At 67.1% G+C, this 57,182-nt stretch carries 49 protein-coding genes and 1 tRNA gene (2 of these 50 running past the window's edge); 26 read left to right on the forward strand and 24 right to left on the reverse strand.

Annotated elements, in window-relative coordinates; genetic code table 11:
• The 3 genes from gndA to C7H84_RS10025 form a co-directional block, all read right to left on the reverse strand.
• Positions 1-146 carry the 5' portion of an NADP-dependent phosphogluconate dehydrogenase gene (gndA, locus tag C7H84_RS10015; protein ID WP_121858666.1) on the reverse strand. Its footprint begins 1,267 nt before the window's first position, so 146 of the gene's 1,413 nt are visible here — the first part of the coding sequence; its start codon is at positions 144-146; its stop codon lies off the left edge, out of view.
• A gap of 97 nt (positions 147-243) precedes the next feature.
• Positions 244-885: a DUF938 domain-containing protein gene (locus C7H84_RS10020; RefSeq protein ID WP_121858667.1), complete on the reverse strand. Its 642-nt coding sequence runs from the start codon at positions 883-885 to the stop codon at positions 244-246.
• Positions 882-1,778 (reverse strand): NAD-dependent protein deacetylase, encoded by an 897-nt coding sequence (locus C7H84_RS10025; protein WP_121858668.1) that lies wholly within the window; start codon positions 1,776-1,778, stop codon positions 882-884. Before C7H84_RS10025 ends, C7H84_RS10020 begins: the two co-directional genes overlap by 4 nt.
• Before the next feature lie 1,105 nt (positions 1,779-2,883).
• Between C7H84_RS10025 and C7H84_RS10030 the strand changes: the two genes are divergently transcribed.
• A complete protein-coding gene (locus C7H84_RS10030) occupies positions 2,884-3,843 on the forward strand; it encodes an LLM class oxidoreductase (RefSeq protein WP_205611414.1) in 960 nt (319 codons plus the stop codon).
• A gap of 344 nt (positions 3,844-4,187) precedes the next feature.
• A complete protein-coding gene (locus tag C7H84_RS10035; protein ID WP_121858670.1) occupies positions 4,188-6,686 on the forward strand; it encodes a mechanosensitive ion channel domain-containing protein in 2,499 nt (832 codons plus the stop codon).
• A gap of 64 nt (positions 6,687-6,750) precedes the next feature.
• On the opposite strand, the gene C7H84_RS36310 is transcribed toward C7H84_RS10035, so the two are convergent.
• Entirely contained in the window at positions 6,751-6,909 is a 159-nt protein-coding gene (locus C7H84_RS36310) for a hypothetical protein (protein WP_162999256.1), read from the reverse strand.
• A 98-nt stretch (positions 6,910-7,007) separates the two neighbouring features.
• On the opposite strand from C7H84_RS36310, the gene C7H84_RS10040 reads away from it, so the two are divergent.
• The 6 genes from C7H84_RS10040 (at position 7,008) to C7H84_RS10065 (ending at position 16,638) form a co-directional block, all read left to right on the forward strand.
• A complete protein-coding gene (locus tag C7H84_RS10040) occupies positions 7,008-8,168 on the forward strand; it encodes an efflux RND transporter periplasmic adaptor subunit (protein WP_121858671.1) in 1,161 nt (386 codons plus the stop codon).
• Between the two features lie 20 nt (positions 8,169-8,188).
• The gene (locus C7H84_RS10045) at positions 8,189-11,332 is read left to right on the forward strand and encodes a multidrug efflux RND transporter permease subunit (protein ID WP_121858672.1); all 3,144 of its coding nucleotides are present in this window, start codon (positions 8,189-8,191) and stop codon (positions 11,330-11,332) included.
• Between the two features lie 4 nt (positions 11,333-11,336).
• Positions 11,337-12,791: an efflux transporter outer membrane subunit gene (locus C7H84_RS10050; protein ID WP_121858673.1), complete on the forward strand. Its 1,455-nt coding sequence runs from the start codon at positions 11,337-11,339 to the stop codon at positions 12,789-12,791.
• The gene (locus tag C7H84_RS10055; protein ID WP_121858674.1) at positions 12,788-13,477 is read left to right on the forward strand and encodes a response regulator; all 690 of its coding nucleotides are present in this window, start codon (positions 12,788-12,790) and stop codon (positions 13,475-13,477) included. Before C7H84_RS10050 ends, C7H84_RS10055 begins: the two co-directional genes overlap by 4 nt.
• Entirely contained in the window at positions 13,474-14,073 is a 600-nt protein-coding gene (locus C7H84_RS10060; protein WP_121858675.1) for a histidine kinase, read from the forward strand. Before C7H84_RS10055 ends, C7H84_RS10060 begins: the two co-directional genes overlap by 4 nt.
• A gap of 729 nt (positions 14,074-14,802) precedes the next feature.
• The gene (locus tag C7H84_RS10065; RefSeq protein WP_121858676.1) at positions 14,803-16,638 is read left to right on the forward strand and encodes a S53 family peptidase; all 1,836 of its coding nucleotides are present in this window, start codon (positions 14,803-14,805) and stop codon (positions 16,636-16,638) included.
• Positions 16,639-16,788: 150 nt separating this feature from the next.
• On the opposite strand, the gene C7H84_RS10070 is transcribed toward C7H84_RS10065, so the two are convergent.
• The 7 genes from C7H84_RS10070 to C7H84_RS10100 all read right to left on the reverse strand — a co-directional run bounded on the left by C7H84_RS10070 (position 16,789) and on the right by C7H84_RS10100 (position 25,501).
• The gene (locus C7H84_RS10070) at positions 16,789-18,339 is read right to left on the reverse strand and encodes a phospholipase D family protein (protein WP_121858677.1); all 1,551 of its coding nucleotides are present in this window, start codon (positions 18,337-18,339) and stop codon (positions 16,789-16,791) included.
• A gap of 317 nt (positions 18,340-18,656) precedes the next feature.
• Positions 18,657-18,735 (reverse strand) — tRNA-Ile (locus C7H84_RS10075).
• A 138-nt stretch (positions 18,736-18,873) separates the two neighbouring features.
• Positions 18,874-21,291, reverse strand: a complete 2,418-nt coding sequence (rpoD, locus tag C7H84_RS10080; protein WP_121858678.1) for an RNA polymerase sigma factor RpoD — start codon at positions 21,289-21,291, stop codon at positions 18,874-18,876.
• A gap of 87 nt (positions 21,292-21,378) precedes the next feature.
• Entirely contained in the window at positions 21,379-23,247 is a 1,869-nt protein-coding gene (gene dnaG / locus C7H84_RS10085; protein ID WP_121858679.1) for a DNA primase, read from the reverse strand.
• A gap of 72 nt (positions 23,248-23,319) precedes the next feature.
• Positions 23,320-23,766 (reverse strand): GatB/YqeY domain-containing protein, encoded by a 447-nt coding sequence (locus tag C7H84_RS10090; protein ID WP_121858680.1) that lies wholly within the window; start codon positions 23,764-23,766, stop codon positions 23,320-23,322.
• 186 nt (positions 23,767-23,952) lie between these two features.
• On the reverse strand, positions 23,953-24,165 hold the full coding sequence (rpsU, locus tag C7H84_RS10095; RefSeq protein WP_006479415.1) for a 30S ribosomal protein S21: 213 nt from the start codon (positions 24,163-24,165) through the stop codon (positions 23,953-23,955).
• Between the two features lie 106 nt (positions 24,166-24,271).
• A complete protein-coding gene (locus C7H84_RS10100) occupies positions 24,272-25,501 on the reverse strand; it encodes an NAD(P)/FAD-dependent oxidoreductase (RefSeq protein WP_276208396.1) in 1,230 nt (409 codons plus the stop codon).
• Between the two features lie 118 nt (positions 25,502-25,619).
• Here C7H84_RS10100 and tsaD point away from each other — a divergent pair, with 118 nt between their 5' ends.
• Entirely contained in the window at positions 25,620-26,660 is a 1,041-nt protein-coding gene (gene tsaD, locus C7H84_RS10105) for a tRNA (adenosine(37)-N6)-threonylcarbamoyltransferase complex transferase subunit TsaD (protein ID WP_121858682.1), read from the forward strand.
• A gap of 150 nt (positions 26,661-26,810) precedes the next feature.
• Here tsaD and folE2 read toward each other — a convergent pair whose 3' ends face one another.
• The 4 genes from folE2 to C7H84_RS10125 form a co-directional block, all read right to left on the reverse strand.
• A complete protein-coding gene (gene folE2, locus C7H84_RS10110; protein ID WP_121858683.1) occupies positions 26,811-27,620 on the reverse strand; it encodes a GTP cyclohydrolase FolE2 in 810 nt (269 codons plus the stop codon).
• A 159-nt stretch (positions 27,621-27,779) separates the two neighbouring features.
• Positions 27,780-29,684, reverse strand: a complete 1,905-nt coding sequence (gene dxs, locus C7H84_RS10115; protein ID WP_121858684.1) for a 1-deoxy-D-xylulose-5-phosphate synthase — start codon at positions 29,682-29,684, stop codon at positions 27,780-27,782.
• Between the two features lie 80 nt (positions 29,685-29,764).
• A complete protein-coding gene (locus C7H84_RS10120) occupies positions 29,765-30,649 on the reverse strand; it encodes a polyprenyl synthetase family protein (RefSeq protein ID WP_121858685.1) in 885 nt (294 codons plus the stop codon).
• Positions 30,646-30,939 carry an exodeoxyribonuclease VII small subunit gene (locus tag C7H84_RS10125; RefSeq protein ID WP_107309864.1) on the reverse strand — a complete coding sequence of 98 codons (294 nt, stop codon included), beginning with the start codon at positions 30,937-30,939 and terminating at the stop codon, positions 30,646-30,648. Before C7H84_RS10125 ends, C7H84_RS10120 begins: the two co-directional genes overlap by 4 nt.
• A gap of 270 nt (positions 30,940-31,209) precedes the next feature.
• Here C7H84_RS10125 and C7H84_RS10130 point away from each other — a divergent pair, with 270 nt between their 5' ends.
• Complete coding sequence (locus C7H84_RS10130) at positions 31,210-32,316, forward strand: aromatic ring-hydroxylating dioxygenase subunit alpha (RefSeq protein ID WP_121858686.1); 1,107 nt, start codon at positions 31,210-31,212, stop codon at positions 32,314-32,316.
• A 114-nt stretch (positions 32,317-32,430) separates the two neighbouring features.
• On the forward strand, positions 32,431-33,300 hold the full coding sequence (locus C7H84_RS10135) for a sulfurtransferase (protein WP_121858687.1): 870 nt from the start codon (positions 32,431-32,433) through the stop codon (positions 33,298-33,300).
• Between the two features lie 49 nt (positions 33,301-33,349).
• On the opposite strand, the gene C7H84_RS10140 is transcribed toward C7H84_RS10135, so the two are convergent.
• From C7H84_RS10140 to polA, 3 genes are all read right to left on the reverse strand, one after another.
• Complete coding sequence (locus C7H84_RS10140) at positions 33,350-34,225, reverse strand: dienelactone hydrolase family protein (RefSeq protein WP_121858688.1); 876 nt, start codon at positions 34,223-34,225, stop codon at positions 33,350-33,352.
• A 438-nt stretch (positions 34,226-34,663) separates the two neighbouring features.
• The gene (locus C7H84_RS10145) at positions 34,664-35,998 is read right to left on the reverse strand and encodes an NAD(P)/FAD-dependent oxidoreductase (RefSeq protein WP_121858689.1); all 1,335 of its coding nucleotides are present in this window, start codon (positions 35,996-35,998) and stop codon (positions 34,664-34,666) included.
• A 291-nt stretch (positions 35,999-36,289) separates the two neighbouring features.
• The gene (polA, locus tag C7H84_RS10150) at positions 36,290-39,043 is read right to left on the reverse strand and encodes a DNA polymerase I (RefSeq protein ID WP_121858690.1); all 2,754 of its coding nucleotides are present in this window, start codon (positions 39,041-39,043) and stop codon (positions 36,290-36,292) included.
• A gap of 1 nt (position 39,044) precedes the next feature.
• On the opposite strand from polA, the gene C7H84_RS10155 reads away from it, so the two are divergent.
• On the forward strand, positions 39,045-39,806 hold the full coding sequence (locus C7H84_RS10155; RefSeq protein WP_121858691.1) for a TIGR00730 family Rossman fold protein: 762 nt from the start codon (positions 39,045-39,047) through the stop codon (positions 39,804-39,806).
• A gap of 436 nt (positions 39,807-40,242) precedes the next feature.
• Complete coding sequence (locus C7H84_RS10160) at positions 40,243-40,521, forward strand: hypothetical protein (RefSeq protein ID WP_121858692.1); 279 nt, start codon at positions 40,243-40,245, stop codon at positions 40,519-40,521.
• Between the two features lie 106 nt (positions 40,522-40,627).
• Here the strand turns inward: C7H84_RS10160 and C7H84_RS10165 are convergent, their stop codons facing one another.
• Positions 40,628-42,154, reverse strand: coding sequence for an AMP nucleosidase (locus C7H84_RS10165; RefSeq protein ID WP_121858693.1), 1,527 nt, complete (start codon positions 42,152-42,154; stop codon positions 40,628-40,630).
• A 140-nt stretch (positions 42,155-42,294) separates the two neighbouring features.
• On the opposite strand from C7H84_RS10165, the gene C7H84_RS10170 reads away from it, so the two are divergent.
• The 5 genes from C7H84_RS10170 to C7H84_RS10190 all read left to right on the forward strand — a co-directional run bounded on the left by C7H84_RS10170 (position 42,295) and on the right by C7H84_RS10190 (position 45,794).
• On the forward strand, positions 42,295-42,702 hold the full coding sequence (locus C7H84_RS10170; RefSeq protein WP_121858694.1) for a hypothetical protein: 408 nt from the start codon (positions 42,295-42,297) through the stop codon (positions 42,700-42,702).
• 107 nt (positions 42,703-42,809) lie between these two features.
• Complete coding sequence (locus C7H84_RS10175; RefSeq protein WP_121858695.1) at positions 42,810-43,808, forward strand: homoserine kinase; 999 nt, start codon at positions 42,810-42,812, stop codon at positions 43,806-43,808.
• Positions 43,799-44,608 carry a BPSS1780 family membrane protein gene (locus C7H84_RS10180; RefSeq protein ID WP_121858696.1) on the forward strand — a complete coding sequence of 270 codons (810 nt, stop codon included), beginning with the start codon at positions 43,799-43,801 and terminating at the stop codon, positions 44,606-44,608. The genes C7H84_RS10175 and C7H84_RS10180 overlap by 10 nt, the downstream gene beginning before the upstream one ends.
• Before the next feature lie 160 nt (positions 44,609-44,768).
• Positions 44,769-45,224, forward strand: coding sequence for a MarR family transcriptional regulator (locus tag C7H84_RS10185; protein WP_121858697.1), 456 nt, complete (start codon positions 44,769-44,771; stop codon positions 45,222-45,224).
• 150 nt (positions 45,225-45,374) lie between these two features.
• On the forward strand, positions 45,375-45,794 hold the full coding sequence (locus tag C7H84_RS10190) for an organic hydroperoxide resistance protein (protein WP_121858698.1): 420 nt from the start codon (positions 45,375-45,377) through the stop codon (positions 45,792-45,794).
• Between the two features lie 110 nt (positions 45,795-45,904).
• Here the strand turns inward: C7H84_RS10190 and C7H84_RS10195 are convergent, their stop codons facing one another.
• Entirely contained in the window at positions 45,905-46,081 is a 177-nt protein-coding gene (locus C7H84_RS10195; RefSeq protein WP_006753395.1) for a DUF3563 family protein, read from the reverse strand.
• Between the two features lie 81 nt (positions 46,082-46,162).
• Entirely contained in the window at positions 46,163-47,275 is a 1,113-nt protein-coding gene (locus C7H84_RS10200; RefSeq protein ID WP_121858699.1) for a PHB depolymerase family esterase, read from the reverse strand.
• Positions 47,276-47,524: 249 nt separating this feature from the next.
• Between C7H84_RS10200 and C7H84_RS10205 the strand changes: the two genes are divergently transcribed.
• The 4 genes from C7H84_RS10205 to C7H84_RS10220 all read left to right on the forward strand — a co-directional run bounded on the left by C7H84_RS10205 (position 47,525) and on the right by C7H84_RS10220 (position 50,659).
• On the forward strand, positions 47,525-48,223 hold the full coding sequence (locus tag C7H84_RS10205) for a phosphatase PAP2 family protein (protein ID WP_121858700.1): 699 nt from the start codon (positions 47,525-47,527) through the stop codon (positions 48,221-48,223).
• 136 nt (positions 48,224-48,359) lie between these two features.
• Entirely contained in the window at positions 48,360-49,157 is a 798-nt protein-coding gene (gene modA, locus C7H84_RS10210) for a molybdate ABC transporter substrate-binding protein (RefSeq protein WP_121858701.1), read from the forward strand.
• A gap of 10 nt (positions 49,158-49,167) precedes the next feature.
• Complete coding sequence (modB, locus tag C7H84_RS10215) at positions 49,168-49,845, forward strand: molybdate ABC transporter permease subunit (RefSeq protein ID WP_121858851.1); 678 nt, start codon at positions 49,168-49,170, stop codon at positions 49,843-49,845.
• A 112-nt stretch (positions 49,846-49,957) separates the two neighbouring features.
• On the forward strand, positions 49,958-50,659 hold the full coding sequence (locus C7H84_RS10220; protein WP_121858702.1) for an ATP-binding cassette domain-containing protein: 702 nt from the start codon (positions 49,958-49,960) through the stop codon (positions 50,657-50,659).
• A gap of 181 nt (positions 50,660-50,840) precedes the next feature.
• On the opposite strand, the gene C7H84_RS10225 is transcribed toward C7H84_RS10220, so the two are convergent.
• The 3 genes from C7H84_RS10225 to C7H84_RS10235 all read right to left on the reverse strand — a co-directional run bounded on the left by C7H84_RS10225 (position 50,841) and on the right by C7H84_RS10235 (position 53,965).
• The gene (locus C7H84_RS10225; protein WP_121858703.1) at positions 50,841-51,680 is read right to left on the reverse strand and encodes a TOBE domain-containing protein; all 840 of its coding nucleotides are present in this window, start codon (positions 51,678-51,680) and stop codon (positions 50,841-50,843) included.
• Between the two features lie 57 nt (positions 51,681-51,737).
• Complete coding sequence (locus tag C7H84_RS10230; RefSeq protein WP_121858704.1) at positions 51,738-53,435, reverse strand: CHAD domain-containing protein; 1,698 nt, start codon at positions 53,433-53,435, stop codon at positions 51,738-51,740.
• A 146-nt stretch (positions 53,436-53,581) separates the two neighbouring features.
• Entirely contained in the window at positions 53,582-53,965 is a 384-nt protein-coding gene (locus tag C7H84_RS10235; RefSeq protein ID WP_121858705.1) for a tautomerase family protein, read from the reverse strand.
• A gap of 109 nt (positions 53,966-54,074) precedes the next feature.
• On the opposite strand from C7H84_RS10235, the gene C7H84_RS10240 reads away from it, so the two are divergent.
• From C7H84_RS10240 to C7H84_RS10255, 4 genes are all read left to right on the forward strand, one after another.
• A complete protein-coding gene (locus tag C7H84_RS10240) occupies positions 54,075-54,932 on the forward strand; it encodes a LysR substrate-binding domain-containing protein (protein WP_121858706.1) in 858 nt (285 codons plus the stop codon).
• Positions 54,933-54,973: 41 nt separating this feature from the next.
• Positions 54,974-55,894 (forward strand): DMT family transporter, encoded by a 921-nt coding sequence (locus tag C7H84_RS10245; protein ID WP_121858707.1) that lies wholly within the window; start codon positions 54,974-54,976, stop codon positions 55,892-55,894.
• 79 nt (positions 55,895-55,973) lie between these two features.
• Entirely contained in the window at positions 55,974-56,753 is a 780-nt protein-coding gene (locus C7H84_RS10250; protein ID WP_121858708.1) for a HAMP domain-containing sensor histidine kinase, read from the forward strand.
• A 78-nt stretch (positions 56,754-56,831) separates the two neighbouring features.
• On the forward strand, positions 56,832-57,182 hold the 5' end (the start) of the coding sequence (locus C7H84_RS10255; RefSeq protein WP_121858709.1) for a hemolysin family protein. It continues 993 nt past the right edge of the window; 351 of the gene's 1,344 nt are visible here — the first part of the coding sequence; it begins with the start codon at positions 56,832-56,834; the stop codon falls past the right edge of the window.

Consider the following 57,182-nt stretch of genomic DNA (forward strand, 5'->3'; position numbering starts at 1 on the left):
CGGCCGGGGAATTCGGCGATCAGTTCGTCGGTTTTCTCGCGGCTGCGGTTGTACACCGACACCGCGTAACCGCGGCTCTCGATATTGAGTGCGAGATTGCGGCCCATCACCGCGAGACCGATCACACCGATTGCTTGCTTGCCCATTATTCAATTCTCCGGAAAAAACAGGGCGCAACCCGAACCGGGCCGCGCGCACAGGCGAAAGGATAGTGGAAACGCGGCCGCGCTGCGCGCATGCGTGTCATTGCTCGGCGTGCGGCAGGCGCCGGAACACGACGCTCAGGTTGTTCGCCGGCATCTCGACGACCTCGATGCAGTCGAGCCCGCGATCGAGGCCGAGCGCGACGACCGTCTCGAGATCGCGCACGCCCCACGACGGGTCGCGACTGCGCAGTTGCTGGTCGAACGCTTCGTTGGACGGCGCGGTGTGGCGGCCTTCGCGGCGATACGGGCCGTACAGGAACAGCACGCCGCCTGGGCGCAGCACGCGCGCCGCACCGGCGAACAACGCTTCGGTGCAGGCCCACGGCGAGATGTGAATCATGTTGATGCAGACGATCGCGTCGAGCGCGGCGGCCGGCCACGCCGCATCGCGCACGTCGAACGCCAGCGGCTCGGCCAGGTTCGCGAGGCCGGCGTGCGCGACCCACGCGGCGATCGAGCGGCGCGCGTGCGCGTCGGGGTCGCTCGGCTGCCAGCGCAGACCCGGCAGCGCCTGCGCGAAATGAACCGCATGCTGTCCGGTGCCGCTCGCGATCTCGAGCACGGTGCCGCTCGCCGGCAGTACGCGGCGCAGCACGTCGAGAATCGGCCCGCGGTTGCGCTCAGCCGCGGGCGCCGACAGCCGCGCGGACGGGTCGGGCACGGACGTCGGCGCGGTCACGATGCATGCTCCTGCGCGCCGCCGACGACACCCAGCCGCGCATTCAGCGCGTCGAGCGCGGGCGCGCAACGCGCTTCCACCTTCAGCGTCAGCATCGGATCGGCCCGCGTATGGCCGAGGTTCAGCGCGGCGACGGGCTTGTGCTGCGCCTGCGCCCATACGCAGAACCGATAGCCGGAATACACCATCAGCGACGAGCCGACGACGAGCAGCGCGTCGGCCGCGTCGAGCGCCTGCGACGCCAGCGCGACGCGTTCGCGCGGCACGTTCTCGCCGAAGAACACCACCGCCGGCTTCAGCAACCCGCCGCAGGCCGGGCAGGCCGGGACGCGGAACGTGTCGAGCGCGGTCCATTCGAGGTGCGCGTCGCCGTCGGCGGCAGGTTCGGCCTGCGCGCCCAGCAGTTCGGGGTTATCGGTTTCGAGCACGGTCTGGATCGTCGCGCGCGCATGATGCGCACCGCAATCGAGGCAGGTGACGCCGTTGATGCCGCCATGCAGTTCGATCACGTCGTCGCTGCCCGCGCGCTGGTGCAGGCCATCGACATTCTGCGTGATGAGCCGCTCGATCCGGCCGGTGCGGCCGAGGCGCGCGAGCGCGACGTGCGAACGGTTCGGTTGCGCATGGCCGACCACCGGCCACCCGATCATGCTGCGCGCCCAGTAGCGCCGGCGCGCCGCGTCGGAGCCGAGGAATTCGTGGAGCTGGATCGGCGGCGAGCGCATCCATTGACCGTTGCGGTCGCGATAGCCGGGAATGCCGGAATCCGTGCTGATGCCCGCGCCGGTCAGCACGAGCAGCCGCGGACGACGCTCGACGAAGGCATGCAGCGCGTCGAGCGCGGCCGGCTCGATGCTGGCGGATGTGGGGTCGTGCAGGGCGGTGTCGTTCATGTCGAAGGCGCGTGATCGGGCGCGGTGGCAGGCCGTGCACCCGCACGGGCAGCCAGCGCGCCAGCACATGATACAGAACGCCGCGCGATCGGGCCGGCGGTGCGCGCGCGCAACCGGCGCACAAAAAAAGACGCCCATCGACCATATGGCGACGGGCGTTTCAACAATTGATCCATCGGGGTTGTGGATCAACTGACAGCACAATGACGTCGCATCCGCTGCATCACCGCCAACGGACCTCCCCCTGAACTACACCTTCGAATTCACGATGTTGCGCGGATCGTCGCGCGGGCGCGCGGGCGGCTGCACACGCGTGCATGGCATGAGGCGTGCTGGCATTTCGCGCGTCGGCATGACGATCCGGAAGCCTGGGTTGCCCATCCGCGGGCATTGGCGGTTCATCCCCGACAGCCGGCCTGGCACCGGCCGGCCTCGTGCGTCACGCCTGCACGTCGTCGTTCAGAACGAACCCGCTTTGTTCGGATGGAACGGAAAGCCGCACGCCTATGTCGCCGCAATCAACGGCGAAGCGAATGCGCGGGCAGGTCGGCGATTCATGTCTGCAACACGGCACGTTGCGATTTGGTCTGTTCTCATTCTGTTGTCCCCGTCTTCGATGCATCCGACCCACTGAAGCGATTGCCGGACCTGCTTCGCCGGCGATCGCGCTCACGGCGCATACAGATATGCAAGGAGCGCACCATGTTGGGCAGCGCAAGGCCACACGGGGCGATGAAATGATCGGATGCAAATTGCGCGACGACAGATACGCGCGGATGTTTCGAAATTGAAACGACGGGAAAGGGGCACGGGGGATCGACGGGGCCGGACAGGAAGCCGCGTTACAGGAATGAGACGCGGCGCGCGGCCGTTCACCGGCGCCCCATCCCTCAATGCACTGACGATTTGCTTGCAATCGCCCCACGCACGCCGCGGATCGCACTGGCTATAGTCCCGCGAGTAGTGCCGTGCTGCGGTGTGCCGGACCGCAGAGGCCGCCAGGCCGCCGCGTAGCGCGCCGCGCGGCACAAGCGTCGCGCAAACACGTTAGCATGCGGACACGGCGCTGCGCGCGCGCCCATCGCACCGTCTTCAAGGAATGGACATGACCCTGCCCGCCTCCGCGCGCGCCGACGTCGCGCATCGCGTGTTCTCGCCCGAGCGGCTGTCGATCGGCCTGACGCTGCCGCTGCTGCGCAGCGGCCAGACCGTCCCGGATTTCAACGAGCAGCTCGAACTCGCGGCACTCGCCGACTCCGTCGGCTTTCGCGCACTGTGGATTCGCGACGTGCCGCTGAACAGCGCCGACTATCCCGACCCGGTCGGCCATCTCGATCCGTGGGTGCTGCTCGGCGCGCTCGCCGCGCGCACGCGTCGGATCGTGCTCGCGAGCGGCGCGATCGTGCTGCCGCTGCGGCATCCGCTGCATATCGCGAAAGGCGCGCTGTCGGTCGCGACGCTGTCCGGCGGACGCTTCGTCCTCGGGCTCGGCTCCGGCGATCGGCCGCCCGAATATGCGGCGTTCGGCGTCGACGCGGAAACGCGGCGCGACCGATATCGCCGCCATTGGGACACCGTCGCGGCCGCGCTCGCCGTGCCGTCCCGCGTGCTGCCCGACGAGACGCCGCCGGATGCACCCGAGTTCACGCTGCTGCCGCGCAGCGACGCCGCGGTGCCGATGCTCGCGGTCGGCTCGGGCGGACAAAGCGTCGACTGGATCGCAGGGAACGCGATCGGCTGGATGACGTACCACCGCGATCCCGATACGCAGCGTTCACGCTATTCGATGTGGCGCGCGGCCGTCGACCGGCTCGCCCAACCGGCCTTTCGCGCGTTCGGCGTATCGATGCGGCTCGATCTCGATGCGAATCCCGGTGCGCCGGCCGCCGCGCTATCGCTCGGTTATGCAACCGGTCGCAACGCGCTGATCGATATCCTGCGGGACATGCGCGCGGCCGGCACGCACCACGTCACGCTGAATGCCGGGTCGGACCGGCCCGTGCGCGAGGTCATCGAGGAACTCGCCGAGCACGTGCTGCCGGTCTTTCACGACGAGCAGAGTTGATTCGTCAGGAATCCGGAGTTCTGCAGCGGGCACCAAGCGCGTGACCCGCACGGGATGCGACGCACGGCACAGCAGGTTCCGTTCCTGAACCCGCCGCGCTCGTCGGAGCACCCTGTCGTCGCCCGGGCAAACCGCGCGGAGCGGAACGGCCGGCCGAAATTGCGAGGCACCAGCGTCGCGCCAAACCGATCGTCCGCCAAGCCGCAAACGCCCATTCCACTTGCCGTATGCCCGATTCGAATATTCATCGATGGAACTATTCGGCCCCGATCGCGATCATGTTAACTTCCGTCCATCGTCCAGACCGGCGGGTTGCGCTTCGCCGCGCGCCCGCATGCCTCCTCATGCGACATTTCCTGCTCGGCTGGCTGCTCGCCGCCATCGTTTCGGTCGCCCACGCGGCCACCCCTGCCCCGGCCGCCGCGTCGGCCGCCTCCGGCGCCGTGCCGGCGCTGACGCCGCAACAGGCGCAGCAGGCTCTCTCGGTGCTGCAAAACCCGCGCGAACGCCAGCAGGTCGAAACGACGCTGCGCGCGATCGCGGCCGTCGGCGTACTCAGCACGCCCGCACTCCCGGCGAGCGGCGCGGCGCCGGCCAGCGCGGCCTCGGGCGCGGGCGCCCCCGCCGCGCTGACGACGAACGGGCTCGCGTCGATGCTCGTCCGGCAGGGATCGCGCTGGGCAGGCCACATCGGCGGCGCGCTGAACGAATCGCTGCGCTCGCTGCTCGACGTCGGCTCGGTCGGCATCTGGTGGCACGAGCGTCTCGTGCGCGCCGACGCGCGTGCGGACCTCGCGCGCTCGATCTCGATCATCCTGGCCGTGCTCGTGCCCGCGCTCGTCGTCGAATGGCTCGCGAAGCGGCTGCTGCGGCGCGCGCTGGCCGCGTTGGGCGTGCGTCGCGCCGAATCGTCGCGCCGGGCCGAAAACGAGCCGTCCGGATCGGCGCCGTCCGAGTCATCCGAGCCGCCCGGGCCACACGACGACACGGTGCCGGCGTCTGCAGCGGCCGTTCCCGGCGCGAAAACCGACGGCGCCGCCACGCCGGATAAGTCGTCGCGAGGTCGCGGCCATGCGCGGCGCCACACCACGCTGCTGCGCCGGATGCCGCGCGCGCTGGTCAGCCTCGCGCTGCGGGTCGTGCCGCTGCTGGTGTTCGTCGGCGTCGCGAGCCTGACGATGTCGGTCCTCGACGCCGACGGCACGCCGATCCAGACCGCACTCGAATCCCTGATCGACATCTACGTGATCTGCCGCCTCGTGACGATCGTCAGCCGGCTGTTCTTCCAGCCCGATGCCCGGCAGTTGCGGCTGGTTCACATCAGCGATGCGTGGGCCGCGTTCGTGCAGCGCTCGATCGCGCGAATCGCGATCGTCGTCGGCGCGTGCACGGCCGCGATCGAGATTGCCGGAAGCTTCGGCCTCAGCGACGCCGGTCACGTCGCGCTGCTGAAGGCCGTCGCGCTCGTCGGCCACCTGATGATCTCCGCGCTGATCCTGCGGTGCCGCCAGCCGGTCGCCGCGCGCATCCGTGCGGCCGGCGAAGCGCGCCCGGCGTTGGCGATGGTCAGCAATGCGCTCGCAGACGCATGGGCGCCCGTGGCCGTGTTCGTCGTGATGGCGCTGTGGTTCGTGTGGGCGCTCGACGTCCACAACGGCTACCGTGTGCTGATCACGCTCGGCGGCCGGTCGATCGCCGTGATGGTTGGCATGCGGATCGTGTCGATCGTCGTGTTCGGCGCGCTCGCACGGCTGCTCCAGCGCCGTGACGACGATCGCACGCTGGTCCATCTGCACGCGTACCGCTACTACCCGCTGGTGCGCCGGATCGTGTCGGCGGTGATCGCCATCGTGACCGTCGTGCTGTTGCTGCAGACCTGGGGCGTGCCGATCTTCCACGCGTTCCAGGCCGGCACGATCGGCCATCGGCTCGCATCGGCGCTGATGACGATCGCGATCGCGGCCGTCGTCGCGCTGATCGTCTGGGAAGCCGCGAACATCGCGATCGAGCGCCGCCTGCAGCTGTGGACGCGCGAAGGCAACCTCGTGCGCGCGGCGCGGCTGCGCACGCTGCTGCCGATGCTGCGTTCGTTGCTGTTCATCATGATCGCGCTCGTCGTCGTGCTGACGGGCCTGAGCGAAATCGGCGTGAACGTCGGTCCGCTGCTCGCCGGCGCCAGCATCTTCGGCGTCGCGCTCGGCTTCGGCTCGCAGAAGCTCGTGCAGGATTTCATCACCGGGATCTTCCTGCTGATGGAGAACGCGATGCAGGTCGGCGACTGGGTCACGCTCGCGGGCGTGTCCGGCACGGTCGAATACCTGTCGATCCGCACCGTGCGGCTGCGCGCGGGCGACGGGTCGCTGTACACGATCCCGTTCAGCTCGGTGACGACCGTCAACAACACGAATCGCGGGCTCGGCAACGCGGCCGTCAAGGTCAGCATCGCGTATGGGCAGGACATCGATCAGGCGATCGCGACGCTCAAGGAAATCGGCGCCGCGTTGCGCGACGATCCGGATTACAAGGACGGCATCCTGTCGGACTTCAGCTACTGGGGCGTCGATCAGGTCGACGGCGCGACGATCACGCTGGCCGGGCAGATGCAATGCAAGGACTCCGCACGCTGGGGCGTGCAGCGCGAATTCAACCGGCGGATCGCGGTGATGTTCCGCGAACGCCGGATCCGGATCGCGAATCCGCAGCGCAGCGTCGTCGCGTACGACGGCGGTTCGCGGCCAGCGGCGCCGGAGAACCGCGAGAGCACCGCGAACGGCGCCAACGCGGGCGGCCCGCCGGCCGCCGAACCGCCGCCACCCGCTGCACCGGCGCGCAAGCCGGACTGATCGTGCGGATGCCGATGGCTCGGCCACCGCGCATCGCGCCATCCCACTCCGATGAGCGCCGCGTTCAACGCGCGGCGGTTTTCTTCGCGCGCTGAACACGCTTCGATGCGTTCGCCGGCGCGGCCGCCGCGTCGACGCAGGCCCGCGCGAACCCGTTCGTCAGACGAAAATCCCCCGCCCCGCCGTCTTTCCGCCGCCTTTCGGCTTCTTTCGCCGTCTCCATCGAATCTCCATCTTTCCGCATAAAAGACGCCAACGAAGCGCCTCACACTCCAGCCCGTCAAAGCAGGCAGTGGGCTGCCTGCGCTTCCTGGAGTCGCTATGAAGAATCAACAACGATGCCGTTACGGCGCCGCCGGTGCGCTGCTGGCGGCCCTGCTGGCCGGCTGCGGGCCGGCGGAGCAGCAGGCCGCCGCGCCGGCCATTCCGGTCGCGGCAATGACGCTGGCCGCCGCGCGCCTCGACGTGACCGAAGATCTGCCGGGCCGCGTCGCGGCCGTGCGGATCGCTGAAATCCGGCCGCAGGTCAGCGGGATCGTGCAGCGCCGGCTGTTCGAGCAAGGCACCGAAGTGCGCGCCGGCCAGCCGCTGTTCCAGATCAACCCGGCGCCGTTCAAGGCCGACATGGACACCGCCGCCGCGTCGCTGCAGCGCGCACAGGCCGCACTCGAACGCGCGAAGGTGCAGACGGCGCGCTTCAAGCCGCTCGTCGAGGCCGACGCGATCAGCCGCCAGGTGTACGACGACGCGGTGTCGCAACGCGACCAGGCCGCCGCCGACGTCGCGCAGGCCCGCGCGACCCTCGCGCGCCGCCAGCTCGACCTGAAATTCGCGACCGTGGAAGCGCCGATCGCCGGCCGCATCGACCAGGCGCTCGTGACCGAAGGCGCGCTGGTGTCGAGCACCGACGGCCAGCCGATGGCACGCATCCAGCAGATCGACCAGGTCTACGTCGACGTGCGGCAGCCGGCCGCGTCGCTCGACGCGCTGCGCGGCGCGCTCGCCGCGCAGCCGCAGGCATCCGACAGCAACGGCCTGCCGGTCGACGTGCTGCGCGACGACGACACGCGCTACGACGCGCGCGGCCGCATGCTGTTTTCGGGCGTCAACGTCGATCCGGGCACCGGCGACGTGCTGCTGCGCGTGCTGGTCGACAACCCGAAGCGCCAGCTGCTGCCGGGCATGTACGTACGGGCCCGCATTCCGCGCGCGCACTACGCGAACGCGGTGACGGTGCCGCAGCAGGCCATCGTGCGCGCCGGCGGCAAGCCGCAGGTGTGGGTGCTCGACGCGAAGGGCACCGCGCACCTGAAGGCCGTCGAGATCGGCGAACTGACGAACCGCAGCTACCGCATCAAGTCGGGCCTGCAGGCGGGCCAGAAGATCGTTGTCGAAGGGATGGAGCGCCTCGCCGACGGCGTGACCGTCACCGCGGCCGACTGGAAGTCGCCTGACGCGGCCGCCACCGCATCCGCGCACTGAGTCACGAGGAGCCTCCAGTCATGGCTGAATTCTTTATCCGCCGCCCGGTCTTTGCGTGGGTGATCGCGCTCTTCATCATCCTGATGGGGCTGATCGCGATCCCGCAACTGCCGGTCGCGCGCTATCCGTCGGTCGCGCCGCCGTCCGTCACGATCACCGCGAACTATCCGGGCGCCACCCCGCAGACGATGAACGACGGCGTGCTGAGCCTCATCGAGCGCGAACTGTCCGGCGTCAAGAACCTGCTGTACTTCGAATCGTCGGCCGATACGTCCGGCGCCGCGCAGATCATCGTCACGTTCAAGCCGGGCACCGATCCGGAGATGGCGCAGGTCGACGTGCAGAACAAGATCAAGTCGATTGAGCCGCGCCTGCCCGCGGCCGTGCGCCAGAACGGGCTGATCGTCGAATCCGCGTCGTCCGGCTTCCTGATGCTGATCGGCCTGCGCTCCGACAACGGCCGCTTCGACGAAGGTGCACTCGCCGACTACATGGCGCGCAGCGTGTCCGAGGAGCTGCGGCGAATCCACGGCGTCGGCCGCGTGCTGCAGTTCGGCTCGGAGCGCGCGATGCGCGTCTGGGTCGATCCGCAGAGACTGATCAACTTCGGCCTGTCGATGAACGATCTGACGACCGCGATCGGCCAGCAGAACGTGCAGATCGCGCCGGGCAGCCTCGGTGCGCTGCCCGCGCTGCCGGGCCAGCGCGTGACCGTGCCGCTCACCGCGCAGGGCCAGCTCACGACGCCGGAGGAATTCGCGAAGGTCGTGCTGCGCGCGAACGCGGACGGCTCGAAGGTGGTGCTCGGCGATGTCGCGCGCGTCGAACTCGGCTCGCAGAACTACACGTTCGTGAGCCGCGAGAACGGCAAGGCCGCCACGCTCGTCGGCGTGCAGCTCGCACCGGGCGCGAACGCCGTCAAGACCGCCGACGCGATCCGCGCGCGCATGGCCGAACTGAGCAAGTCGATGCCGGCCGGCATGACCTACTCGATTCCGCTCGACACGTCGCCGTTCGTGAAGATCTCGATCGAGAAGGTGATCGCCACGCTGTTCGAAGCGATGGTGCTCGTGTTCCTCGTGATGTACCTGTTCCTGCAGAACGTGCGCTACACGCTGATCCCGGCCATCGTCGCGCCGGTCGCGATGCTCGGCACGTTCGCGGTGATGCTGCTGACCGGCTTCTCGATCAACGTGCTGACGATGTTCGGCATGGTGCTCGCGATCGGCATCATCGTCGACGATGCGATCGTCGTCGTCGAGAACGTCGAACGGCTGATGGCCGAGGAAGGGCTGTCGCCGAAGGATGCGACGTCGAAGGCGATGAAGGAAATCACCGGTGCGATCATCGGCATCACGCTGGTGCTCACCGCGGTGTTCATTCCGATGGCGATGGCGAGCGGCTCGGTCGGCGTGATCTACAAGCAGTTCACGTTGTCGATGGCCGTGTCGATCCTGTTCTCCGCGCTGCTCGCGCTGACGCTCACGCCAGCCTTGTGCGCGACGATGCTCAAGCCGGTCGAGCCGGGCCATCACGAGAAGCGCGGCTTCTTCGGCTGGTTCAACCGTCGCTTCGAACGGCTGACTGCGTGGTATGAAACGCGCGTCGGCCGCCTGGTCGGCCGTACGGGCCGCGTGATGCTGGTGTTCGTCGCGATCTCGGGCGCGCTCGTGTTCGGTTTCCGCAGCCTGCCGTCGTCGTTCCTGCCCGACGAGGACCAGGGCTACTTCATCACCAGCTTTCTGCTGCCCGCAGACGCTACCACCGAGCGTACGCGCGACGTGGTCAAGACGCTGGAGAAGCATCTTGCTTCGCGTCCGGCAATCCAGTCGAGCATTTCCGTGATGGGTTACGGCTTCTCCGGCCAGGGCTCGAACGCGGCGATCAACTGGTCCGTGATGAAGGACTGGAAAAACCGTGGCGGCGCGTCGACGATCGAGGAAGGCATGCTCGCGCAGCAGGCGATGGCCGGCGTGACCGAAGGCACGGTGATGAGCCTGCTGCCGCCGGCGATCGACGAACTCGGCAACAGCTCGGGCTTCTCGATGCGCCTGGAAGACCGCGCCAACCAGGGTACCGCGGCCCTCAAGGCGGCCGAAGCGAAGCTGCTCGAACTCGCCGCGCAAAGCAAGGTCGTGACCGGCGTGTACCCCGACAGCCTGCCGGCCGGCACGAGCCTGCGCCTCGAGATCGATCGCGCGAAGGCGCAGGCGCTCGGCGTGTCGTTCACGACGCTCAGCGACACGCTGTCCACCGCGATGGGTTCGACCTACGTAAACGACTTCCCGAACGCGGGCCGCATGCAGCAGGTGATCATCCAGGCCGATGCGCCGGCACGCATGCAGATCGACAACGTGATGAAGCTGTACGTGCGCAACGCGGCCGGCGGCATGGTGCCGCTGTCCGAAGTAGTCCGCCCGGTTTGGGCCGACACGCCGCTGCAGATGGTGCGTTTCAAGGGCTATCCGTCCGCGCGCATCTCCGGCAATGCGGCGCCCGGCCAGTCGAGCGGCGCGGCGATGGCCGAGATGGAACGTCTCGCCGCGCAGCTGCCGCCCGGCTTCGCGGTCGAGTGGACCGGCCAGTCGCTGCAGGAACGCCAGTCGGCGTCGCAGGCGCCGATGCTGATGGTGCTGTCGATGATCGTCGTGTTCCTGGTGCTCGCCGCGCTGTACGAAAGCTGGTCGATCCCGCTGTCGGTGATGCTGGTGGTGCCGCTCGGCCTGCTCGGCGCGATCGGCGCGGTGCTGCTGCGCGGTTTGCCGAACGACGTGTTCTTCAAGGTCGGGATGATCACCGTGATCGGCCTGTCCGCGAAGAACGCGATCCTGATCGTCGAGTTCGCGAAGCAGTTGCGTGAGGAAGGCAAGGGCTTGATCGAGGCGGCCATCGAATCGTCGAAGCTGCGCCTGCGCCCGATCCTGATGACGTCGCTCGCGTTCGGCCTCGGCGTGGTGCCGCTGATGATCGCGACCGGCGCAAGCGCGGAAACCCAGCACGCGATCGGTACCGGCGTGTTCGGCGGCATGGTGACCGCCACGGTACTGGCCATTTTCTTCGTCCCGGTGTTCTTCGTGTTCGTGATGAGCATCCAGGAACGCATCGGCGCATGGCGCGCCGCGCGCCGGAAGCCCGAAGCTCAGCATCACGAACGACAAGGTTGATCCCATGCGATTGCTCATTATTTCCTCTGCGGTGTGCGCCGCCCTCGCGCTGTCCGCCTGTTCGCTGACGCCTGCGCTGGTGAAGCCAGCGATGCCGGTGCCGACCGCCTATACGACCGCCGCGGCCGCCGCAGCCGCCGACCTGCACGCGAACGCGGCCGATCTCGGCTGGCGCACGATGTTCGGCGATCGGCGCCTGCAGCGCCTGATCGAAGTCGCGCTGCGCAACAACCGCGACCTGCGGCTCGCCGCGTTGAACGTCGAGGCTGCCGAAGCGCAGTACGGCATCCAGCGTTCGGCGCGCCTGCCGTCGATCGGCGCCGGCGCCAGCTTCACGCGCCAGCGCACGCCCGCCGACGCACAATCAAACCCGCCGCTGCTCGAAAACACGCAGAACCAGTACGGCGTGAACGTCGGCATCAGCGCGTTCGAGATCGACCTGTTCGGCCGCGTGAAGTCGTTGTCGGATGCGGCGTTCGCGCGCTACCTCGCGACCGATCACGGCCGCCGCGCGGTGCAGATCTCACTCGTCGGCGCCGTGGCCGATGCGTACTTCGCGGAGCGCCTCGCTCACGAGCAGCGCGCCCTCGCCGAGCGCACGCTCAGCGACTGGCAGCAATCGCTCGACCTCGCGCGCCGGCTGAAGGAAGCACACCAGGCGAGCGGCGTCGATATCGCGCAGGCGGAAGGCCAGGTCGCGAGCGCCACCGCCGATCTCGAAGCGCGCACGCGCGCCGTCGAGCAGGCGCGCAATGCGCTGCGCCTGCTGCTCGGCAGCGAGCCGCCGAAGGATCTGCCGGACCCGCTGCCGCTCGAGCAGCAGCCGGTGATCACGCAACTGCCTGCCGGCCTGCCGTCGGAGCTGCTGTTCCGCCGGCCCGATATCCAGCAGGCCGAGCAGAACCTGGTCGCGGCCAATGCCGACATCGGCGCCGCACGCGCCGCGTTCTTTCCGAGGCTGTCGCTGACGTCGTCGATCGGCTTCCTCAGCCCGGCGATGGGCAGCCTGTTCGCCGGCGGTCAGAACGTATGGAGCTTCGCGCCGCAGGTCACCGTGCCGATCTTCCAGGGTGGCCGGTTGCGTTCGGAACTGCGTCTCGCGGAAGTGCGCAAGTCGAGCGCGGTCGCCGAGTACGAGCGCGCGATCCAGACCGCGTTCCGCGAAGTCGCCGACGGCATCGCCGGACGCGAGACCTTCGGCCGGCAGATCGAAGCGCAGACGCGCGTGGTCACGTCGGCCGAGCGCCGTACCGACCTGTCGAACCTGCGCTACCGCGCGGGCGTCGAGGGGCGGCTGGAACTGCTGGACTCGCAGCGCCAGCTGTACGCATCGCGGCAAGCGTTGCTCGACCTGCGCCGCAGTGAACTGGCCAATGCCGTCGCGCTCTACAAGGCGCTCGGCGGTGGCCTCACCGATACCGACGTCGCACCGTCGACCGACGTGGTGTTGCAACGATGAGCGCGCTGATCCTGATCGCGGAGGACGAGCCCGACATCTCCGACATCCTCGACGCGTACCTGACGCACGACGGCTTTCGCACCTACCGCGTCGGCAGCGGGCAGGCCGTGCTCGACGTGCAGCCGCACCTCGCGCCCGACCTGATCCTGCTCGACATCGGGCTGCCGGGCAGGAGCGGCTGGGATGTCCTGACCGAACTGCGGCGGCGCTGCACGACACCGGTCGTCGTCGTCACCGCGTTCGACCGGGACGTCGACCGGTTGCAGGCGCTCGGCGGCGGCGCGGACGACTACATCGTGAAGCCGTTCGATCCGGCCGACGTGGTCGCACGCCTGCGCGCGATCCTGCGCCGTGCGCGCACACCGTCGGCCGCGCACCTGCTGCGGGTCGGCGATCTCGAGATCGACACCGACAGCTATCTCGTGCGGATCCGCACGGAATCCGCCGACGCGCCCGTTTCGCTGACGCTCACCGAATTCCGGCTGCTCGCACACATGGCACGTTCGCCGAGCCGCGCGTTCACGCGCAGCGAACTCCTCGATGCCTGCATGGCCGACGTGAGCGCGATGGAACGCACGGTCGACAGCCACGTCAGCCGGCTGCGCAAGAAGCTCGAGCAGGCCGGCGCGCTCGGCATGCCCGAAGTCGTGCGCGGCGTCGGCTACCGGTTGCGAGGCATGCGATGAGCCGGCCGGCGCCGCCGGGCCGGCAATTAGGACGGGCGATCGCGCTGCTCGCGCTCGTCGCCGGGCTGGCCGCCGGCGTCGGAGCGTCGATCGTCGACGCGTTGCAACATCCGCCTGAACTACCGCGCGACGCGCTGCAACACGACGCATTCACCTATCCGGTGCTGGCGACGCTGCTGCTGACCGGGTTGCTCGCGGCGGCCGCCGATCTGTGCAGACTGATTCGCCGCACGCTCGACGCGCTCGACTCCGCCGCGCATGCGGCCGGGCGGATCGTCGCCGGCGATCTGCAGGTGTGCGCGATGTCCCGCAACGGTGGCCCGCGCGCGATGTCGCAATTCATCGAGGACTTCAATGCCATGACCGTTCGCCTCAAACATGCCACTGCCGATGCAGACCGCATCGCACACGCCCCGCTTGCGGAACTCGAAGTGCGACTGGACGAGATCAGGATGCTCGCGGCGGCAGCCGGCGATGCGTCCGACGCACGCTTGCTGCACTGTATCGACGATCTGTTCCGGCTCGTCGACGGCCTGCAGGCCGTCGAGCGGCACGACACACCGACGCTCGAGCATCGGTCACGGAAGCATAGTTAAAGCTGGCGAAGCGCGCGGGTCAATCCGGCGGCCGCGCTGGCGCGACGAATGAGCGCTGCGCGGCCGCGCCTGTGCATTGGAAGGTTTCCTCCACAACCATTCGCGCATTACGAATGAAATCGCCAACTATCCGGTGACGTGAGCCGCCATTACATCCAGCGACGGCTCTGAAAATTACAAAATACCTCTGAATTTTTCAAAAGCATTTCAGCCTATTCAATTTAACTTTGTTTCATATAATCAGAAAAAGTTTGACACCGAACTTTCGTTCTTGATACCGTCCGATGCAAGCAATCTGACGAATTGCAAACCACGCAATCGTTTCCGCTCGACGCGTTCGCTTCCGCTGCACCGAAGTTCTCGCCGCCGACCGCGTCGTCTTCCGTCGGCGCATGCAACACCCGCTGCATTTCATTGGGCAGCTGCCGTCCGGCAGAGCGCCTGAGGACCGAACCGAATGAGCAGGACACCGAAACTGTTGCTCTAGCCATCCGTCTGCATCACGCCTGACCGGCGCGGCCGATCCTCATCGCGGCGCAGCGCCTCCGTTATCGAGCATTCCAGCATTTCGCCCCCGGAAGATCACCACCCTTGCGGATCGGGCGAAAGGCCCCGTCGCGTCCGCGCCATCCGCGCGAGCGTGGCGGATACAAGGCGGCGCACGATCCGCGCCGCTGTCGACCGTAGTTGTTCGTGCCGTTCGATGTTCAACCGGAGGGGTAATTCAAAATGAATCAGGTTGCAAACAAGAAACAAAAGCACATCCGTCTCGTCAAGCTCGCGTTCGCCGCCGCAGCCGTCGCTTCGTTCGGCGTGACGACCGTCCATGCCGCACCGGCCGCCGGCTGGACGGAAACGCGTACCAAGGGATTCCTGCCGCTCGTCCAGCAGGGTGAAAGCAGCAGTGCCGCCGGCGCGCCGGCGGCCAGCACCGCCGCCGCTGCCGCGGCTGCCACCGAGATGGCGCCCGGCGAATCGGTCGACATCGTGCTGGGGCTGAACCTGCGCAACGAAGCGCAACTCGATCAGTACCTGCACGACCTGCACACACCGGGCTCGCCGCACTACAAGCAGTTCCTCACGTCGGCCCAGTTCGCCGCGCAATACGCGCCGACCGACCAGCAGGTCGCCTCCGTCGTCGCGCACCTGCGCAAGGCCGGCTTCGTCAACATCGTGGTCGCACCGAACCGCCTGCTCGTGTCCGCGTCCGGCACCGCGGCCACCATCAAGTCGGCGTTCCGCACCACGCTCAAGCGCTTCACGCGCAACGGCCGCAGCGTCTACGCGAATACCGATGCCGCGCAGGTGCCGAACGCGATCGGCGGCATCGTCGGTGCCGTGCTGGGCCTGCAGAACGTCGAGCTCATGCATACCGGCGCGGGCAGCAAGCCGCAAGGCAACACCAGCAACCTGACGATCCCGGCGGGCGCGTCCGCGGTACCGCACAACCCGACGGAATTCTCGTCGCTCTACGGCGGCGACGGCACGCCGACCGCCTCGCAGACCACGGTCGGCATCATCTCCGAAGGCGACCTGTCGCAGACGGTGAGCGATCTCAACACGTTCGCCGCGAACAACGGCCTCGGCGCGATCGGCAGCAGCGTCGTGCAGACGGGACCGTCGGGCAGTTCGTACACCGATACGTCCGGCACGGTCGAATGGAACCTCGACAGCCAGTCGATCGTGGGCGCTGCCGGCGGCAGCGTGAAGCAGGTCGTGTTCTACGTGGCGCCGTCGATGACGCTCACGGCCATCACCGCCGCGTACAACAAGGCGGTGAGCGACAACGTCGCGAAGGTCATCAACGTGTCGCTCGGCGTGTGCGAATCGTCCGCGTACAGCACCGGCTCGCAGGCGACCGACGACACCATCTTCAAGCAGGCCGTCGCACAGGGCCAGACCTTCTCCGTATCGGCCGGCGACCACGGCGCGTACGAATGCGCGAGCGGCATGCCGTCGCGCTCGACCTACACGGTGAGCGAGCCAGCAACGTCGCCGTACGTGATCGCGGTGGGCGGCACGACGCTGTTCACCAACACGTCGACCAACGCGTACAACAGCGAAATCGTGTGGAACGATCCGAGCTGGCAGCCGGGCACCGTGTGGTCGACGGGCGGCGGCTACAGCAAGTACGAAGCCGCGCCGTCGTGGCAATCGTCGACGCTCACCGGCTCGACCAAACGCGCGCTGCCAGACGTCGGCTTCGATGCCGACCTGCGCACCGGCGCGATCCTGGTGGTGAACGGCCAGACGTCCGACACGCTGTGGGGTTCGGGTTACCTGAACAACGAAGGCGGCACGAGCCTCGCCGCGCCGATCTTCACCGGCATCTGGGCGCGGCTGCAATCGGCGAACAACAACGCGCTCGGCTTCCCTGCGTCGAGCATCTACAAGTACTTCCCGAGCAATGCGGCGCTGGTGCACGACGTGACGTCCGGCAACAACGGCAGCGGCACGTACGGCTACAAGGCGAAGGCCGGCTGGGACGCGACGACGGGCTTCGGCAGCGTGAACATCTCGAAGCTGAACACGTTCATCCAGAGCACGTCGGATTTCGCGCGCTGATCGCACGATGAGCGGTACGGTTCCGGGCATGCGCGATATCGCACGCCCGGAACCGCGTACGCCGCCCCTGGCGAGTCACTTCCCCGGCCAACGATGCGGGTGCACGACGCATGCCGCCGGCGGCTATCGCGAGCGAGTGAGCGAGCGGACTCACAGCTGCGATTCGATCGGCATCAGGCCGAGAAACCAGACTTCCATGCGCCGCGCGGTCGACACTTCCGGCTCGTGGTCGAGCTCGGTCTCCTTCCCGTCCGCGTCGGTCTGGATCCACTTCAGCTGCCCCTTTCCAGCCGGATCGGTCCGCAACTCGACGCGCCACGCGATGCGGTCGAGCCGCGGCTCGAGGTCCATCGCGACTTCGGATGCAATCGCCGGGCTCTCGCAGTACACGCCGATCTCGGTGTTGAGGTTCAACGAGCGCGGATCGAGATTCATCGATCCGATGAAGATGCTCTTGCGATCGAATACGTACGTCTTCGCATGCAGCGACGCACGCGACGAGCCGATGATCACCTGCTTCGAGATGCTCCGGTCGCCGGAGGGACGCCGCTCGTAAAGCCGCACGCCGGCCTCGACCAGTTCGCGCCGATAGCGCCGGTAACCGGCATGCACGGCCGCGACGTCGGTCGATGCGAGCGAGTTGGTCAGGATCGTCACGCGCACGCCGCGCGCCGTCAGCGCACGCAGCCGCTCGACCATGTCCCTGCCCGGCACGAAGTACGGCGACACGATCAGCAGTTCCTGCTCGGGCCGCAACGCGAGCGCACGCAGTTGCGGCATCAGGTGCCCTTCGCTGTCCTTCGGCGCGCGTGCAATCTTCGCCGGATCGTCGTACAGGACGGTCGCGTGCCCCCACGACAACTCCGTGCCCTGCCCGTGCACGATCTGCTCGAGCCGCTGGTGCGCCTCGAGCACGTACGGATTGTCCTCCATCGCGCGCAGGTAATCGCGCAGCCGTTCGCGCTCGCGATCGAGGCCGCCCGGCGCCGCGTCATGCCCGACCAGCGCGCTGATCGGGAACGCGTACGGCGAATTCCAGAACGTGTCGAACTCGGTGGAGATGTCGTTCACGACCGGGCCGTGCACCACCACGTCGAGATCGCCGAACTCGAGCATCGACGACGCGCCGAAGTACTCGTCGCCGATATTGCGGCCGCCGACGATCGCCGCCTGGTTGTCCGCGATCATCGCCTTGTTGTGCATGCGCCGATTGACGCGCGCGAACTCCAACACCGTGCCGATTTTCTTGAAATGGCGGGTCGCGACCGGATTGAAGAGCTGGATGTCGATGTTCGGATGCGAGCTGATCTCGAGCAGCTTGCGGTCGTCCGCGTTCGTGCCGAGATCGTCGAGCAGCACACGCACGCGTACGCCGCGATCGGCTGCGCGCATCAGCGCGTCCGCGAGCGCGTGCCCCGTCAGGTCGTCGTGCCAGATGTAGTACTGAAGGTCCAGCGAGCGGTCCGCGCGATCGGCGAGCAGCACGCGCGCATCGAGCGCATCGACCGGGTCGCGCAGCAGGTGAAACGCGTCCTGCCCGGGATGGGCGGCAGCCTGCCGGCGAAACGCCACGCCGAGGCGCGTGTCGTCGGTATCGGTGAACGCATGCGTCGGCACGCGATCGACCTGCGGCGGCAGGCTGGCGCACGCGGCGAGCAACAGCAACGAGAGAATCGCACTCCACGAACGCAGCATGGTCATGATGGCCGCCCCTCACTCTCGGGCCGAAGTCGGTTGGTGTTGGTTCTGGCCGCCGGACGGCGCGCGGCGCCAGTCTGCGGTTCGCGCGTCGACGAATTCCGACTTGAGCGCGCGCCGGTCGCGCTACAGCATACTTCGATTGGTATCGAGACGGCACGCGCGCCGTGCTTCACCGGTGGCGGCGATACGACACGCAGCGCCGGCACGAACGCGTTCAACACATTCGACACATTCACCGCGCGCGCAAAAGAAAAACCCGCGATGCCTTGCGGCATCGCGGGTTTCGCGGCTTCCTCGAATGACGTCGGAAGCGAATCTGGTGGGCCCCCCGGGAGTCGAACCCGGCACCAACGAATTATGAGTTCGCTGCTCTAACCAAGCATGAGCTAGGGGCCCAGACGGGAAGCAAGACGTGCTACACGCTGCCCCGGCAACGAAGCCGGGCCGGCATTGTAACAACAAAGACGCTACAGAGGACGAACGCCACCGGCATCACGCGGATACCGGCGGCGTTCGCAAGTGAGGCACTGGAAATCAGTTCCCTTCGAGGAACGACTTCAGCTTGTCGGAACGGCTCGGGTGACGCAGCTTGCGCAGCGCCTTCGCCTCGATCTGACGGATCCGCTCGCGGGTAACGTCGAACTGCTTGCCGACTTCCTCGAGCGTGTGATCGGTGCTCATCTCGATACCGAAGCGCATCCGCAACACCTTCGCCTCGCGCGGCGTCAGCGAATCGAGCACGTCCTTCACGACGTCGCGCATGCTGGCATGCAGCGCGGCATCCGCCGGCGCGACCGTGTTGTTGTCCTCGATGAAGTCGCCGAGATGGGAATCGTCGTCGTCGCCGATCGGCGTTTCCATCGAGATCGGCTCCTTCGCGATCTTCATGATCTTGCGGATCTTGTCTTCCGGCATCTCCATCTTCTCGGCGAGCGTTGCCGGATCCGGTTCGAGACCGGTTTCCTGCAGGATCTGCCGCGAGATGCGGTTCATCTTGTTGATCGTTTCGATCATGTGAACCGGAATACGGATCGTGCGCGCCTGGTCCGCGATCGAACGCGTGATGGCCTGACGGATCCACCACGTCGCATAGGTCGAGAACTTGTAGCCACGACGGTATTCGAACTTGTCCACCGCCTTCATCAGGCCGATGTTGCCTTCCTGGATCAGGTCGAGGAACTGCAGGCCGCGGTTCGTGTACTTCTTCGCGATCGAGATCACGAGACGCAGGTTCGCCTCGGTCATTTCACGCTTCGCCTGACGCGCCTTCAGTTCGCCAGCCGCCATCTGGCGGTTGGTTTCCTTCAGGTCCTTCAGCGGCAGCACGACGCGCGCCTGCAGGTCGAGCAGACGCTGCTGCTGTTCGCGGATCGCCGGCACATTACGCGACAGGACCGCGCTGTACGAATGACCTTCGGCCGTGATCTTCTCGGCCCAGTCGAGATCCGTCTCGTTGCCCGGGAAGCGCGCGATGAATTCCGAACGCGGCATGCCGCACTTGTCGACGACGATGTGCAGGATCTGACGCTCGACCTGACGCACCTCGTCCACTTGCGCACGCAGCGTGTCGCACAGACGCTCGACGGTACGCGCGGTGAAGCGGATCGTCATTAGTTCGGTCTGGATGGTTTCCTGCGCCTTCAGGTAGGCCTTCGACTTGTAGCCTTCCTTCTCGAACGCGCGGCGCATCTTGTCGAACCACTCGCTGATCTGCGAGAACTTCTCGAGCGAAGCGCGCTTGAGGGCTTCGAGCTGGGCGGCATTCGCCGATGCCTGCGCGGCACCGTCGTCTTCCTCCTCTTCCTCTTCTTCCTCTTCCTCTTCGGCTTCCTCGTCCTCGTTCTCGATCGCTTCCGCTTCCTTCGCGGAGAAACCGTCGGTATCGGCGGAGTCCGAAGCATTCGGATCGAGCAGGCCGTCGACGAGTTCGTCGACGCGAATCTCTTCGTTCGCGACACGCTCGGCCATCGCGAGGATGTCGGCGATCGTCGTCGGGCACGCGGAAATTGCCATCACCATGTGGCGCAGGCCGTCCTCGATCCGCTTCGCGATCTCGATTTCGCCTTCGCGCGTGAGCAGCTCAACCGTGCCCATTTCGCGCATGTACATCCGGACCGGATCGGTCGTGCGACCGAATTCCGAATCGACCGTCGACAGCGCGACTTCCGCTTCTTCTTCGACTTCATCGTCCGACGACGCGGCCGGCGCGTTGTCGTTCAGGAGCAGCGTTTCCGCGTCCGGCGCCTGCTCGTAAACCGCCACGCCCATGTCGTTGAACGTGCCGATGATGCCTTCGAGGGCTTCCGTCTCGGTGAAGTTGTCCGGCAGGTGGTCGTTGATTTCGGCATACGTGAGGAAGCCGCGCTCCTTGCCGAGCTTGATCAGCGCGCGCAGCTTCACGCGGCGCTCTTCGAGCTCCTCGGCCGTCCCGGGCGTGCTCGTCGCGAACGCTTCCTTCAGCAGCGCCTTTTCCTTGGCGCGACGATCGCGCACCTTGGATTTGCCCGGGGCAGCCGCGGCTGCGGGCTGCTCGTCGCTCTGATTTGCGTCGTCATCGACGGATACTTCGTTCAGCTTTTTGGTCATGGAGTTCGCCGTACCGGCTATATCGACTCGCGGCTGCTGGACGACAGCCGGTTGAACCGTGGGTGCATGAGTAGTACGTACTGCCGTTTCGTCCGCGGCGGCAGTCGTGTCCCTTGCGCTTTTCGCACTTGCCCGCTTCGCCGCCGGCTTGGCCGGCCCGGAGTCGGGTCTGGCGGCAGCCCGTGATCTGGCTGCCGGCGCCGGCGCAGCCTGAGCAGTGCCGGCCACGGTTTTCTTTCCCGCAGGGGCTGACGTGGATGAAGACGTTGTCCTGGTGGAAGAAGCAGACTTGGCCGCTGTGACCTTGGTGGTCGGCTCCGTCGAGCCCTTGCCTGTCGCTTTCTTTCCGCCTGTCGTCTTTGCCATCGCGAATCTCGCCTCTGCTTAGAAAACAAACCGCTGGAAACCTTATATTATAGCACGCTGGGCAACCCTCTCCGGCGCCCCGGCCGCCTACAGCCCGAGCCGACGCTTCATGTCGGTTCGCTGCTGGTTCAATTCCGTCAATTCAGCCAGTTCCTCGGGTGTGAAAGTGGATTGCCGCGCCAGCCGATCGAGCCGGTCGCAGCAGGCGTCATAGCGCATCTTGAGCACCGCGGCCTGCAGCTCCTCCCCGGCGATCCGTTCCTGTTCGCGCTGCCGCTCGGGCACCGTCTCGTCTTCCGGATTCTGCAAGAGCAAATCACGGACGTTTTCATCATAGTCCAGAATTTCGCGGAAGATTTCCTCGTAAGTCGCCCCGTGCGAGGAGGTCCGCAGGACGTCCGACAGCAGCCGGAACTCCGCGCCTTCGCCCAGCGCACGCGCATGCTCGACCACTTCGGCAAACAGCTCGCCGATCCGCGGCAGCGCACGCAGGGTCGCAAGCTGCTCGTCGTCGAGCTGCGACGCGATCCGCGGATGCATCACCAGCGTACGCAACGCACGCTTTTCGCTGTCCGTCACGCGCCGCCGCTCGCTGCGCGGGGGCGCCTGGCGCGCCGGCGCGGCGATACGCGCATCGACGTCCGACAGCCCCGCGACTTCCTCGAACGGGATGTCGAGACGGTCGGCGAACATGTGCATGATCTGCGCGCGCAACGCGTTCGCGGGCAGCGCCTGCAGCAGCGGCTTCGCGTCGAACAATGCCTTCGCGCGACCTTCGGGCTGATCGAGCGCCTTGCCGGCAATTGCTTCGTTCAACAGAAATTGCGACAGCGGCATCGCGCGCTCGATCTGCTCGGAGAACGCGTCCGCGCCGAATTCGCGTACGTAGCTGTCCGGATCATGTTCGGGCGGCAGGAAAAGGAATCGGATCGTCCGGTTGTCCGCTGCATGCGGCAGGCACGCTTCGAGCGCGCGGCGCGCCGCGCGCCGGCCGGCCGAGTCGCCGTCGAAGCTGAAAATGACCGTATCAGTCTGGCGCAGCAACTTCTGGACGTGGATCGGCGTGCACGCGGTGCCGAGCGTCGCGACCGCGTTCGGGAAGCCGAGCTGCGCGAGCGCGACGACGTCCATGTAGCCTTCGACGACCAGCACGCACTTGCGCTCGCGGATCGCGAGGCGCGCTTCGAACAGCCCGTAAAGTTCGCTGCCCTTGTTGAACAGCGGCGTTTCGGGCGAATTCAGGTACTTCGGCTCGCCGCTGCCGAGCACGCGGCCGCCGAACCCGATCACCTGCCCCTTCACGTTGCGGATCGGGAACATGATCCGCTCGCGGAACCGGTCGTAGCGGCGCGCGACGCCCTGTGCGTCGGTTTTCTCGCTGACGATCACGAGCCCCGCTTCGACGAGCGACTCGTCGCGATAGTCGGGGAACGTGCCTTCGAGGTTCTGCCAGCCGTCCGGCGCATAGCCGAGGCCGAAGCGCGCGGCGATCTCGCCGGTCAGGCCCCGGTTCTTCAGGTACTGGATCGCGACGGTCGCGCCGCGCAGTTGCTTGCGGTAGTAGTCGCACGCGGCGGACATCACGTCCGACAGCGCGGTCGCCACCGATTTCGACACGGGCGCCGGGTAATCGCCACCGCCGCCTCCGCCGCCACGCATCGACGGTTCGTGCGGCACGGTCAGCCCGACCGACTGCGCAAGCTCCTGCACGGCTTCCGGGAACGTGAGCCCCGCGTGCTCCATCAGAAAGCCGATCGCCGTGCCATGCGCGCCGCAGCCGAAGCAGTGATAGAACTGCTTGGTCGGGCTGACGGTAAACGACGGGCTTTTCTCGTTATGGAACGGGCACAACCCCATGAAGTTGGCGCCGCCCTTCTTGAGCTGCACGTACCGACCCACCACGTCGACGATATCGACGCGGTTCAGCAAATCCTGCAGGAACGAATGCGGAATCACCGTGGGATCGAGCGAAAAAAAGACAATACGACGCCCCGGCGCACGCGCATGCGACGCGCCGGGAAGCGGGTTTTACTTCGTCAGCGCGGCCTTGACCTGCGCGGAAACGGCCGTCATGTCGGCACGGCCGGCGAGCTTGCCCTTCAGCACGCCCATCACCTTGCCCATGTCCTGCGGGCCGGCAGCGCCCGTTGCCGCGACCGCGGCCTGGACTTCGGCAGCCACTTCGTCGTCCGACAGTTGCGCGGGCATATAAGCGCCCAGCACGGTCAGTTCGGCCTGTTCCTTCGCGACGAGATCGTCGCGGCCGGCGGCCTCGAACTGGCTGATCGAATCCTTGCGCTGCTTGATCATCTTGTCGATCACGGCGGTGATGCCCACATCGTCGAGGGTCACCCGATCGTCGACTTCGCGCTGCTTGATCGCGGCCATCAGCAGGCGAATCGTCGCCAGACGCTCGCTTTCCTTCGCGCGCATCGCGGCCTTCATGTCTTCGCTGATCTGCTCTTTCAAACTCATCTTGCACCCGGGATGGAAACGTGACTTCGACGCCCGCGAACGGACGTCAACACAAAAACCCGCTTGGGACTATGTCTCAAGCGGGTTGCTCGAATCCGGCATCGGCGACTCGCAGCCCCCTGACCGAGACCGATCGTGCGGAGGTCGCCGGTGCGCCGCTCAGTGAATCGCGCGGCGCTCAATCGTTCAGTACAGCTTCTTCGGCAGCGTCTGGCTGCGAATCCGCTTGTAATGACGCTTCACCGCGGCAGCCTTCTTGCGCTTGCGCTCCGCGGTCGGCTTCTCGTAGAACTCCCGCGCACGAAGCTCGGTCAGCAGACCATTCTTCTCTATCGTGCGCTTGAAGCGGCGCATGGCGACTTCGAACGGCTCGTTTTCTTTAACGCGAATGATCGTCATGATCCGACACGAATAAAGGTTTGCAGGGAAGACTTACGAGTATAGCAGAGCGGGGAGTAAAGCCATAAGGGCCGGGCCCCGTCAACGGCGGCGCTGCGCGCACGCGTCAGGCGCCGCGTACGAACTCCGCCGCCGCCTGCCCTGCGGCCGTGCCGGACGCCCACGCCCACTGGAAATTGTAGCCGCCGAGCCAGCCCGTCACGTCCACCGCCTCGCCGATGAAGAACAGCCCCGGCACCCGCGCGCTCATCATCGTCGCCGACGACAGTTCGCGCGTATCGACGCCACCCTTCGTCACCTCGGCCTTCTTGTAGCCCTCGGTGCCGTTGGGCGTCAGCGTCCAGCCGGACAGTGCCTCGCCGATCTGGCGCAGCGTCTTGTCGGGCAGGTCCGCGAGCCGCGCGTCGGCCGCGACGCGATGCGTGTCGAGCCACGCGTGCGCGAGGCGCGCCGGCACCCAGTCGGCGAGCAGCGAGCCGATCTGGCGCTTCGACGTGCGCTTCGCTTCGAGCAGGTCGGCCACCGCGTCGCGCTGCGGCAGCAGATCGATGCGGATCGGGTCGCCCGACTGCCAGTAGCTGGAAATCTGCAGGATGCCGGGGCCCGACAGGCCGCGATGGGTCAGCAGCAGATCCTCGACGAATTCGCCGCCGCGCTTCTTGTCGCCGGTCGACACACGCACTTCGAGCGACACGCCGGACAGCGCCGCGAACGGCGCCCAGTCCTGCTGCGCGAACGTCAGCGGCACGAGGGCGGGCCGCGTATCGACAAGCTTGTGGCCGAACTGCTTCGCGAGCCGGTAGCCGAAATCGGTCGCGCCGATCTTCGGGATCGACAGGCCGCCCGTCGCGACGATCAGCGCGTTCGCGCGGATCGGCCCTGCCTGCTGCGTATCGAGCGTGAAGCCGTCGGACGGCGCGTGGCGCACCGCGTCGACGACCACCGGCCGGCGCCACGCAATGCCGCCCGCGTCGCATTCGTGCTTCAGCACGTCGATGATCGCGTCGCTGCCGTGATCGCAGAAGAGCTGCCCCTTGTGCTTCTCGTGCCAGGTGACGTGGTGGCGCTTGAGCAGCCCGAGGAAGTCGCGCGGCGTATAGCGTGCGAGCGCCGAGCGCGCGAAATGCGGATTCGACGACAGGTAGTTGTCGGGGCCCGCGTAGAGATTCGTGAAGTTGCAGCGGCCGCCGCCCGAGATGCGGATTTTCTCGGCGAGCCGCGGCGCGTGGTCGAGCAGCACCACGCGACGGCCGAGTTGCCCGGCGACCGCGGCGCTCATCATCCCGGCGGCGCCCGCGCCGATCACGGCGATATCGTAAGTTTCCATGGCGCGGATTGTACCTGCCCGGCCTTCGGCCCGGGCCGCCCGCAGCGGCGACGCCCCCGCCTGCTATAATTTCCGGTTACGTTGACCTTCCCGCGGCGCGCTCGACAACGCGCGCCCGCCCCCACCCATGCTCGTTCTCGGCATCGAAAGCTCCTGCGACGAAACCGGCCTCGCGCTCTACGACACGCAGCGCGGCCTGCTCGCGCATGCGCTCCATTCGCAGATCGCGATGCACCGCGAATACGGCGGCGTCGTGCCCGAACTCGCATCGCGCGACCACATCCGCCGCGCACTGCCGCTGCTCGAGGAAGTGATGGCGCAAAGCGGCACGCGCCGCGACGACATCGACGCGATCGCCTTCACGCAAGGCCCCGGCCTCGCCGGCGCGCTGCTGGTCGGCGCGAGCATCGCGAACGCGCTCGCGCTCGCGTGGAACAAGCCGACCGTCGGCATCCATCACCTCGAAGGCCACCTGCTGTCGCCGCTGCTCGTCGACGAGCCGCCGCCGTTCCCGTTCATCGCACTGCTGGTGTCGGGCGGCCATACGCAGCTGATGCGCGTGACCGACGTCGGCGTGTACGAAACGCTCGGCGAAACGCTCGACGACGCGGCCGGCGAAGCGTTCGACAAGACGGCGAAGCTGATCGGCCTCGGCTATCCGGGCGGCCCCGAAGTGTCGAAGCTCGCGGAAACGGGCACGCCGGGCGCGGTCGTGCTGCCGCGTCCGATGCTGCATTCGGGCGATCTCGATTTCAGCTTCAGCGGCCTGAAGACGGCCGTGCTCACGCAAATGAAGAAGTTCGAGGCGGCGAAGCTCGACGGCGAAGCGCTCGAGCGCGCGAAGGCGGACCTCGCACGCGGCTTCGTCGACGCAGCCGTCGACGTGCTCGTCGCGAAGTCGCTCGCGGCGCTCAAGCAGACGAAGCTCAAGCGCCTCGTGGTAGCCGGCGGCGTCGGCGCGAACCGGCAGTTGCGCGCGGCGCTGTCGGCCGCTGCAGCCAAGCGCGGCTTCGCTGTGCACTACCCCGATCTCGCGCTCTGCACCGACAACGGTGCGATGATCGCGCTCGCCGGCGCATTGCGGCTCGGCCGCTGGCCCGAGCAGGCGAGCGCCGACTACGCGTTCACGGTAAAGCCGCGCTGGGATCTCGCATCGCTCGCACGCTGAGCCGCATGACGCGGCGCGGTGCCGGGCGCTCCGGCACGCGCCGGAAAACGAAAAGGCCGCTCGATCCGGAGCGGCCTTTTCTCGTTGCAGCGGCGAAATCACACTACGACACTGCGACGCAGTACCGCGGCAGCGGAACGTTATGAAGCGTTACGCAGCGTGTCGCTTGTCGCGCTCGATCAGCGCATACGCGCTGTGATTGTGGATCGACTCGAAGTTCTCGGCTTCGAGCACGTAGGCGACCACACGCGCGTCCGCATCGAGACGCTGCGCGACGTCGCGCACCAGATCCTCGACGAACTTCGGGTTTTCGTACGCGCGCTCCGTGACGAACTTCTCGTCCGGACGCTTCAGCATGCCCCACAGCTCGCACGATGCCTCTTCTTCCGCGATGCGGATCAGCGCCTCGACCGGCAGGTCGGCCGCGAGCTCGGCGTCGATCGTCACGTGCGAGCGCTGGTTGTGCGCGCCATACTGCGAGATCTTCTTCGAGCACGGGCACAGGCTCGTCACCGGCACGAGCACCTTCAGGAACACGCGCGTTTCGCCGTTGCGGCTATCGCCCGCGAGCGTCACTTCGTAATCGAGCAGGCTCTGCACGCCCGACACCGGCGCCGTCTTGTTCACGAAGTACGGGAACGTGACCTCGATGCGGCCGGCTTCGGCTTCCAGCTTCTCGAGCATCGACGCGAGCATCGCGCGGAAGCGTTCGACCGTCAGCGGCGCGCGGTTCTCTTCGAGCAGCGCGACGAAGCGCGACATGTGCGTGCCCTTCTGATCGGCCGGCAGGCGCACGTCGAGGTTCCAGACGCCGACGGTCGGCTGCACGTCGCCGCTTTCGGTGCACACCGTCAACGGATGCCGAACCGCCTTCACGCCCACGCGTTGAATCGGAATCTGGCGGGTATCCACCGTGCTCTGCACGTCGGGCATCACGAAGGCGGGATTCATCTGGTTCATCTTTTTCAATCCTTGTAAGCCAAGCCGCGCGTTCGACGACGCGCACGCCGCGTCACGCGGCAGCCGGAAAAGCAACATGGGCCCGCAGGCCCATGTTTTCCGCATCAATGAAGACCGGTTGCGCCAGTCGCACCGACGCCGCCCGCAGGCGGCGCCAGCTTAGGCGACGCGCTTCGCGTGGCCGGCGACATCGGCCGCCGGGCTCAGGAAGCGTTCGCGAATCGACTTCGCGATGCCCGCGCCGTCGAGGCCACATTGCGCCAGCAGCTTCGCGTGGTCGCCGTGGTCGACGAACTGGTCAGGGAGGCCCAATTGTAGTACGGGTCGGATAACCCCACTCTCCATCAGGGCTTCGACGCAGGCCGAGCCCGCGCCGCCCATCACGCAGCCTTCCTCGATCGTGACGAGGTAGTCGTGCGTCTCGGCGAGCTCACGCACGAGCGCCGCGTCGACCGGCTTCACGAAGCGCATGTTCGCGACCGTTGCGTCGAGTTCTTCGCCTGCCACCAGCGACGGCGCGACCATCGTGCCGAACGCGAGGATCGCGACGCGCTTGCCTTCCGGCTGCGACGTACGGCGACGCACTTCGCCCTTGCCGAGCGGGATCTCGGTGAATTCCTTCACCGTCGCCACGCCCGTGCCCGCGCCGCGCGGATAACGCACCGCGGTCGGGTTCGGCTGCTGGAGCGCCGTGTGCAGCATCTGGCGGCATTCGTTCTCGTCGGACGCCGCCATGATCGTCATGTTCGGGATGCAGCGCATGAACGCGAGATCGTATGCACCCGCGTGCGTCGCACCGTCGGCGCCGACGAGGCCGGCGCGGTCGATCGCGAACACGACCGGCAGATTCTGCAATGCGACGTCGTGGATCAGCTGGTCGTACGCACGCTGCAGGAACGTCGAATAGATCGCGACGACGGGCTTCAGCCCTTCGGTCGCGAGGCCGCCCGCGAACGTCACCGCGTGCTGCTCGGCGATGCCGACGTCGTAGTAGCGATCCTTGAAGCGCTTCTCGAATTCGACCATGCCCGAGCCTTCGCGCATCGCAGGCGTGATGCCGACGACGCGCGTATCGCGCTCGGCTTCATCGCACAGCCATTCGCCGAACACCTGCGTGTAGGTCTTTTTCGCGGGCGTGGTCGACGGCTTGATGCCTTCAGCCGGGTTGAACTTGCCGGGGCCGTGATAGAGCACGGGATCCGCTTCGGCGAGCTTGTAGCCCTGGCCTTTCTTCGTGACCACGTGCAGGAATTGCGGGCCGCGCAGCTCGCGGATGTTCTGCAGCGTCGGGATCAGCGAATCGAGATCGTGACCGTCGATCGGGCCGATGTAGTTGAAGCCGAACTCTTCGAACAGCGTCGCCGGCACGACCATGCCCTTCGCGTGCTCCTCGAGCTTGCGCGCGAGTTCGAGCACCGGCGGCGCCACGCTCAACACGCGCTCGACACCCGCGCGCGCGGCCGCGTAGAAGCGGCCCGACATCAGGCGGGCGAGATGGCGATTCAGCGCGCCGACCGGCGGCGAAATCGACATATCGTTGTCGTTGAGGATCACGAGCAGCTTCGCATCTTCCGACACGCCCGCGTTGTTCATCGCCTCGAACGCCATGCCGGCCGTCATCGCGCCGTCGCCGATCACCGCGATCGAGAAGCGGTCGTCGCCGTTCAGCTGGCTGCCGATCGCCATGCCGAGCGCCGCCGAAATCGACGTGCTCGAGTGCGCGGTGCCGAACGTGTCGTATTCGGACTCGCTGCGGCGCGGGAAGCCCGAGATGCCGTCGTACTGACGCAGCGAATGCATCTGATCGCGGCGACCCGTCAGGATCTTGTGCGGGTAGGTCTGGTGACCCACGTCCCAGACGATCCGATCGTTCGGCGTGTTGAACACGTAGTGCAACGCGATCGTCAGCTCGACCGTCCCGAGGTTGGACGACAGATGGCCGCCCGTCTTCGACACGCTGTCGAGCACGAACGCGCGCAGTTCATCCGCGAGCGGTTGGAGTTGGCGACGATCGAGGCGGCGCAGATCCGCCGGGTCGTCGATGGTTTTCAGCAAGTCGTACATCGTCGTTCCATTGTAGGAAATCAAACGCGCCCGCATTCTATTGCACGCACCGTAGCGTGTGCGCAGCGGCGGGCTTCGCGTCAGCTGACCCGGTTCACCACCAGGTCGGCAAGTTCGGCGAGACGCTGTGCGCGTGCGCCGAACGGTTTCAGCGCATCGTGCGCTTCGGCGCGCAACTGGGCAGCGAGCTCACGCGATGCGTCGAGGCCGAGGATCGACACGTAGGTCGGCTTGTCGTTCGCCGCATCCTTGCCGGCCGTCTTGCCGAGCGTCGCCGAATCGGTCGTCACGTCGAGAATGTCGTCGACGACCTGGAACGCCAGACCCACGGCCCCCGCGTAAACGTCGAGCGCGGCCATCGTGTCCGCGGACGGCGTTTCGCCGGCCAGCGCACCCATCCGCACGGCGGCGCGCAGCAGCGCGCCCGTCTTCATCCGGTGCATCGTCTCGAGCTGCTCACGCGTCAGCTTGAGGCCGACGCTCGCCAGGTCGATCGCCTGCCCGCCGGCCATGCCGATCGAGCCGCTCGCCAGCGCCAGTTCACGCACGAGCGCGGCCTGCTGCACCGGCGACAGCGCGGCTGCGTCGGTCAGCGCGACGAATGCCTGCGACTGCAGCGCATCGCCGACCAGCAGCGCGGTCGGCTCGTCGTACTGCACGTGCACGGTCGGCTTGCCGCGTCGCAGTGCGTCGTCGTCCATGCAAGGCATGTCGTCGTGCACGAGCGAGTAGACGTGGATCATCTCCAGCGCCGCCGCCGCCGCATTGCGCGCCGCTTCGGTCGCGCCGGTCAGTTCGCCTGCTGCATGGCACAGCAGCGGGCGAACGCGTTTGCCGCCGCCGAGGACCGCGTAGCGCATCGCTTCGTGGAGTTGCGTGGGCACCACGTTGTCGGCCGGCAAATAGTGGCCGAGTGCGTCCTCGACACGGTCGAGCACGGACCGCATCCATTGTTCGAATGTCATAGATCGTCGTCTTCGCCGTCCGTGGCGGCCGTTCCGGATGAAAGCGGCTTCAGCGTCGCGCCGTCGAGCACGCGAACCTGCTGTTCCACTTTCTCGAGCTGCTGTTGGCAAAACGCAACGAGGGTCGCACCGCGGCGATACGCGGCAAGCGAATCCTCGAGGCTCAACGCGCCGCCTTCCATCCGGGCAACCAGCGTCTCGAGTTCCGCGAGCGCCGTTTCGTAGTTGTCCGGCAACGGTTCGGTGCCATTGTCGGGCGGTGTGGCGCCTGGGGATGCGGTTTTCGCCATGGACGAGGGTGTCAAATTTCAAAACAAGTCGGACATTCTACGGCAAAAGAGAATTCTCCGACCTGACGACTTGGGCCCCGGGCGCGCAATCAGGCCCCTTCCCTGGCACACATTGTGCGCCAACCGGTCGTCGCCCGACAAAAAATTGACACAAATCAGGCACTTAATCCTGGCCTTGCAGGGCGAACCGGGTATAATTCTCCGTTTCCCTAAATCGATTTTTCGATGGTTGGGTTGTTCACTGCTTTCACGCTAACACCGGGAGTGGGAATGTCCAATCTGAGCGATGCGCTTCAGTTGAAGTCGGCTCACAGCCAGCTTCCAGTCACTGCATATTTCGATGAGGCGCTACTCGAGCGCGAGATCGAAACCCTCTTCAAGAAAGGACCTCGTTACGTCGGGCACGAGTTGATGGTGCCCGAGGCGGGGGATTATTTTGCGCTGCCGTCCGAGAAGGAAGGCCGCGTGCTGGTCCGCAACCCGGCGAACCAGATCGAATTGCTGTCGAACGTGTGCCGCCACCGGCAGGCGATCATGCTCAACGGGCGCGGCCACGCGCAGAACATCGTATGTCCGCTGCACCGCTGGACGTACGATCTGGAAGGCCAGCTGCTCGGCGCGCCGCACTTCCCCGACAAGCCGTGCCTGAACCTCGGCAAGAGCCCGCTGCAGAACTGGCAGGGGCTGCTGTTCGAGGCCGAAGGCCGCAACGTCGCGCGCGATCTCGCGAACCTTGGCACCAGGCATCACTTCGACTTCTCCGAGTACCTGTTCGATCACGTCGAAGTGCACGAGTGCGATTACAACTGGAAGACGTTCATCGAGGTCTACCTCGAGGATTACCACGTCGTCCCGTTCCACCCGGGCCTCGGCAGCTTCGTGTCGTGCGACGATCTCAAGTGGGAATTCGGCGACTGGTACAGCGTGCAGACGGTCGGCGTGCACAACGCGCTCGCGAAACCGGGCAGCGCGACCTACCAGAAGTGGCACGAGCAGGTGCTCAAGTTCCGCAACGGCGTGCCGCCGGAGTTCGGCGCGATCTGGATGGTCTACTACCCGGGCCTGATGATCGAGTGGTATCCGCATGTACTCGTCGTGTCGTGGCTGATTCCGCGCGGCCCGCAGAAGACGACCAACATCGTCGAGTTCTATTACCCCGAGGAAATCGCGCTGTTCGAGCGCGAGTTCGTCGAGGCCGAGCGCGCCGCTTATATGGAGACGGCCGTCGAGGACGACGAAATCGCGATGCGCATGGACGCCGGCCGCCGTGCGTTGATGGCGCGCGGCGAATCGCAGGTGGGCCCGTACCAGAGCCCGATGGAAGACGGCATGCAGCACTTCCACGAGTTCCTGCGCCGCCATCTCGGCGATCTCTGACGCGCGCGGCCCTTAAGCGCCCCACGGCTTTCGACATATGAAAAGACGGGTTTCGGCCCGTCTTTTTTTGTTTAGACTTGGAGTATCAGGCCGTTTGCACTCCAGGGAGCCGTCATGCCACACACCCACTACACCACGCTCATCTCCGCAGCCAATCTGGCCGAGCGCCTGGCCGCAGCGCCGGGCAGCGTCGCCGTGTTCGACTGCCGCTTCGATCTCGTCGATCCGGCCGCAGGCGAAGCCGCCTATGCGGCCGGCCATATCCCCGGCGCGCAGTATCTTCATCTCGACCGCGACCTGTCCGGCCGCAAGACGGGCACCAACGGCCGCCACCCGCTGCCGACCCGCGATGCATTCGCCACGCTGATCGCCAGCCGCGGCGTCAAGCAGGGCCAGCAGGTCGTTGCCTACGACGCACAGGGCGGCGCCTATGCAGCGCGCCTGTGGTGGCTGCTGCGCTGGCTCGGGCACGACTCCGTCGCGGTGCTCGACGGCGGCCTGCAGGCGTGGGAAGCGGCTGGCCAGCCGTTGACCACCGACGTGCCGCACCCGGCCGCCGGCGACTTCCATGCGGCAGCGCCGCTCGAATCGACCGTCGACGCGGCGGCCGTGCTCGCGAACGTCACGTCGGCCACGCGCGTCGTGATCGATGCCCGCGCGCCGGATCGCTATCGCGGTGAAAACGAAACGATCGATCGTGTCGGCGGCCACATTCCCGGCGCACGCAACCGCTTCTTCAAGGACAACCTGACCGCCGACGGCCGCTTCAAGACCGGGCACGAACTGCGCGAGACCTTCACCGCGCTGCTGGCAGGCACCGAGCCGAACAACGTGATCCTGCAATGCGGGTCGGGCGTGACCGCATGCCACAACGCGCTCGCCCTCGAAGTCGCGGGGCTGCATGGCGCGTCGCTGTATCCGGGCTCGTGGAGCGAATGGAGCGCCGATCCGTCGCGACCGGTCGCAACCGGCCCGAACCCGTAAGCGGCAGCGCAGCCGTAACGAAGCGGCGGCATCTGCCGCCGCTTGTCGTTTACATCACGCCGTACTTGTGGAACCACTCGATCGCGCGCTTCCAGCTATCCTCGGCATCGCCCTTCACGTAACTCGGGCGGTAATCGGCGAAGAACGCGTGACCGGCATCCGGATACACGACGATCTCCGACTGGCGCGCGAGCGTCGAATCGCTCTTCTGGATCGCCTTGCGCATGTCGGCGAGCGACGCCTGCGTGATGTTGGTGTCCTTCTCGCCGTACAAGCCGAGCACCGGCACCTTCAGCAACGCCGCGTGATCGACCGGATTGAACGGCGTCATCTCGTCGGTCTTGCCTTCGACGAATCCGTACCACGCGACGGCCGCCAGCACGTGCGGATTGTGCTCGGCATACAGCCATGCCTGGCGGCCGCCCCAGCAGAACCCCGTAACGCCGACACGCGCCGGATCACCGCCGTTCTTGCCGGCCCACGCGACGGTCGCATCGAGATCCTCGGTGACCTGGCGGTCCGGCACCTTGCTGATGATGTGGTCGTACAGCTCCTTCATCGTCGGATACTTCGATGCGTTGCCTTGCCGCGCGAACAGGTCGGGCGCGATCGCGAGATAGCCGAGCTTCGCGAAGCGGCGGCAGACGTCGGCGATGTGCGCATGCACGCCGAAGATCTCGTGGATCACGATGATGACCGGCAGGTTCGTCTTGCCGACCGGCTGCGCGCGATACGCCGGGATGCTCGCGTCGCCCGAGCGGATCTCGATGGTGTCGACGTCCAGCCCGGCGCTGTCGGTGGTGACCGTCTGCGCCGACACGGGCAGCACGGCCGCCGCGAAGGTGCCGCCCAGCGCGGCCTGCATGAACTTGCGGCGCGAGAACGGAACGTGGGGAACCAGGCTGTCGACTTCGGGTTTCAACATGAATGCACTCCTCGATTGGGCGCCGTCACGGCCATGGAATCGACCTGACGAGGCATCGCGCCGGCCGACGACGCGGATCTCGCGGCGGTTGGCACCCCGCCGCAAGCGGAAACCCGGACAAGATGCCCAATATTCCGTTGTTGCGTCAACTGTCAGATGTGTAAGACTCGATTACGAAGGTGTAATCCCGTGGCGGCGAACTCGGTGTCGGTGCCTGTCTGGTGACGGTGCCGCGCCCCGGCGCGACGTGCGCGCGGCGAGCGCCGCCCCGCGATTCGAAGGGCGGCCAATTCAAACGAAGAGACGAAGAAACACACGAGCCCGGCGCGGGGCGCGCATGCCCTTGCGCGCCCTCCGGCACCTGAAAAGACAACGGGCAGGCGACCCGCGCGATGCGCAGTCCCTGCCCGCCCCGACGGATCGACGTGCGGCCCCGCGTCAGTGCAGCTTGACGCGCGGCAGCGTGGTACGACGCAGCCAGTGCGCGACCGTGTCGAGCATCATGCGCGGATAGCCGTGCAGCGCCGCGATGTGCAGCCGGTACAGCGACATGTACATGAAGCGCGCGAACAGCCCTTCGATCAGCATGTTGCCGCCGATCAGGCCGCCCATCAGGTTGCCGACCGCGCTGAAGTGGCCGAGCGACACGAGCGAACCGAAATCGCGATACGTGAACTCGGGCAGCGGACGCCCGTCGAGACGGCAGCCGATCGCCTTCAGCAGGAAGCTCGCCTGCTGGTGCGCGGCTTGCGCACGCGGCGGCACGTTACGTTCGTTGCCCGGCCATGCGCAGGCCGCGCAGTCGCCGAGCGCGAAGACGTTGTCGTCGGTGAAGGTCTGCAGCGTGCGGCGCACGTCGAGCTGACCGAGCTTGTTGACCTGCAGGCCGTCGAGATTCGACAGCACGGCCGGCGCCTTGATGCCGGCCGCCCAGACCGTGAGGTCCGCGCGCACCGCCTTGCCGCTCGCGGTGTGCACGACACCCGGCGCGACTTCGGTCACGCGCTCGGCCAGCATCAATCGCACGCCGAGCTTTTCGAGCAGCTCGGCCGTCGCGGTCGACACGCGTTCCTGCAGCGCCGGCAGGATGCGCGGCCCCGATTCGATCAGCACGATGCCGACGTCGTGCCGCGGGTCGAGCTTGTGCAGCCCGTACACGGACAATACCTGCGCGGTATTGCGCAGCTCCGCGGACAACTCGACGCCCGTCGCGCCGCCGCCGACGATCACGACCTGGATGCGCGGCTCGGCCGCCGCACCCGGCGCGGGCTCCACCGGCGTCTGGTGCTCGGCGCGCATGCACGCGGCGATCAGGCGCTTGCGGAAACGCTCGGCCTCGCCGACCGTATCGAGCGCGATCGCGTTTTCGGCCGCACCCTGCACGCCAAAGAAGTGGGTCGTGCTGCCGATCGCGATCACCAGCGTGTCGTATTCGAGATCGCGCGCCGGCAGCAATTCCGCGCCGTCGCTGTCGTTGACGGGCGACAGCGTGATGCGCTTTGCCGCGCGGTCGAGCGAAGTCAGACCGCCCTGCTGAAACTCGAAGCCATGCCAGCGCGCCTGCGCTGCGTATTCGAGTTCCTGCGTGAACGGGTCCATGCTGCCGGCCGCAACCTCGTGCAGCAACGGTTTCCAGATGTGAGTCGGATTGCGGTCGACGAGCGTCACAAGCGCACGCGCGGGACGATCGCCGCGCGCGCCGTAACGGTCGCCGAGCCGCGTCGCCAGTTCCAGGCCGCCCGCGCCTCCGCCTACGATGATGATCCGATGCATCTGATTCCCCCTTTGCGATTCGAAACTGCTGCCGCCGGACGATGCAGACACGATGCGTTCGCGCCGCCCGTTGGATTAACCGGTTCGGACATCATCGATGTGCAGTTCGAAACACTTCGATGCATCCGATCCCGGAACGCGGAGCGCGCTGCCCCCGCGACAATGGCCTGACTGACCTGCATTGTCCGGGAGCTTGCGCGTTGACCACAAGCAAACCATCTCGATATTCAGCATCCCTGCAACAATATGCCGCGGGTAGCGGGAATTGGGGGAATCGCACGGGGGGGTGCGTCAGTGTGCCTCTTCCCAGTTCGCGCCGGCGCCCACTTCGGCAACCAGCGGCACCTTCAGCTTCGCCACACCGCACATCATTTCAGGCAGCTTCTCGCGTACGAGCGACAGTTCGGCGTCGGGCACCTCGAGCACCAGTTCATCGTGCACCTGCATGATCATTCGCGACGCCAGCTTGTCGCGCGTGAGCCAGTCGTCCACCGCGATCATCGACAGCTTGATCAGGTCGGCCGCCGTACCCTGCATCGGCGCATTGATGGCCGCGCGCTCGGCGGCCTGACGGCGCGGACCGTTGCCGCCGTTGATTTCCGGCAGCCACAGACGGCGGCCGAAAACGGTTTCGACGTAGCCCTTCTCCTTCGCCACCGTGCGCGTGTCTTCCATGTACTGCGCGACACCCGGATAGCGCGCGAAATAGCGGTCGATATAGAGCTTCGCCGCATCGCGCGTGATGCCGAGGTTCGACGCGAGGCCGAACGCACTCATCCCGTAGATGAGCCCGAAGTTGATCACCTTCGCGATCCGGCGCTGGTCGGAGTTGACCTCCAGCGGCGTCACGCCGAACACTTCGGCCGCGGTTGCGCGGTGAATGTCCTCGCCCTGCGAGAATGCGCGCAGCAGCGACGCATCGCCGGAGATGTGCGCCATGATCCGCAGTTCGATCTGCGAATAGTCGGCCGACACGATCCGGTGGCCCGGCGACGCGATGAACGCTTCGCGGATGCGCCGGCCTTCGGCCGTGCGCACCGGAATGTTCTGAAGATTGGGGTCGTTCGACGCAAGGCGGCCCGTCACCGCGACGGCCTGCGCGTAGTTCGTATGCACGCGGCCGGTGGTGGGGTTCACCATGCGCGGCAGCTTGTCGGTGTACGTCGACTTCAGCTTCGACAGCCCGCGGTGCTCGAGCAGCAGCTTCGGCAGCGGGTAGTCCTCGGCAAGCTTCTGCAACACTTCCTCGTCGGTCGACGGTGCGCCGCTGGGCGTCTTCTTCACGACCGGCAACTGCAGCTTCTCGAAGAAGATCTGCCCGATCTGCTTCGGCGAGCCGAGATTGAATTCGCCGCCGGCCAGTTCGTACGCCTGACCCTCGAGCTCGATGAGCCGCGTCGCGATCTCGCTGCTTTGCGCCTGCAGCAGCGCGTCGTCGATCAGCACGCCGGTGCGCTCCATCTTGCGCAGCACGAGCGAGACGGGCATCTCGATGTCGCGATACACGCGCTCGAGGCCCGCTTCGCGTGCGACCTGCGGATACAGCGCCTGGTGAAGCTGCAGCGTGATGTCCGCATCTTCGGCCGCATACGCGGCGGCCTGCTCGAGCGCGACTTCGTCGAAGCCGATCTGCTTCGCGCCCTTGCCGGCCACGTCTTCGTACTTGATCGTCTTGACGCCGAGATGACGCAGCGCGAGGCTGTCCATGTCGTGCGTGCGGTGCGATTCGAGCACGTACGATTCGAGCAGCGTGTCGTGCTCGATGCCGTTCAGCGCGATGCCGTAGTTCGCGAGCACCTGTGCGTCGTACTTCAGATGCTGGCCGACCTTCTTGCGATCGGCCGATTCGAGCCACGGCTTCAGGCGCGCGAGCACGTCGTCGATCGGCAGTTGCTCGGGCAGGTCGGGGCCGCGATGCGCGACCGGCAGATACGCGGCCTTGCCCGGTTCGACCGAGAACGACAGGCCGACGAGCCGTGCGGTCATCGGATCGAGCGCGGTGGTTTCGGTGTCGAACGCGGTCAGTGCGGCCGCATCGATCTTCGCGAACCACGCGTCGAATTGTTCCCAGGTCTGGATCGTGTCGTATTCGCGGACGATGTTCGCGGCCACCACCGGTGCAGGGTCGCCTTCCGGCGCATCGGCGCCGCCGCCTTCGGCGGGCGCGCTCTCGACTTCGCGCAGCCACGTCTTGAAGCCATAGCGCGCGAAGATGTCGCGCATCAGGTCGCGCGCTTCGCCATCGCTCTTCAGCGACGCTTCGATCGATTCGAGATGCGGCGTGAGATCGCACGCCGTATCGACGGTCACGAGCTTGCGGCCGAGCGGCAGGAAGTCGAGCGCGCGGCGCAGGTTGTCGCCGACCACGCCCTTGATCTCGCCCGCGTGCTCGATCACGCCGTCGAGGCTGTCGTACTGCGACAGCCATTTCACGGCCGTCTTCGGCCCGCACTTCTCGACGCCCGGCACGTTGTCGACGGTGTCGCCGATCAGCGCGAGGTAGTCGATGATCCGCTCGGGAGGCACGCCGAACTTCGCTACCACGCCGTCGCGATCGAGCGTCTCGTTGGTCATCGTGTTGACGAGCGTGACGTGGTCGGTCACGAGCTGCGCGAGATCCTTGTCGCCGGTCGACACGATCACGTTCATCCCGTGCCGCTCGGCTTCCCGCGCGAGCGTGCCGATCACGTCGTCGGCCTCGACGCCCTCGACCATCAGCAGCGGCCAGCCGAGCGCGCGCACCGCGCCGTGAATCGGCTCGACCTGCAATGCGAGATCGGGCGGCATCGACGGCCGGTTTGCCTTATAGTCGGCATAAAGGTCGTCACGGAACGTCTTGCCCTTTGCATCGAACACGCAAGCGCTATACTCTGCACTGACTTCCTTGCGCATACGGCGCAGCATGTTGATGATTCCGTAGAGCGCTCCGGTCGGCTCCCCGCCAGGGCCACGCAGATCAGGCATCGCATGGTAAGCCCGATACAGATAGCTCGAACCGTCAACCAATAGCAGGGTCTTACCTTCCAGATTTCGTTCTTCAGGCATTATGAACAAGAGAAAAGTGATTCCGAGTCTGCGTTCGCTCGCAGATCAAGAACGCGCGACGGCCAAGAAGGCGCGCGCGTCGTGGCAGATGTTCACGATTATGGCAGAGTTTATCGAGGCGACCGAGTACCTGTCGGAGATCCGCCCGGCTGTCAGCATCTACGGTTCTGCCCGTCTCAAACCCGATTCACCGCACTACAAGCTCGCGGCGCAGATCGCGCGCAAGCTGTCCGACGCCGGCTTCGCGGTGATCTCCGGCGGCGGCCCCGGCATCATGGAAGCCGCGAACAAGGGCGCGCACGCCGGCAAGGCGCCGTCGGTCGGCCTGAACATCGAGCTGCCGCACGAGCAGGCCGGCAACCACTACCAGGACATCTCGCTGCGCTTCCGCCACTTCTTCACGCGCAAGGTCACGTTCGTGAAGAACTCCGACGCGGTGATCGTGATGCCGGGCGGCTTCGGCACGCTCGACGAACTGTCCGAAGTGCTCACGCTGATCCAGACGAAGAAGTCGCGCCTCGTGCCGATCATTCTGGTCGGTAGCGAATTCTGGAAGGGGCTGCTGCAATGGTTCCGCGACCAGCTGATTCCGAACGGCCTCATCAATCCGGAAGACATGGACCTGATGCAGGTGATCGACGATCCCGACCAGGTGCTCGACGCGGTGCTCGCATTCTACGAGGACAGCGGCGAGGAAGAAGGTTCGGAAGGTGGCGACGGTCATCCGCCGCCGCCCGAAGAAGACCGCATGTTCTATCTGTAATTCGATCGACGTCGGCGGCCGGCGTCATGGCGGGTCGCCGGCTTCGCGCTGGCTTCCCGCTGGCTTCGCGCGCGGCAGGTCTGGCGATTCAGCCACCTGCCGCTTGTCATTTTGTAACGCCGCATTTTGTAACGCCGCATTAACGCGCTGCGCAACCACGCGCGGCCGAATGTCAAATCCAAGCGGGCTGTGCCGCGCAGTTCGGCTGCCCCGTTCCGCGTCTGCGGCACGTCACTGTCAAATCATGCAGCGTGCCGGTCGTCTCGGCGTGCCTGTATCGCGCCAATCCGCCGTAACAAATGCGCCTCGCGTTTTCCGCCCCGTACGCGCACACTGCATCTCGTCGGCGTGGCGTTCCCCCGGTGGAACGATCCCCCCTCGCGTCCATCGCGTCGCGCCGGCCTTTTGTCTTGATAACGACATCACGGAAAACAACATGAAACGCTCGCTGATCGCCCTCGCCTTCGCCGGCCTCGGCCTTTCGCTGTCCGGCCTCGCCCACGCCGTCAACGTCGACGTCAACATCGGCACGCCGGCGCCGGTGGTGGTCGCGCCCGCGCCGGTCGTGATCGTCGGCTGGCATGGCGACCGCTACTGGGACGGCCGTCGCTACTGGGAACGTCGCGAGTGGGAAGACCACGAGCGTCATCATGGTCACGAAGGCCGCGGCGGCTATCACTGCCCGCCGGGACACGCGAAGAAAGGCGAATGCTGAATCACTGAGCGCCGAGCCGATCGGCCCGCGCACTGACGCATCAAAAACAAGGCCGCACGCGAACGAGAGTTCGCGCGCGGCCTTTGTCGTTGCAGGCGCGGCGGCGTTACTGGAACGCCACTTCCGCGAAGCTGCGCAGCTTGCGGCTATGGAGCTTGTCGAGCCCGTTCGTGCGCAGGATCTCCATCGCCTTCACGCCGATCTGCAGATGCTGGTCGACCTGCCCGCGGTAGAACGTGTCGGCCATGCCCGGCAGCTTCAGCTCGCCGTGCAGCGGTTTGTCCGACACGCACAGCAGCGTGCCGTACGGCACGCGGAAGCGGAAACCGTTCGCGGCGATCGTCGCGCTTTCCATGTCGAGCGCGATCGCGCGGCTCTGCGACAGTCGTTGCACGGGCTCGCGGTGATCGCGCAGCTCCCAGTTGCGGTTGTCGACGCTCGCGACCGTGCCCGTGCGCATCACGCGCTTCAGTTCGGGGCCGTCCAGCTGCGTGACCTCGGCCACCCCGCGCTCGAGCGCGAGCTGCACTTCGGCGAGCGCCGGGATCGGCACCCACAGCGGCAAGTCCGCATCCAGCACGTGATCCTCGCGCACGTAACCGTGCGCAAGCACGTAGTCGCCCAAGCGCTGCGTGTTGCGCAGGCCCGCGCAGTGCCCGAGCATCACCCATGCGTGCGGACGCAGCACCGCGATGTGGTCGGTGATCGTCTTCGCGTTCGATGGACCGACGCCGATGTTGACCATCGTGATCCCGCTGCCGTCCGCGCGCTTCAGGTGATACGCGGGCATCTGCGGCAGCCGCGGCGGCGCAGCGCCTTCGGCCGGATCGCTGCCGAGGTTCGCGTTGTACGTGACGACATCGCCCGGTTCGACGAACGAGCTGTACTGGCTGCGGTACTCGCGCTCTTCGGGATCGGTGCTCTCCGTCATCAGCGTGCGGCCGAGCTTCACGAATTCGTCGATGTAGAACTGGTAGTTCGTGTAGAGCACGTAGTTCTGGAAGTGCGTGGGTGACGTCGCCGTATAGTGGCGCAGCCGGTGCAGCGAGAAGTCGACGCGCGCGGCCGTGAACAGCGCGAGCGGATGCGGCTCGCCGGGCGCCGGCTCGAACGTGCCGTTGACGATGCGGTCGTCGAGGTACGACAGATCCGGCGTGTCGAAGATGTCGCGCATCGCGAGCAGGCGGTCGCGGTCGAGTTCGCCTTCGAGGTGGATGCCTTCGGGGAACGCGAAGTGAATCGGAATCGGCTGCGACGACACGCCGATCTCGACCTTCACGTGGTGATTCTTCGTCAACAGGCGCAACTGCTCGCGGTAGTAGTTGGCGAACAGGTCGGGACGCGTGACCGTCGTCTCGAACACGCCGGGGCCGGCGACGAATCCATACGAACGGCGCGAGTCGACGTGCGTGTTGACATCGGTACGAATGCGCACGAACGGATAGCACGCACGCACGTGCTCGGTGATCGATTCGTGGCGGCGATAACGCGCGAAGGCGTCGCGCAGGAAACCCGTATTGGTGTCGTAAATGGCCGACAGTCGCGCGACCGCGGCAACGGAATCGTCGAATGCTTCGACGGGCGGGCTCTCGGGTGTCAGCATCCGGTGCCGGCGGCTCAAATCGTTCTTCATTTTCATCACCTCGTCTGATCGAACGACATTACCACGGAACCCGGTCATGCTCATGGCCGCCCGCTTGCAGGCCGCTTGCACGCGAGGGCCGATCGGCGCGCAGTATTTGCTAAAATCGGTAGGTTCACTGGAGACTCATCATGAAGCCGCTCATTCTCGTCGCCGCTGCCGCCGCGTTCGCTGGCTCGTTTGCCGCTGCCGGCGCCGCTTACGCCGCCGGCAGCACGCCCGACGCCGACGCGCAGGCCCGGGCCGAGGCCAACGAAGCCGCGGGCCTGCCGGATCTCCGCAAGATCAACCGGCCGGGCGCCGAAGTCACGTCGAAAGTCGACTTCGCCGACATCCGCCGCACGCCGAGCTTCCACGAAAAGAGCAAGAACGGCACCGAAGTCACCGAATATCGCGATCGCGGCAAGCCGGTCGAGATCGACGTGAAGTCTAACTTCGGCACGCGCTACCAGATGAGCTCGACACTCGACACGTCGCCGAAGCCGCACGACGCGGGTGTCCCGATCACCCGCCTGCCGTCGGTCAACCTGCGCTACTGATTTCCTGCCGCGCCGCATCGATCCCGACGCGGCGCACCGGCTTCTCCTTCACCTCCTGTCGCGCCGCACGCCGCGCGCGTGCCGACAACTGACCAGACGCATCTCGCATGGCCGTTTTCACCGCTGTTTCCGACTCCGATCTCGCGCAATGGATGCGCCACTATGAACTGGGCGACGTGCTGGCGTTCCGCGGCATTCCGTCCGGTATCGAAAACAGCAACTTCTTCCTGACGACGACGCGCGGCGAATACGTCCTGACGATCTTCGAGAAGCTGACGGCGCAACAGCTGCCGTTCTACCTGGACCTGATGCGCCATCTGGCAAGCCACGGCGTGCCGGTGCCCGATCCGATCCCGCGCGACGACGGTGCGCTGTTCGGCGAGCTGCACGGCAAGCCGGCCGCGATCGTCACGAAGCTCGACGGCGCGGCCGAGCTCGCGCCGGGGGTCGAACACTGCATCGAGGTCGGGCAGATGCTCGCGCGCCTGCACCTCGCCGGGCGCGACTATGCGCGCCATCAGCCCAACCTGCGCAGCCTGCCGTGGTGGCAGGAGAACGTGCCGGCGATCGTGCCGTTCATCACCGACGAGCAGCGCACGCTGCTCGAGGGCGAACTGGCGCACCAGGCCGCATTCTTCGCGTCCGACGACTACGCGGCGCTGCCGAGCGGCCCGTGCCACTGCGACCTGTTCCGCGACAACGTGCTGTTCGCGCACGCGGCGCCCGACACCGGTCACGACGTCCGGCTCGGGGGCTTCTTCGACTTCTATTTCGCTGGCTGCGACAAATGGCTGTTCGACGTCGCGGTGACCGTCAACGACTGGTGCGTCGACCTCGCCACCGGCGTGCTCGACATCGCGCGCGCGGATGCGCTGGTGCGCGCGTACCAGACGGTCCGGCCGTTCACGGCCGAGGAACGCCGCCACTGGAGCGACATGCTGCGCGCGGGCGCGTACCGCTTCTGGGTGTCGCGCCTGTACGACTTCTACCTGCCGCGCGCGGCCGAAATGCTCAAACCGCACGATCCCGGTCATTTCGAACGCATCCTGCGTGAGCGTATCGCCCACACGCCGGCGCTTCCCGAGACCCATACCGCATGCAACTGATCGAAGTACCCGCGAAAGCGGGCTATGTCTGGTTCCGTCAAGGCATCTGGCTGTTCCGCCGGAATCCGCTCGCGTTCATCACGCTGTTTTTCACGTATCTGCTGGCGATCACGCTGGTGTCGATGGTGCCGGTGATCGGCGCGGCGCTGCCGCTGCTGTTCATCCCCGGCATTGCCGTCGGCTTCATGGCCGCCTGCCGCGACACGGTGGCCGGCAAGCCGGTCATGCCGACGATCCTGATCGACGGCTTCCGTTCGTACGGCACCGCGACGACCCAACGGCTGCTCGTGCTCGGCGTGGTCTATGTCGCGCTGATGGTGCTGGTGTTCGCCGCGTCGGCGATCATCGACGGCGGCGGGCTGCTGCACATGATGCTCGGCGCGACGGGCGACGCGAATACGACGCCGGAAGCGCTCGCCACGCAGGGCACGCTCGGCGCGCTGCTGTTCGCGACGCTGCTCTACGCGCCGGTCGCGATGCTGTTCTGGTTCGCACCGGTACTGACCGCGTGGCACGACATCCCGCCCGCCAAGGCGCTGTTCTTCAGCGTCGTCAGCTGCTGGCGCAATCGCGGTGCGTTCGTCGTGTACGGGCTGCTGTGGTTCGGCGTCGCGCTCGGCGCGTCGTTCGGCCTGTCGCTGCTGCTGCAGGCGCTCGGCGCCGGCGCTTATGTGCTGACGATCATGATGCCGGTGACGATCATCATCGTCACGATGATGTACTGCTCGTTCTACGCGACCTATCGCGGCTGCTTCGGCGTGCAGGAGCCGGGCGCCGCGACGCCCACGTCGGGCCGCTGACCTGCTCGGCCGGCGCGCGCCGCCGGCCGCCACCCTTCCCGGCAAGCGCGGCGCCCGCCGCGGCTTGCCACACTCCGTCCCCCCTCTGTTCAAGCAAATCTTTTGCGCGCAAAATCATTTGTGTGCAAATCTTTAGCGCGTTCGCCGCGCCGCCCGAATCATGGATCGCCTGCCCCAACTGCCCCAGACGCTCGACGAGCAACTCTGCTTCGCGCTCTACTCGACTTCGCATGCGATGACGAAGGCGTACAAGCCGCTGCTCGACAAGCTCTCGCTGACCTATCCCCAATATCTGGCGATGCTCGTGCTGTGGGAGCGCGACGACATCGCGGTGAAGGACATCGCCGCCCGCCTCGACCTCGACCCGGCCACCGTCACGCCGCTGCTGAAGCGGCTCGAGGCGCTCGGCTACGTCGAACGGGTGCGCAGCGCGACCGACGAGCGCGTCGTGAACGTGCACCTGACCGCGGAGGGCCGCACGCTGAAGGACCACGCGCGCTCGGTCCCGGCCGATCTCTTTTGCGCGATGCAGCAAACCCCCGAGTTCCTGCTGCGGCTCCGCGCGGATCTCCAGCAGTTGCGCGACGCGCTGTCGGCGGCCAACGAAGGCCGCTGAACCGGGCGGCCGCGAACGGGCCCGGCATGGCCGGGCTTTTTCTTTAAAATTTCATTTGCACACTAATCATTTGTGTTCTATATTTTCGTCGTGGCCGGCGACACCCCGTTCGACCGGACCGCTTCTCCCTCTTCCGACAGGAGCTGCACGATGAACATTCTGTACAAGACCAGCGCAACGAGCACCGGCGGCCGCGACGGCCGCGCGGTATCCGCCGACCACAAGCTGGAAGTCAAGCTGGCCGCGCCGCGCGAGCTCGGCGGCACGGGTGCGGAAGGCACGAACCCGGAGCAACTGTTCGCCGCAGGGTACTCGGCCTGTTTCCTGAGCGCGATGAAATTCGTCGCGGGCCAGAACAAGCAGACGCTGCCGGCCGATACGCAAGTCACCGCCGAAGTGGGCATCGGCCCGAACGACGCAGGCGGCTTCGGGCTGGACATCGAACTGCGCGTATCGCTGCCGGGGATCGACAAGGCCGATGCACAGGCGCTGGTCGACAAGGCGCACCACGTGTGCCCGTACTCGAACGCGACGCGCAACAACGTGCCGGTGCGCCTGACCGTCGTCTGACGCGACGCTTCCGCGCCGAATGCAAAAAGGGCGTGTGCGGCTGCTTCGCCGCACACGCCCTTTTGCGTGGTTCGCCGGACCGGCTGACGTGCCGGCCCGCGCTGCGCTGTTTAACGCGAGCCGAACGAGAACGGACGGTTCATCGCTGCTTCGCGGTCGATCTTGCGCATACGGAATTCGAGATCGTAAATGTCGGTTGCTTCGGACAGGTACGCGTCGGCACGCTCTTTCGCGGCCTTTTCAGCGTTCTTGGTCAGCATCAGGAAGAGGTGGCTCAGCAGGTACATGGTCGATCTCGCAATCCAAAGGTTCTTTGACTAGGGTTTTCCCGAATTATAGGGAAAACCCTAGGCTTTGGCTAGCGACGATCAAACGGTGCGTCGTTCGGCCGCCACAGTGCGACGATTTGCTTTGAAAAACGACCAGATCAAGGCGCTCGCATCCGGCCCGACCGCCGCGTGAAACGGCACGGCTTCGTCGCCGCCGGCCCACGCGTGATCGAGCCCTTTGACGTGGCACAACCGCACGACGGACTCGCCGTCGCGGCGCACGTCGGTAATGTATGCGCCCGCCTCCCGCGTCTCCACGCGCTCACCGCCGCGCAGCGCGCCGCGGCTGTCCGCGAGCCCGTTCAGGCGCATGAACTGGACGGTCAGTTGATCGGCATTCTTCGGCGCGACGACATGGTCGCGGTCGCCCTGCACGATCAGCGTCGGCATGCCGGGATATGCGCTGGCATCGACCAGCGCGTCGATAGCGGCGGCCGGGTTCTGCCGCAGCCCACGGCGCATCACGTCCATCGCGCTGATGCCCGAATTCGCTTCGCCGAGCGCGGGGCCGGAGTGCAGTGCGACCGCCGCGAAGTGCTCCGGATGGTGCAGCGCGAGCAACGTCGCGAGGCCGGCGCCGGCCGACAACCCGGCGACGTAGACGCGCGATGCGTCGAACCCGTGCTCGTCGACGAGCGCATCGACGAGCGATGCGACCGCATCGGCCTCGCCGCGGCCCGCGCGGTCGGTGTCCTCGTACCAGTGCCAGCAGCCGTGCGCATGAGCGCGCTGCGACTGCTCCGGATACAGCACCGCGAAGCCGTGCTGGTCGGCCAGCAGGTTCATCCGCGTGCCCTGCGCGAACTCATCGGCCGATTGCTGGCAGCCGTGCAGCATCACGACGAGCGGTATCGCGCCGCGCTTGCGGCCCGCTGGGATATACAGCGCGTAGGCGAGCTGCTGGACGAGGCGGCCGAGCGCGGGCGCCATCGGATGCTCGCCGCGCGTCCATTCACCGGCCGCCCACGCAGCCGCGCGTGGCCGCACGCGCGACTCGCGCGGCGGCGATACGTCAGGAGGGGTAGCGGGCGACGCTGCGGCCTCGAGCGTATCGCGCGCGATACGCTGGGCATCACGCGCCGCACGTTTGGCGACCGGAGACAGCATGCGTTTCATGCCGCCCAGCCATACCTTCGTCAGACTTTTGGTCATCGATCAGGCTCGCAGTCAGGAAAAAATAGGGACACCCACGGGGTGCATCGTTCGACTTTGTGCAATGCACCATAACACTGTTTCTGGGATTTTTCCTGCATGCGGATAGTTCCCCTGCGGCGCAAAAAACGGGCCTCGACCACACGCGGCGCTATACTTGGGTTTAACCGCTTGTATCCGTTGTAGTCGTTCTTCCCGGCTCGCGCGTTGATTTGAGCATTCGTCCCGCCTCTGTCCGTTTCCCTCCCGATGTTCGACCTGTCGTCTCACCTATGGATCATGATCACCGCGTTCGGCGGCGCCGGGCTGACCTTGCCGCTCGCGATCACGATCGCCGTGTGGCTCGCCCTCGGCTACTCGTGGCAGCGCGCGGCCGCATGGCTCGGCGTGCTGGCGATCGCGATCGGGGTCGTCGCGCTCACCAAGATCGCATTCCTCGGCTGGGGCATCGGCATCCGCGCATGGGACTTCACGGGGTTCAGCGGGCACGCGATGCTGTCGACGTCGGTCTACCCGGTCGCGATCTTCCTCGCGCTGATCCGCACGCGTGCGCCGGTGCGGATCGTCGGCATCGCGCTCGGGCTCGCGGCAGGCATCGCGGTCGGCGTGTCGCGCGTCGCGCTCGACGCGCATTCGCCGTCCGAATCGATCACCGGCTGCATCGTCGGCGCGATCGCCGCGCTGGCGTTCATCGCCGGCTCGTGGCACGCGGTGCCGCATCGCTGGTCGGCGCCGGCGGTCGTCGCGAGCCTCGCGCTCGTCACCGTCGCACTGCACGGCATCACGGTACCGTCGCACCGCTGGGTCACCAAGGTCGCGCTGGAACTGTCGGGGCACGAGCGGCCGTTCGTCCGCGCCCGCTGGAAGGCGAATCCGAACTACCGGCCGGCATCGCAGCCGTCGTCGCTGCACCGCACCGATTCGTCGCAGCCGTTGCTGCACGCGTGACGGGCCGCACGCAAGTCATTCCGGTCGCCATTCAAGTCTGAAGATCTTCATGCGCACCGTCGCATGAGTGGTATGTCGAGCGTTATAACCCACCCTATATTACGATTACGGTTTCAACCATTCAGACGACCCGACCATGCGCTCAACCGTCCGCCCGCTGCGCCGCACCCTGCTCCGCCTGCTGCCGCTCGCCACGCTCGCCGCGGGCATCGCGTTCAGTGCGCCGGCTTCCGCGGCCGACGAACTGGTCGTGTCGGCCGCGGCGAGCCTGACGAACGCGTTCAAGGCAGTCGGCGACGCGTACCAGAAGCAGCATCCGGACACCAAGGTGCTGTTCAACTTCGGCGCGTCGGATGTGCTGATGCAGCAGATCGCCAAGGGCGCACCGGCCGACGTGTTCGCATCGGCCGACCAGAAGGCGATGGATCGCGCGGTCAGCGAGAAGGTCATCGTGCCCGGCACGCGCCGCGATTTCGCCGCGAACTCGCTCGTGCTGATCGTGCCGGCCGACAGCCACGCGGCCGCGCCGACGTCGCTGAACGACCTGACGGCGCCCGGCGTAAAGCGGATCGCGTACGGCGACCCGGCGTCGGTGCCGGTCGGCCGCTACACCGAAGGCGCGCTGCGCGCGGCCGGCGTGTGGGACGCAGTCAGCGCGAAGGGCGTGCTGGCCGCCAACGTGCGTCAGAGCCTCGACTACGTCGCGCGCGGCGAAGTCGACGCGGGCTTCGTGTTCGGCACCGACGCGGCGATCATGCCGGGCCGCGTGAAGGTCGCGCTGACGGTGCCGACGCAGACGGCCATCACCTATCCGATCGCGGTGGTCAAGGACAGCCGCCATGCCGCGCAGGCGCAGTCGTTCATCGACTTCGTCGCGTCGCCGCAGGGGCAGGCCGTGTTGTCGACGTTCGGCTTCAAACCCGCGAGCAAGTGAGCGCACCATGATGCAGGACGCCTGGGTACCGCTGCTGTTGTCGCTGAAGGTCGCCGGCTGGGCGACCGCGCTCGACATCGTGCTCGGCGTCGCCGCCGCCTTCGGGCTCGCGCGCTGGCGCTCGCCGCTGCGCGACGTGGTCGATTCGCTGCTGACGCTGCCGCTCGTGCTGCCGCCGACGGTGCTCGGCTATTACCTGCTCGTGCTGCTCGGCCGGCGCGGCGTGTTCGGCGCGTGGCTCGACAGGCTCGGCATCGAGCTCGTGTTCACCTGGCAGGGCGCGGTGATCGCATCGATGGTCGTCGCGTTCCCGCTGATCCTGAAGTCGGCGCGTGCCGCGTTCGAGAGCGTCGACCCGCATCTCGAACGCGCCGCGCGCACGCTCGGGCTCGGCGAAGCCGCGGTGTTCTTCCGCGTGACGCTGCCGCTCGCCATGCGCGGGATCCTGGCCGGCGCGCTGCTCGCGTTCGCGCGCGCGCTCGGCGAATTCGGTGCAACGCTGATGATCGCCGGCAACCTGCCCGGCCGCACGCAGACGCTGTCGGTTGCGATCTATGCGGCGGTGCAGGCCGGCGACGACAGCACGGCCAATTTCCTGGTGCTGGTGACGTCGATCACCTGTGTGCTCGTGCTGCTCGCGACCGGCTGGCTCGTGCCGTCGCGCGCCGGTCGGAGCCAGCTGACATGACGCGCCTGTCGCATCCGGCTCGTTGCCGCACCACGCCAGTCTCCGCGCAAGCCCTTTGCGTCGTCGCGCGAACGGCTGCCGGCACGCACGACGCGGCACGACGGAGGCCCGCATGAGCGTCTCCGTCGATATCCGCAAGACCTACGCGAGCGCCGAGCGCCGCTTCACGCTCGACGTGTCGTTCACGGCCGCCACGCAGCGCGTCGTGCTGTTCGGGCCGTCCGGCGCCGGCAAGAGCATGACGCTGCAGGCAATCGCCGGTTTGCTGTCGCCCGACGAAGGCACGATCACGCTGAACGGTGAAACGCTGTTCGATTCCGCGCGCGGGATCGACGTGCCGACCCGCGCGCGCCGCGTCGCCTATCTGTTCCAGGACTACGCGCTGTTTCCGCACCTGAACGTGCGCCAGAACATCGCGTTCGGGCTCACGCCCGGCCTGCGCAACCCGCGCACGAAAGCCGTGCCGCCCGAGGTCGCGTACTGGCTGCAGGCGTTCGAGCTCGACGCGCTCGCCGGCCAGTTTCCGTCGCAGTTGTCGGGCGGACAGAAGCAGCGTGTCGCGCTGGCGCGCGCACTGGTCGCGCAGCCGCACGTGCTGCTGCTCGACGAGCCGTTCGCGGCGCTCGACGGCGCGATGCGCCAGCGCATGCGCCACGAGCTCGCCGAACTGCAGGCGCGGCTCGATATCCCGATGGTGCTCATCACGCACGACCCCGACGACGTCGCCGCATTCGGCGACCAGGTCGTGCAATTGAGCGAAGGACGCGTGCAGGCCGCGACGCCGCACGCCGAGTGGCCGACGCGCGTCATCTGAGCACGAAGGAGCACGAAGGCCGTGGCCCGCGCGGCCACGTTGGAGCCTGAGAGAAGCCGCACCGGCGGCATAAGCTGAAAGCGGGATCGAAGCCGGCGCCTCATGCAGGGCGGCGCCGGTTTCGCCTCGTGCGCCCGCACACCGGCGTCATCCACCGACACCGCGCGGTGCCGCCGCGCGCTCAGGCCGTCACCGCGAGAATCACGCTCGATGCCTTGAACAGCGCGATCGCGCGCCGCCCGGCGTCGAGCTGCAACGCCCGCGCGCTGTCGTTCGTGACGACGGCCGTGAGCGTCCCGCCGCCGTCGAGCGTCAACGTGACTTCGCTGTTCACGGCGCCCGCCGCGACGGTATCTACGGTCCCGTGCAGCTGGTTGCGCGCCGACACCTTCAACGTCGCGTCGGCTTCATCGGCGACCGCCAGCACGACCCACGACGCCTTCACGAGCGCGCACGCATCCGCACCCGGCTGAAGCTCGAGTGCATCGGCGCTTTCATGCGTGAGCACCGCGACGATCGCCTGCCCGCCGGGCAGCACGAGCGTGACCTCGTCGTTCACCGTGCCGCGCACGATCGACTCGACCTTGCCGAACCACTGGTTGCGCGCGCTCGTCTTCATCCCGATCCGGCCGATCAGCGCCCAGTCGACGTCGAAGCCCGACACCGCCGCACTTGCGGCGTCGATGAACCGCCGATGTTCGCGCTCGATCATGCGGAACGCGGTGATCAGCGACGTCGCGCGCGACGTCAGCGTCGTGCCGCCGCCGCCCTTGCCGCCGGTCGAGCGCGTGACGAGCGGTTCGCCGGCCAGGTTGTTCATCGTATCGATCGCATCCCACGCGGCCTTGTAGCTGAGGCCGACGGCCTTCGCCGCGCGCGTGATCGAGCCGGTCTCGCCGATCGCCGCGAGCAGCGCGATGCGGGTGGCGCCGCCGAGCGTCTGCTGACCGGCGCGCAGCCACAATTCGCCGCCCAGTTCGAGCGGTCCGGCGGAAGAGGAAGGAGGCAATGCGTCGCTCATCTGTCTGTCTGAGGAAAACGGGCGGCCATTATAGTGAGCGTAGTGAGTGCGCGCCGCTCAACGCGACTTGCCGTCGAGCTTCGGCGGGCGCAGGCTCGCGAGCAGCGCCTCGGCATCGCGCGCCGCGCGCTGCTCGAGCGCGGCACCGTAGCCGCGCACGAAACCGAGCTGGTACGCGGGCGCCGCCAGTTGCTCGAGATGATGCAGCGCGACCATCGCGTCGTTCGCCTCGCCGAGCACGCCCTGCACACGCGCGAGCGTCTTGATGGTTTCGGTGCGCGTGCGGCGTGATGCGAGCGACGCGAAGAACTCGAGCGCATAGCGCAACCGCTTCGCGTCGATCCGCACCTGATGCCGCGCGGTGGTATCGAGCGACGTAAGCGACGGCGACGCATACAAGTGACCGAACAGCCGGCGCACGCGCTTGGTCGCGTGGCGCCGCAGCGACGGTGCGTCGTCGTCATCGCCGGCGGCCGGCGGCAGCGCGAGCGAGCCGAGCCATTCGAGCCAGCCGAGCGTCAGACGGGCATAGCGCGCCGAATGCAGCGCCTGGCGCAGTTCGACGCGTGCGGCCATCGCCTGTGCGCGCGCGGCGTCGAGCGTGCCGTTCCAGTCGGCACTCCCGCCGTCGGCCGCGATCAGCGCGGGCAGGCTCTCGGTCGAGAACACGTCCCAGTCGCGCACCGTGCCGAGCAGCCCCGCGAGCCAGCGCAGGTCGACGCCGAACGTGCTCTTCCATTGGTCGTCCGCGAAGCGTGGAAAGAAGCGCATCAGCGTGCGCAGCCGGCGCAGCGCGACCCGCATCTGATGCACGAATTCGGGATCGTCGCGATCGAGCACGCCGGCTTCATTGCCGAGCCATTGCGCGGCGATGTCGCCGGACAGCGCGAACAGCGCGGCCCGCTGCGTGCGGATGCCGGTGAGATCGACGAGGCGGGCCTTGACCGGCCCGGTGACGGCAGGCTCGCCCGCACACGCGCGGTCGATCACGCTGGTGAGCTGCACGAACGCCGGCCATGCGCCGCTGAGTTCGCGTGCCGCGGCGAACAGCGCGCGAAGCGCGGCCGTGCGGGCGGCGACGGTTTCCCAGTCGGGCGCCGCGAGCCGCAGCTCGACATGGCGGCGCGGCGGCTCGGTGCCGCCGTGCAGCGTGATGTCGTCGAGCGTCATCTCGACCACCACGCCGCTGTCGTCCGCCCAGCGGCCGCGCCGCCGCTCGCTGACGAGCCGCAGCGGCGCAGGAGCGGCCGCGGCGGCAATCGCCGCTTCGTCGATCGGGCCAGGCGTTACGCGCGCGCCCTTGCCTGCCGCCTCCGCAGGTTCTGCCGGTTGGGTCCCCTTCGCCGGTTCTGCCGGTTCTGTTGCCTTCGCAGCCTTCGCCAGGTCCGCCGCGGCGGTCGGTTCGGGCGATGGTGCAGCCACGACGATGCCCGCATGCTCGGCATCGAACAGCTCGCGCGCGACGACGCCAGGCGCGAACGGCTTCGTCCGGGACGCGACGACATGGCGCCCGTGCGCGTTCGACTCGATCCACGTCCACCAGCACTCGCCGGGGCTCGGCTCGGCCTCCCCGACCTGGCACGGCTCGATCGTCACGCGCTCGTGGCCGCGCCGCATCCGCACCTGCGGACAGATGCGCCACGCACGCACGAGCTCGGCGCCGAAGTCGCGCTGCTCGCCCCGGGCCCGGCTACCCGCCTTGACCGGCCAACCTTCCAGCGACAGGCACAACACGATTTCCAGCACACGCGACATGGAGGCTCCTGCACATGAAGAATCGCCGGCACATCGTGCCGGCGTCGACCGTGAAGCAGCTTCCATAGTACACGGCGCGAAAACACGCGGGCGACGATCCGGCCCTGTCGCGCTGTCGCGCATCAAGCGACCGGGCGGACAACGGGTCAGACGGCGTATTGCGCGATGCCGTTGCCGAACGACCAGTCCTCCTTCAGCACTTCGACCAGACTGATGAATACGTCCTGCTGCCGCACGCCGGGCTGCCGCGCGAGGTGCTCGGCGATGGTCCGGTAGAGCGCCCGTTTCTGCTCGAGCGTGCGCGTGTTGTTCGCGGTGATCTGGATCATCACGAGATCGTCGCTGCGCTCGATGTCGAGGTAGTGGCGCCCGAACACGAAGTTCTCCGCCGCGTGCTCGGTGACGACCATGAAGATGTCGTCCTCGGGCACGTTGAAGGTCTGCATCAGCGCGCGATGCACGCCGTCGACGAGCGCCGCACGGTAGGCGGCCGGTTTGCCTTCGCGGAGGGCGATACGGGTGAATGGCATGGTCGTGCTCCTTTCGGTGAGGTTGAAAACCGGAAACGCCACGTCAGGTTAGGCGCGCGGAACTATAATGAACAGTCATCGATCAATATTTCATTCATTTACATTCGAAATGAAAGTCCTCGACCTCGATGCGGTGCGCGCGTTCGTGCTGGTCGCCGATCTCGCGAGCTTCACCCGCGCGGCCGACGCGCTCGGCACCACGCAATCGGCCGTCAGCCTGAAGCTGAAGCGGCTCGAAGCGCACCTCGGCAAGCCGCTGCTCGCGCGCACGCCGCGCGTCGTCAAGCTCGCGGCGGACGGCGAGAACTTCCTGCCGGCGGCGCGCGCGCTGCTCGATGCGCACGACCACGCGCTCGGCGCGGTCGCGGCCGGCACGCACCGGCTGTCGCTCGGCGTCAGCGAGCATGTGGCGGTGCCCGACCTGCCCGCCGTGCTGACGAGCCTGCACCGGCAGGATCCCGGGCTGTCGCTGGAGATGCATCTGGGCATGTCGTCGACTCTGCTCGTGCAATACGACGAACGGCGGCTCGATGCCGCGATCGTGCGGCACGAACCGGGCGAGGACCCGCCGCGCGACGACGGCACGCTGCTGTTTACCGAGCCGCTCACATGGCTCGCCGCGCCCGACTGGGCGCCGCGCGCGGGCGAGCCGCTGCCGCTCGCGGTACTGGCCGGCCCGTGCGGCGTGCGGGCCGCCGCGCTGCGCGCACTCGAGCATGCCGGCCGGCCATGGCGCGAGCGCTTTACCGGCGGCGGCGTCGCGGCGGTCACGGCCGCCGCCGCAGCCGGGCTGGCGGTGTGTCCGCTGGCCCGCCGCGTCGCGCCGCGCACGCTGGTCGACGTCGGCGCGAAGTTCGGCTTGCCGGCGCTGCCGCACTCGCAAGTCGTGCTGTATTCCCGCGTGCGCGACGCCCGCGCCGCCGCCGCGCTTCGAAGGTTTTCCGACAGCCTTGCAATCTCGGCGTAAACTAACGAGTTTCGCCGCCCGCATTCCTCAGAAGAATTCCGATGAAGCCCGACGCCCGCAAGCACCTCCGCGCCAACCTGCTGATGCTGGCCGCCGCCATGATCTGGGGCTCGGCCTTCGTCGCGCAGCGACTGAGCCTCGATGTGATCGGGCCGTTCCTGTTTACGGGGCTGCGCTTCCTGCTCGGCGCGCTGGTGCTGATCCCGCTGCTGGCGTTCAATGCGGGCTCGCGCGCGCAGTTCGCGGCGATACGCCGCGCGCCGGCGCTGCTGGTACCGGGCCTGTCGCTCGGCGGCCTGCTCGCCGTGTCGATCTCGCTGCAGCAGTTCGGGCTGCAGTACACGCGGGTCGCGAACGCGGGCTTCATCAGCTCGCTGTACGTCGTGATCGTGCCGCTGATGGGCGTGTTCGCCCGCCACCGGATCGGCGCCGGCACGTGGTTCGGCGCGCTGCTCGCGGCAATCGGCCTGTACTTCCTCAGCATCGACGAGCATTTCTCGGTGCTCTACGGCGACTGGTTCCAGCTCGCGGGCGCGGTGATCATCGCCGCGCACGTGATGGCCGTCGGCCATTTCGCGAAGCGCCACGATCCGCTCGTGCTCGCGTTCCTGCAGTTCGTCACGTGCGGTGCGGTGTGCATCGTGGCCGGTCTCGCGATCGAGCCTGTCAGCGTCGCGATGCTGCAGAACGCGCTGCCGACGCTGCTGTACGGCGGGCTGCTGTCGGTCGGCGTCGGCTATACGCTGCAGGTCGTCGCGCAGCGCGATGCGGCGCCCGCGGCCGCGGCGGTGATCTTCAGCATGGAAGGCGTGTTCGCGGCGATCGCCGGCTGGGCCGCCCTCGGCGAGACGCTGACGCTGCGCGCGCTGCTCGGCTGCGCGCTGATGCTGGCCGGCCTGCTCGCGTGCCAGTTGCTGCCGAACGACGCGCGGAAAAAGGACGAGGACGCGCTGCCGGCGTGACGCGCGCGATCCCGAGCGCGATCCCTATAATGTTTGTTCGCGTGTTTTTCATGCCAACCGCTTCCGACAGGCCAGCTCCGTGACGTCCATCTCCGTCGATCCCGCCGCCGACCTGCTGCGCGAACGCGCAGCGCACTATGCCGCCCAGGCCGCGCTGTTCCTGCGCGACCAGGCTCTTTCCACCGCGTCGCACGACCTGCGCAGCCCGCTGAACGCGATGCACAGCTGGGCCTATGTGCTCGAGCGCCAGCTCGCCGGGGCCGACCCGAACCTGCAACGCGCGCTCGCCGGCATCCGCACGGGGATCGACCAGCAGGTCGCGCTGATCGACGACGTGCTCGACGCCCCGCGCGCGGAAACACGCCACCTCGCGATCGTCGCGCAGCCGTTCGCGCTGCGCCCGCTGCTCGACGACACGCTCACGCTGACACGCTTCGCGCTCGCAGACGCACGCCAGGTCGCCGTCGATGCGACGCTGCCCGACGGCGAGCCGTCGCTCACCGCCGATCGCGAGCGCATCGCGCAGGCGCTGTGGACGATGCTGACGACGGCCGTTGAAGCCAGCGCCGCCGGCAGCCGCGTAACGTTCGCGTGCACGCGCGACGGCGCGCAGTGCGTCGCGCGCGTCACCTGCCGCGTGAATGCCGACGCGCTCGTCGATCCGGCGCTGCCGCACACCTTCGAATCATTCGGCCGCCGCCAGATGCTGCACCCGCACGATACGAAGCGCGTCGCCGGCACGCTCGCGCTGTGCCAGCGCGTCGCGCTCGCGCACGGCGGCACCTTCACGCACTCGCCGTTCGCCGACGGCGCCACCGTCACGCTGTCGCTCTCCGTCCCCTGCGAGGCGCCGGTGTAAGCAATCGGCCGCCCGACACTCATTACATTTTCCTTTCCGGCCCTATACTGACGGGCCTGTCATGACTGGAGCGATTCTTTGTTACAGATCTTCGCGCTCATCGGCGCGTTGTTCCTGGTGGCCCTGAACGGGTTTTTCGTCGCAGCCGAATTCGGCCTCGTCAAACTGCGCGCGACGCGCGTCAAGACACTCGCCCGCAAGCACGGCCTGCGCGGGCGCATCCTCGCGGTCGTGCACGGCCGACTCGACGCGTATCTGTCTGCCTGCCAGCTCGGCATCACGCTCGCGTCGCTCGGCCTCGGCTGGGTCGGCGAACCGGCGTTCGCGGAACTGATCGGTCCGCTGCTCGACGTGATCGGTGTGCAATCCGAGCGCATCGTGCACCTGATCTCGCTCGTGTTCGCGTTCTCGCTGATCTCGTTCCTGCAC

Source organism: Burkholderia sp. Nafp2/4-1b (genome assembly GCF_003635165.1).
GTDB lineage: Bacteria > Pseudomonadota > Gammaproteobacteria > Burkholderiales > Burkholderiaceae > Burkholderia.

What these genes read in the sequence shown, in the direction of transcription:
- C7H84_RS10025 (WP_121858668.1), bottom strand. Translation starts at nt 1,778, where the DNA reads ATGAACGACACCGCCCTGCACGACCCCACATCCGCCAGCATCGAGCCG.
- C7H84_RS10030 (WP_205611414.1), top strand. Translation starts at nt 2,884, where the DNA reads ATGACCCTGCCCGCCTCCGCGCGCGCCGACGTCGCGCATCGCGTGTTC.
- C7H84_RS10035 (WP_121858670.1), top strand. Translation starts at nt 4,188, where the DNA reads ATGCGACATTTCCTGCTCGGCTGGCTGCTCGCCGCCATCGTTTCGGTC.
- C7H84_RS36310 (WP_162999256.1), bottom strand. Translation starts at nt 6,909, where the DNA reads ATGGAGACGGCGAAAGAAGCCGAAAGGCGGCGGAAAGACGGCGGGGCG.
- C7H84_RS10040 (WP_121858671.1), top strand. Translation starts at nt 7,008, where the DNA reads ATGAAGAATCAACAACGATGCCGTTACGGCGCCGCCGGTGCGCTGCTG.
- C7H84_RS10045 (WP_121858672.1), top strand. Translation starts at nt 8,189, where the DNA reads ATGGCTGAATTCTTTATCCGCCGCCCGGTCTTTGCGTGGGTGATCGCG.
- C7H84_RS10050 (WP_121858673.1), top strand. Translation starts at nt 11,337, where the DNA reads ATGCGATTGCTCATTATTTCCTCTGCGGTGTGCGCCGCCCTCGCGCTG.
- C7H84_RS10055 (WP_121858674.1), top strand. Translation starts at nt 12,788, where the DNA reads ATGAGCGCGCTGATCCTGATCGCGGAGGACGAGCCCGACATCTCCGAC.
- C7H84_RS10060 (WP_121858675.1), top strand. Translation starts at nt 13,474, where the DNA reads ATGAGCCGGCCGGCGCCGCCGGGCCGGCAATTAGGACGGGCGATCGCG.
- C7H84_RS10065 (WP_121858676.1), top strand. Translation starts at nt 14,803, where the DNA reads ATGAATCAGGTTGCAAACAAGAAACAAAAGCACATCCGTCTCGTCAAG.
- C7H84_RS10070 (WP_121858677.1), bottom strand. Translation starts at nt 18,339, where the DNA reads ATGACCATGCTGCGTTCGTGGAGTGCGATTCTCTCGTTGCTGTTGCTC.
- rpoD (WP_121858678.1), bottom strand. Translation starts at nt 21,291, where the DNA reads ATGGCAAAGACGACAGGCGGAAAGAAAGCGACAGGCAAGGGCTCGACG.
- C7H84_RS10090 (WP_121858680.1), bottom strand. Translation starts at nt 23,766, where the DNA reads ATGAGTTTGAAAGAGCAGATCAGCGAAGACATGAAGGCCGCGATGCGC.
- rpsU (WP_006479415.1), bottom strand. Translation starts at nt 24,165, where the DNA reads ATGACGATCATTCGCGTTAAAGAAAACGAGCCGTTCGAAGTCGCCATG.
- tsaD (WP_121858682.1), top strand. Translation starts at nt 25,620, where the DNA reads ATGCTCGTTCTCGGCATCGAAAGCTCCTGCGACGAAACCGGCCTCGCG.
- folE2 (WP_121858683.1), bottom strand. Translation starts at nt 27,620, where the DNA reads ATGAACCAGATGAATCCCGCCTTCGTGATGCCCGACGTGCAGAGCACG.
- dxs (WP_121858684.1), bottom strand. Translation starts at nt 29,684, where the DNA reads ATGTACGACTTGCTGAAAACCATCGACGACCCGGCGGATCTGCGCCGC.
- C7H84_RS10120 (WP_121858685.1), bottom strand. Translation starts at nt 30,649, where the DNA reads ATGACATTCGAACAATGGATGCGGTCCGTGCTCGACCGTGTCGAGGAC.
- C7H84_RS10125 (WP_107309864.1), bottom strand. Translation starts at nt 30,939, where the DNA reads ATGGCGAAAACCGCATCCCCAGGCGCCACACCGCCCGACAATGGCACC.
- C7H84_RS10130 (WP_121858686.1), top strand. Translation starts at nt 31,210, where the DNA reads ATGTCCAATCTGAGCGATGCGCTTCAGTTGAAGTCGGCTCACAGCCAG.
- C7H84_RS10135 (WP_121858687.1), top strand. Translation starts at nt 32,431, where the DNA reads ATGCCACACACCCACTACACCACGCTCATCTCCGCAGCCAATCTGGCC.
- C7H84_RS10140 (WP_121858688.1), bottom strand. Translation starts at nt 34,225, where the DNA reads ATGTTGAAACCCGAAGTCGACAGCCTGGTTCCCCACGTTCCGTTCTCG.
- C7H84_RS10145 (WP_121858689.1), bottom strand. Translation starts at nt 35,998, where the DNA reads ATGCATCGGATCATCATCGTAGGCGGAGGCGCGGGCGGCCTGGAACTG.
- polA (WP_121858690.1), bottom strand. Translation starts at nt 39,043, where the DNA reads ATGCCTGAAGAACGAAATCTGGAAGGTAAGACCCTGCTATTGGTTGAC.
- C7H84_RS10155 (WP_121858691.1), top strand. Translation starts at nt 39,045, where the DNA reads ATGAACAAGAGAAAAGTGATTCCGAGTCTGCGTTCGCTCGCAGATCAA.
- C7H84_RS10160 (WP_121858692.1), top strand. Translation starts at nt 40,243, where the DNA reads ATGAAACGCTCGCTGATCGCCCTCGCCTTCGCCGGCCTCGGCCTTTCG.
- C7H84_RS10165 (WP_121858693.1), bottom strand. Translation starts at nt 42,154, where the DNA reads ATGAAGAACGATTTGAGCCGCCGGCACCGGATGCTGACACCCGAGAGC.
- C7H84_RS10170 (WP_121858694.1), top strand. Translation starts at nt 42,295, where the DNA reads ATGAAGCCGCTCATTCTCGTCGCCGCTGCCGCCGCGTTCGCTGGCTCG.
- C7H84_RS10175 (WP_121858695.1), top strand. Translation starts at nt 42,810, where the DNA reads ATGGCCGTTTTCACCGCTGTTTCCGACTCCGATCTCGCGCAATGGATG.
- C7H84_RS10180 (WP_121858696.1), top strand. Translation starts at nt 43,799, where the DNA reads ATGCAACTGATCGAAGTACCCGCGAAAGCGGGCTATGTCTGGTTCCGT.
- C7H84_RS10185 (WP_121858697.1), top strand. Translation starts at nt 44,769, where the DNA reads ATGGATCGCCTGCCCCAACTGCCCCAGACGCTCGACGAGCAACTCTGC.
- C7H84_RS10190 (WP_121858698.1), top strand. Translation starts at nt 45,375, where the DNA reads ATGAACATTCTGTACAAGACCAGCGCAACGAGCACCGGCGGCCGCGAC.
- C7H84_RS10195 (WP_006753395.1), bottom strand. Translation starts at nt 46,081, where the DNA reads ATGTACCTGCTGAGCCACCTCTTCCTGATGCTGACCAAGAACGCTGAA.
- C7H84_RS10200 (WP_121858699.1), bottom strand. Translation starts at nt 47,275, where the DNA reads ATGACCAAAAGTCTGACGAAGGTATGGCTGGGCGGCATGAAACGCATG.
- C7H84_RS10205 (WP_121858700.1), top strand. Translation starts at nt 47,525, where the DNA reads ATGTTCGACCTGTCGTCTCACCTATGGATCATGATCACCGCGTTCGGC.
- modA (WP_121858701.1), top strand. Translation starts at nt 48,360, where the DNA reads ATGCGCTCAACCGTCCGCCCGCTGCGCCGCACCCTGCTCCGCCTGCTG.
- modB (WP_121858851.1), top strand. Translation starts at nt 49,168, where the DNA reads ATGCAGGACGCCTGGGTACCGCTGCTGTTGTCGCTGAAGGTCGCCGGC.
- C7H84_RS10220 (WP_121858702.1), top strand. Translation starts at nt 49,958, where the DNA reads ATGAGCGTCTCCGTCGATATCCGCAAGACCTACGCGAGCGCCGAGCGC.
- C7H84_RS10225 (WP_121858703.1), bottom strand. Translation starts at nt 51,680, where the DNA reads ATGAGCGACGCATTGCCTCCTTCCTCTTCCGCCGGACCGCTCGAACTG.
- C7H84_RS10230 (WP_121858704.1), bottom strand. Translation starts at nt 53,435, where the DNA reads ATGTCGCGTGTGCTGGAAATCGTGTTGTGCCTGTCGCTGGAAGGTTGG.
- C7H84_RS10235 (WP_121858705.1), bottom strand. Translation starts at nt 53,965, where the DNA reads ATGCCATTCACCCGTATCGCCCTCCGCGAAGGCAAACCGGCCGCCTAC.
- C7H84_RS10240 (WP_121858706.1), top strand. Translation starts at nt 54,075, where the DNA reads ATGAAAGTCCTCGACCTCGATGCGGTGCGCGCGTTCGTGCTGGTCGCC.
- C7H84_RS10245 (WP_121858707.1), top strand. Translation starts at nt 54,974, where the DNA reads ATGAAGCCCGACGCCCGCAAGCACCTCCGCGCCAACCTGCTGATGCTG.